We start from the raw sequence: 57,671 nt of genomic DNA, 5'->3' as shown, positions 1-57,671 counted from the left end.
TTGGCCAGCGCATGACTCGCGAAGCCGCCGAACACCACAGAATGGACCGCGCCGAGGCGGGCGCAGGCCAGCATCGCGAACGCCGCCTCGGGAATCATCGGCAGGTAGATCAGCACCCGATCGCCGGCGCGCACGCCCTGCCCGGCCAGGATCGCGGCCATCACCTCGACCTCGGCCTGGAGCTCGGAGAAGGTGTAGACGCGCTCCTGCCCGACCTCGCTGGAGACCCAGATCAGCGCCGCGTCGCCCGGCCGCGTGGCGGCATGGCGATCGACCGCGTTGTGGCACAGGTTGGTCCGCCCGCCGACGAACCAGCGCGCGAAGGGCGGGTGGCTGGTGTCGCAGACCTGGTCGAACGGGCGTTCCCAGTCGATGCGCCTGGCCTGCTCGGCCCAGAAGCCGTCCGGGTCGTCGATCGAGCGCCGGTACATCGCCGCATAGCTGTCGGTCATCGGGGTCTCCTCATGTCGAATGCGCGACTTCCGCACGGATCCTCGCACCGCGAGCTTTGCTGAAACTTTCGTTCACAACGTTTGGCGGAGGGCCTGTGGTCCAATCCGGGTTTTTCCTGGGAAGGGTCTCGTGGCCACGCCCGGACTTTCCCTAGCCAGGCGCCGCCCCACGGGCATTCGCGCTTGACCGGTACGGAGATGGTGCCTAGTCTCCGCGCCCAACAACGATGAGAACTGTTCGTCCCTCCCGCTCGGCCCCCTCTCGCAATTCGCTCCAGCGCGCCATGGCCGCACTGGGGCTGATCTGCGTCCTGGCGAGCGGAAGTTGCTGGGCGCAACAGTCGACGTCGTCCACCACCGACAAGCCCAAAGCGCAAGCCAAGGCCGCGCCGGCCAAGCCGGCCGCGAAGAAGAAGCCCGAAGCGAAGACCGCGAAGACCGCCAAGGCCTCGAAGGACACGAAGGCCGCCAAGCCGGTCGCGTCGAAGAACGGCGCCAAGGATTCCAAGGCCAAGGCCGACGACGACAAGGCGTCGACCGCCGCGGAAGCCGTCACGGACAAGGCCGTCGCGGCCAAACCGGAGGCGAAGGTCGCGGAAAAGACCGCAGACAAAGCCGCAGAGAAGACTTCGGAGAAAACCGCGCCGGCCAGGTCCGAGGCGAAGACGCCGGACGCCAAGGCCGATGCCCGCGCCGAAGCCGCGCCGCCGGCCGGCACGATGATGGGCGCCTACGGCCAGAGCCTGATGCGCACGCCGGCAGGCACCGCCGCCGCCACGACCGCCGTCGCCGGCGCGACCGCGGCGCTGGTCGCCGCCGCACCGGCAACACCTGCCCCCGTCGCCACCACCAACGCGTCCGCGCTGCCACCCACCGCCTTGATGGGCGCCGCGGTCGGCAATGCCAACGCCAATGCCAGCGACTCGGTCGCCCGCTTCCTGCAGCAGCGCGGCATCGTCGCGCAGGCGCAGCAGCTGTCGCCGAGCGCCGATCCGGCCGCGCCGGGCCTGCTGAACCAGGTGCGCGACAAGGCCTCCGACCTGGTCCTGTCGGCGATGAATTTCCTGGGCGTGCCGTACAAGCGCGGCGGCAACTCGGTCAGCAACGGCTTCGATTGCAGCGGCTTCACCCGCCACATCTTCGAGATGAGCGTGGGCCTGGTGCTGCCGCGCCGCGCCGACGAGCAGGCCAAGCTGTCCAGCCTGGTCCCGATCAAGAAGGAAGACCTGAAGCCGGGCGACCTGGTGTTCTTCAACACGATGCGCGCGACCTTCTCGCATGTCGGCATCTATGTCGGCGAGGGCAAGTTCATCCACTCGCCGCGCGTCGGCGGCGCGGTCCGCGTCGAGGACATGCGCGAGGCCTACTGGGCCAAACGCTTCACCGGCGCCCGTCGCGCCGACCTGAACCAGGCCAACGCGGGCACCTGAGCCCGCTCGCGCCGCAGCCGCCGTGGTCACGGCGGTCTTCGCGCCGCGCCCCTCGCGACGACACCTCTCCGAAGGCAAGCCCTGACACGGCGCCCTGGGGATCCCGGCTATGCTGCGCCCCAGCGCCGACCGCCGCGATCCACCTTGTCCGCCGTCCTCGATCCCGCCTCGACACCGCTGCTGCGAGCACCCGACCAGATGGGGCAGGCCCTGCTGCTGGCCGTGCTGCTGCACGTGCTGGTGCTGCTGGTCGTGGGCAATGCGCCGGGCGGCGCCGCCAAGCCCGGCGAAGGCGTCTGGGGCCCGCTGAACGTGCGCCTGCAGGGCGACCGCTACGAGCCGGGCTCCGGCGCGCCCGCGGTCGTGCTGCCCGAGCGGGGCCCGGTCGGCGATGCGAAGCAGCCGCGCTCCGGCGGCGCGGTCCGGGAGACGCCACCGACGCCCGAGCAGCGGAAAGCCCCGGGCGCCGCTCGCCAGGGCCAGTGGCGGCAACAGCCCGGCGATGAATTGACGGGGGACGCGCCCGCGGATCGCAGGGCACCGCCGGCGGCAACGACGCCGACGCCAAAGCCCGCTCCGACACCGACACCTGCCCCACCGCCGCCCGCGCTCACGACGCCCGCACCGGCTCCAGCGCGGGTGCCGACGCCCTCGCCCACACCGGCCCCGCCGCCCGCTCCGGCGCCCTCTCCGGCGGCGGCGCCAGCGCCTTCGCCCGAGCTGCCCCCGGCGATCACCACGCTCACGACGCCCGGCGAGGCGATGACCGCGGCACCGACGCCGATCGCGCCGGCCCGCGAAGCCGCGCCACTACGCCCAGCGGCACCGACGGACGCACTCCAGGCGCCCTCGCCGACCTTGCAGCTGCCAGAGCGGCCGGCCCCGATCCTCAGCGAGACGCCGACCACGGTGCGGCGGATCGAGCGCGCGCCGATCGAGCGCTCGGCGCCCGCGCCGCTCCCGCCGGAACTGAAGGCACCTGCCGAACTGCCGCCCTTGACCGCCGCGCCAGCGCCGGTCCCGCGACCGGCACCCAGCCCCGCGCCCGCACCGCCGACTCCTGCGCCGACGGCCCCGCCCACGCCCACGACCACGACCACGCCCACGCCGACCCCGGCGCCCGCGGCAACGTCCACGCCGTCGGCCCAGACGACGCCTCCACAGCCAACAGCGGCGACCACGCCGTCGCCCACTCCGGCCAACCGCGTCTCGCTGGACGGCTCGACCACAGCGACGACGACGCAGCCCAGCGTCGGCGCGCCGGACGCTGGCGCGCGCGTCGGTCACGACGTGGCGACGCCCGCCTCGACGCCGCCGAACGCTCCCAAGCTGAACCTCGACATGAATCCTTCGCGCGGCCCGATGCGACCGCGCGGCTCGCCGTCCGGCGTGATCCAGGCGCTGCCCAAGCCGCCCGAGGACAAGGACCCGTTGGCCGAGGAGATGCGCAAGGCTGGGCAGCAGGACTGCCGCAAGGCTTACGCGGACAAGGGGCTGCTGGCGGTCGTCCCGCTGGTCCGCGACGCTGCGCGCGACAAGGGGTGCCGCTGGTGACCTCCGCAACCAGCGGCGGTGCGAATGCCGCGCCAGTCCCCGCCCACTTGCCGTCGGCGCAAGAATCTCTGCTATAGTTCAAGTCTTCGTTGGGGGGGTAGCTCAGCTGGGAGAGCGTCGCGTTCGCAATGCGAAGGTCGGGAGTTCGATCCTCCTCCTCTCCACCAACACATCCAGGCCTCAGAGGGAAATCTGCCACTTTATAAGCATCCGCTTGCAGTGGTGCAGACCGTATGTCCATGGGCCGATTGCATCTCTAAATTTAAACAGCCCACTGGGGCTGTTTTTTTTTTGCCCTCAAAGGTGAGCCCACTGCAGGCTCCGCATATCCATTCGAACCGCACATGTAGCTAAGGAGCCGTGGACAAGATCACGAGGCGAAGCGAAACTTGATTTGATGACCATCGAAGAAACAATTGCTGCCTTTCGCTCGTCGGTATCACCGAACCTCCTAGCAGAGAGGGACTTCATTGATTGGCCAGCTATCGAGCTGCAGCAGCGAAACACTGCAAACGCCGTCCATGAGATTCAGCTACTGGTCAACGAGGGTGATCTGAGTCGTGACCGATTGGCAGAATTTCTTCGAACGAAGCCTCTGTCATATCCCCTGTTTCTCGATTTGATCGCCTTCAACACGAGTGGCAGCCAGGTCGAGAAATGGGGGCTACCACAGTTCCTTTCACATGGGTCCAACCGAGCGGACTGGGTCGCGGGCCAGCTGCTCCATGTCGGACTGGGTCGAATTCTTCGAACCGACACACCTGTCGAAGCCCTGCTGCGTGTGGCTGAGGTCTACAAAGACAGCTACAAGCGTAGGTTCAGGTCCGCGGGCGAGATGGAAACGCGGACTCATCGGCTGGTTCATGCCGCCGTAGGTGCCGCCAACGCGAGCCTGCAAGTCAAGGTATCTGTCAATTCAGCGGCACTCGTCGATGCCGGCCTACGTCGCAGCTTGACCCATGTCCTTGCAGTGGGCAACAGGCCTGTCGCCGGTGTGGCTACCGTCTTTCAGAATCAATCCGGCGGACGACAGCAACGAGACCTTGCCTTTACCTACCCCAATCTGCAAGAGCGCATGACTGAGCTCGGCATGGCTCTGATCCTGCTCGCCGACGGTCAGGGTTTGAAGGAAGTTTCTGATCGCACGCTGTCGACCCTGTTCGAGGCGGTTCGCTATCCAATGAGCCTGGCTCAAGCTGAGAGTGGCAGCTTGGCTGAGGCAATTAAACAAGCAGCCACCGTTGACGCGCCAAGGACCGTCGAGAGGGTGGCCCTCGACAAGATCATCGAAGAAGGCCTTAGGACACGATTGGAGGTTCGTGCAGAAGACCTTCCGGTTGGCCCTAACCAGGCAAGGCTCGCTCTTGCAAGCTATGCGGAAGGACGACACCAAATCGCGTTGGAGCTGGGGGACGGTGCACAGTCTGTGAGCTGGGGGCGTCGTCCATGGGTTGAGCGCGCCCGGACACTGAAACGGAACTTCAGCACTGGCCAGGCAATTGCTCTGTTCGCCGAGATGGTCGGGGATCCGCGTTCGAGCATTGGCTTGCTCGATACGACTGCAGACCTTGTTGCCCCTCAGATCCAACCGTTCGCATCCCGGCTTCATGTGGCGTCGAACTCTGCGCCCTTGACGCCTGAGCGAGCACGAACGGTGGCACAGCAGTCGATTGAACAGGCGCCGGGGTCACCTGTTGCCATCTATCTGGCGCCCCATCAGCTTGATGCTGAGCAGCTTCAAGCCCATCGAAAAAGTCAGATCTTCTTGCCAACCAATGTGGTCGTGCTTAGCCCGGATCATTTGGAAAGCATGGCCGAACGCCGGCGTCCGATTTTGCCGTTGATGGACTTTGTATTGACGCAGTCGGACCTAACCAAGGTCAGCCCGTACATCCTCAACAACGCCACACCGGCGCGCATGTTTTACGGGCGGGAGAGGGAAGCGGCGACCGTTCTGCAGACTATTGCAACCAACAGCGTGGCCATTCTTGGAAGCCGGCGTATCGGAAAGACGTCCCTCATCAGACGACTGCAACTAGAACTCAGCAATATGCGGTTCCAGACCTACTTTGGAGACTGCCAGACAGTCCGCACGTGGGCAGATTTCGGCGATCTTGCGCGGCGCAAGTGGGGAGTTGACCTGCAGGCAGATTTTCGACCAGACCATATGGCAGACCTCGTCGCGAAACTTGGCGAGAGAGGCGAAGGGCAAGTCGTCATCATCCTGGACGAGATTGATCAGTTGCTGGACTGGGACAGCACCCCTTCGAACGATTCAGTGCCGGAGGGCTTCTTCAGGGCTTGCCGGTCACTATCACAAGAAGGCGCAGCACACTTCGTCTTCTCGGGCGAGCGGCGTATCGCAAATCGCCTATGGGACCCGCTCTCTCCTCATTGGAACTTCTGTCGTGAGGTCCAACTGGCTCAGCTTGATAGGAGCGATGCGCTATCCTTGTTGATCGACCCCCTACGAGCCATGAACATCCAGATCGTGGACGGATCAGCCTTCGAGAACGAAGCTTGGTCTCGGACTAGTGGGCACCCGCAAATCGTTCAATACCTTGGCGATCGACTGATTCGTTCACTAGACGATCGCGCAGACCGGCGAAATCTGACTTTGTCCGCAGAGGACGTTGTCGACACGACAGAGACGTTTGAGTTTGCAGAACACTACCTCACGACCTACTGGGGCCAAGCCACGCCATTCGAGAAGGCAGTTAGTCGCGCCGTAGCCGCTGGTGCCACCACCTCAGCCGAAATCATTGAGCGTCTACCTGGCGACGAAACCGCATGGGGTGAAAACACGTTGGCGGGCGCTCTACGCATGCTCAGGCTCTACGGCGTCGTAGAGGAGCGTGATGGGCAATTGCAAATGCGGGCCTCCTGGTTCAGCCAAGCCTTAAGCCACTACAACGACTAATAGAAGGAAGCCGCATGCATCTGCAGGGACCAGTTCCACTTGATGACGGCGACTATGCAGAACGTCCGTTCGAGCTAGACCTTGTCCGACAAATCCAGGCCGGCCGGTGGGTGCTGCTGCTCGGCCCACGTCAACACGGCAAGACTTCTGCGCTGTTGCGCCTGCGGCGGACGCTCAATGAGAATGCGACGCCAACTGCCATGGTGGACCTTCAGGCCCAGCCGCCATTCACCGCCTATGCGCAGCTGACGACGTGGTTTGCTCGAAAAGTGGCCTCGGCGTTGAGACATGACGTCGTGATTGACGAGACCGATGACTTGTCGGCGGCCCTTACCTGCGCGTTGCCAGCCGGGGCGGGCCCAGTGGTGGTCCTGATCGATGAGGCGTCCACCATCGACAACGATCAGTGGCGCAACTCCTTCTTCGGCCAATTGCGCGCCATTTCAAGTGAACGCGCGGCTGCGGATGATGGTCATATCGCGAAGCGACTGCGCTTCGTGTTCGCCGGCACGTTCCGTCCTGAGCGCCTAGTCGCGGAAGCCAACTCGCCGTTCAACATCTGCGAACGGATCGACACCGCTGATTTGGTGGTCAACGACATTCAGCGTCTGGCCGAAAGGGGCGGCCTTGCAAACCCGCCTGAGGTCGCGACGATGATCCATGAGGCAGTCGGCGGCCAACCGTATTTGGTCCAGCGGCTGATACAAGCGATTCTTGGGACCGACGATCCGCAAGCAGCCATTGCCGCTGAAGCCGACCGCCTTTCGACGAGCGACCACATCAGCAACCTCTTCCGTCGCGTGTTGGGCGACGCGGCGCTGAGCGGCATCGTGTCATCTGCTGCTACCGGTCAGCCAGTACCTCTTGCGGCCGGCAACGAGGATCAACGATTTCTTGTCGTCCTTGGAGTGATGGAGCGAAGGGCGGGTAATTTGCATTTCCGCAATCGGCTCTACGCGCACATGGCTACCAGCAGCCCCCAGTTCTCACAGGTCGCAGCGCCTGTAGCGCGTCGTGCTGTGCTATTTCCACTGGAGTTGACCCGCTTCCAGAACGTCACCGACACGCAGCTCCGGGAAATTGCCTACGCTGCACAGAAGGGCGCAGTGGGCGCCTACCGGAACGGAAGTTGTCGTATTGCCCTGGCAGGATTCGGCACCGCCCTTGAGGCAGTGCTTATGGACTTCCTCAAGCGGCAGACAGCCGCTGATCTGGCCGTAGCAGCGGCCGCTCGCCTGAATCCAAAGAATTTTGAGGTTTCCACTGATCCGACGTCGTGGAACCTCAACAACCTAATGCGAGGCGCTCGCGGCCTGTTGAATCTTGGAACGCTGGACATCCCCGAGAACTTGCGAGAGTGGCGAAACCTAATCCATCCCGGTGTTTGCATAAAGGCATATCGGCCAGACAGTGCCTTCGTTCCTGAGGTGGGCGTCGCAGCACATCAGTTGGATATCATTCTTCGCGATCTCCCGTGAAGCTTAGCCGCGTTTTCGACGTGAGGCTGGGCTAGCTGGCCTACTTCGAGCTAGGCGCTTTCTAGGCGGTCGGCTTTGCGTGAGCCTTCGAAGCCACAGCGTGCCCGCTCAGCGTCTCCTTGTTCACTACCGCCCTGCCGGCCGGCCCACCGACGCATTCTTTGCCATCAGCTTCGTGGCTTTGACGAAGGACCCGTTGCCCGGCGCTGGTAGCGATCATGCGGGCCCTGGCCATGGCTGCGCGACCCGTCGTCGACCCAAGATGCGATCGCATGTTCTGGAAGTCGTTGCACGCCGGCTGCCGATGTTCTACGCCGGAGTATGGCAACAGGGAGCAGTGGGTGCAGGGCTGTTCATGACATGCGGCGTCTACCTGCTCTTGTCGCAGGCTCGATGGAAATCGGCGAACGCTGCGCTTCGCACATTAGGGTCCAACATGCTCAGCCCGCCTGCATCTATCGCCTCGCTGACGCTGCGTCGGACGATGTGGGTGCTACCCGCAAACAAATGACTGACGATCTCACGGGCGCGGTCGCGGTTGGCCGCATGCTTTGTCCGGATCGGGCCCGTCCCACCGCTTTCGAGTGATCGACAAGACGATCAAATGTCGGCCGCTCGGCGTACTTGAATCGGAGGGCGTTGAGGCCATGCTGACTCGCCTCATCCTTCGCCATGGCATACCTCCCTCCGCTCACAATTCGTTCGACCTCAACCCACCACCGTCCCCGCCGCAAAGCCCAGCACCACCCGCGTCCCCGCCCCCGGCTCGCTCTGCACCTGAAGGCTGCCACCGAGCAGCCGGGCGCGCTCCTGCATGCCCAGCACTCCGAAGCCGTCCCGGCGGGCGAGCGGATCGAAGCCGATGCCGTCGTCGCCGATGCTCAACAGCCAGCCGGCGCCTTCGCGCGCCAAGCGCAGGGAGGCGCGGCTGGCTTGGGCATGGCGTCGCACGTTGGTGAGCGACTCCTGGGCGATGCGGAACACCATCGTGGCCATCGGCAACGGGATCTCGCGCGTGTCCGGGTCCACCTGCAGGCTGCAAGGCAACGCGGTGTTGGACGTGAACTCAGCCGCCAGCCATTGCAGCGCCGCTTCGAGGCCGCCATCCAGCGCCGAAGGCCGCAACTGCGACACCAGACCGCGCACCGTGCTCACCAGCCGGTCGACACGACCCAGCAACAGGTCCGGATCCAGGGAATGCGCCGAACCGCCGGCGTTCTGCCGCATCTTCGCCACGGACACTTCCATCTTCAGCGCGGCCAGTTGCTGGCCCAGCTCGTCATGCAGCTCGCGGGAGACGCGCAATCGCTCCTCCTCCAGGGCATGCGCGTTGTACTCGCCCAGACGGAGCAGCGCCGCCTCCGAGTCCGCCAGGGCCGCGGTGCGTTCCGCGACGGCGGCTTCCAGTTGCCGTTGCCGCTCGCGATCGCGCCGGCGCGACCATCGGATGGACAGCCACCACAGCAGCATCAAGGACACGGCGGCCGCGGCGCGTGCCTCGCGCGAGTTCCACCAGGGAGGAAGCACGTCGAACGCAAGGCGCATCACCGGCCCCGGTGCTTCCACGCTCGTCAGCCCGCCGGCGCGCACCTCCAGCGTGTGCTCGCCGGACTCGAGCGCGCCCAGGTCGATCACGGCGCTCTGCGAGGTCCGCCAGGGCGACTCCGCGCCAAGGCGGTATTCGATCCGCAGCGAACGCGCCCGGGAGAAACCAGCCGTCCCCACCGCGATGCGCAGCGTGCGGTCCCGCCACGGCACCGGCTCCAACGGCGGCACCCGGGTGCTCGTGCTGCCGAACACCATGTCCTCCAGCCGCAGCGCGGGCAATGGCGCTTGCGTGTTCCCCGGCAGCAGGTGCGTCAACCCGGCGCCGGTGCCGATCCAGATGCTGCCGTCGGCGTCGGCCAGGAAAGCCGGCGTCACATCGTTCCAGACCAGGCCGGTGCGGCGATCCAGCCGCGACCAGTCGCCCCCGGTTGAGCGGATGAAGACCCCCTGGTCGGTGCCCATCCACAGCCGCCCGTCGAGGTCGGCATGGAGGCTGGCCGCGGCCGCGCCCCCGAAGGCGGACTTGGGCAGGAACTGCAACTGGCGCGCCGTGGCCCCCGACAGCGCGTGGATGCCCAGTCCCGACGTGCCTCCCGCCCACACCGTGTGGTCCAGCACCATCGCCTGCAGCGCGTCGATCCAATCGCCCTGCGCGTCCGCCACGGGGGTCCAGCCCTCCGGCTGGTACCGCCAGAGATCCCGTCCGCTGACGACGAAGTCCTCCCGCGCGCCGTCCGACAGGACGCGGATGTCATAACGCGGATCGAAGCGCCCGGCGCCGATCTTGTGGCGGCGCAGGCGCCCCTCGGACAGCTCGATCAGCTCGAGGCCGTCGCTGCCGGACGCGTAGACCCGACCGGCCCCCTGCGAGATCGTCTGCAGTCCGGTATCGCTGGCAACGACGCGCCCCTGGTCCTCTCCGGCCTTCACGCGGATCACCTGGCCGGCGTCCACCCACCACAGGTCCCCCGCCTGGTCCACCGCCAGGCGATGGACCAGGCCGGACGGCCGGGTCGTCGGCAGCTTCACCTTGCGGAACCTGCGGGCCGCGGCGTCGAACCAGGCCACGCCGTTCGCGGTCGCCGCCCAGAGCCGGCCCTTTCCGTCGCGCGCCACGTCGAGCACGGCCGGCGCGGGCAGGCCCGAGGCGCCGGTCCAATGCTCCGCCCGGCCGTAGCCGATCCAGCGATGGACGCCGCGCGCATTGGTGCCCAGCCACAACGACCCTTCCGCGTCGAACATCAGCCCGCGCAGCGGTGTCTCCGGCAGGCCGTCGTCCTGGGTCCACTCGCGCCAGCGTTCGCCGTTCCAGGCGGCAAGGCCGCGGGTCGTCAGGACGAGGATGAGGCCGTGCTCGTCCTCGGCCAGGCCGTTGTCGCCATACACCCACTGCCGCGGTGGCGCCGCCACGACGGCGAAGCGCGTCGAGCCGGGCGCCAGCCGGGCCAGGCGCCGGCTGCTGCGCGTCCAGAGACTGCCATCGCGCGACACGAGGAGCTGGCCCCACACGTCTTGCGGCAGACCCTGCGCCGGCCCCCACTGCTGCACGCGGCCATCGCGCCACTCGCACAGCTGCGAGCCGCAGCCGAACCAGAGCGCCTCGCCGCGTTGCCGCATCGGGAGCAGTTGCTCGGGGCGGGACTGCAGCTGGGGAATGGCCATCCGCTGAACCATCAGCGAGCTGCCCAGCGCACCCGCGGCGGTGGCGGTCCAGAGGAGCCGGTCTTCATCGATGGCGTAGACCCTGCCCTGCCGGTCCAGTTCCAGCTGCTGGCCGGAGGTGACGTGCAGGTGCTTGCCGTCGGGCTTGAGCAGCTCCGTCCAGGCGGGGCCGTCCTGCCCGTCCTTGCGCCCGTCGTCGCGCACGAACACGCCCCCTTCCGTCAGGAGCCAGAGGCGGCCGCTGACGTCCACGCGAGCCCCGTATGAATACCCTCCCGCCTCCTTCGGCAGCGGTTCCGCATGGATGCGGAAACCGTCGAACCTGAACAGCCCGTTGGCGGTGCAGATCCACAGCCTCGCCCGCGGGTCCTGCACCAGGCACTGCGAGGTGAGGTTGGTCAGGCCCTGGTCTTCCTGGTAGGACTCGAGCACGATGCGCTCGGCCCGCGCGCCCGCGCCGGCCAGCACGAGCCCCGCGGCCAGGGCGGCAAGGGCCCACCCCGCGATGCGCCTGCGCATCGCGGGGGCCTTGGACGGGTCCGGGCTGACGGAACGGCTGCAGGAATCCGGGGGTCGCATGGACGAAGAAGCGCGAAAACCTTCAATCCTGCGCCTGAACTTGGCATCGTTGTCGGCCATTCAGCGACGGCCGATCCTGCGTGATTCATTGGTGATGCCTTGGACAGGACGTCGTCAGGATCCGGCGCGGATCAGGCTTGCGCGATGGACGCGAACCGCCGTATCAGTTGCGCCAGCGAGTCCATCCCGAGCTTGGCGAACAGGTTGGCCCGGTGGGTCTCCACCGTGCGCGGCGACAGGGTCAACGCGCGCCCGATCTCCTTGTTGGTCAGGCCTTCGACGATGAAACCGAGCACCTCGCGCTCGCGCGGCGACAACTGGGCGTAGCACTCGCGCGCCTGCCGATCGGCCCGGTGCCGCTCGCGCGAGCGCACGTGCTGCCGGACGGCACTCTGCAAAGCCTCGATCAGCACCTCGTCGTCGACGGGTTTCTCCAGGAACTCGGCGGCACCGGCCTTGAAGGCACGCCGGCACATCTCCACGGTGCCGTGGCCGGTCAGCAGGATGACCGGATGGTCCACGCCGCCCGCCAGCAAGCGCTCCAGCACCGTCATCCCGCCGATCACCGGCATGCGCAGGTCCAGGACGATGGCGCCGATGCCCGCGCGATCGAACTCCGCCAGGAACACCTGCGGATCCGCCCAGGCCCGCACGCGCAGTCCCACCGTGCCGATGAGCTGGCTCAGGCCGTCGCGCACCGCGGCATCGTCGTCCACCAGATGGATCAGCGGCGAGAGGGACGAGGCGTTATCGGTCATGGCTAGCCGCGACGCTGGACAGGGTCAGGATGAACTCGGCCCCGCGCGGTGCCGACGGCGCCTGGGGCGCCAGGGTCAGGCGCGCGCCCATGGCCTGCGCCAGGCTTTCGCACAGCGTCAGGCCCAGCCCGAGGCCGCCCGGACGCGTGGAGTAGAACGGCTCGAACAGGCGCCGACGCGCCTCCGGCGCGATGCCGGGACCTTGATCGCGCACCGACAGCGTGGCCTGTCCGTGCTCCGCCGCCGTCATGGCGATGCTCAGACGACGCTCGCCAGGCGGCACCTGCTCCAGCGCCTGCAGCGCGTTCATCAGCAGGTTGTGGATGATCTGCTGCAGCGAGATCGGCTCCGCGAGCACCGAAGGCAGCCCGGGGTCGGTGGAGACCGTGGTCGCGATCCGGCGCTCCGCCAGGTCGGGCTCGAGCAGGCGCAGCACGTCCTGCGTGGCGGCGGCCAGCGACAAGGGCTGCACGTCGGCCGCCAGGTCCGGGCGTTCCACCAGCCGGCGCAGCCGCCCCACCACCGCCGAGGCGCGATGGGCCTGCTCCACGGCGCGGACCATGGCGGTCCGGGCGGCGTCGAGTTCGGGCGGATCTTCGACCAGCAGCCGTTTCGCCGCCTGCGTGCTGGACAGCAGCGCCGTCAGCGGCTGGTTCAGCTCATGCGCCATCCCCGCCGCCAGCTCGCCCAGCGCATTGAGGCGGGCGACCTGGCCCAGGCGCAGCAGCTCCTCCATCCGCCGACGCGATGCGCGTTGGCGCCATGCGGCCAGGCCGCCGGCCCCCGCGCCCGCCGTCAGCGCGCACCAGGCCAGGATGGCCAGCCAGGGCAGCTCGCGCAGTTCAACCGTGCGGTGGGCCACGACGTCCAGGGGCTGGCTCCGCACCATGAGGCGCTTGTGGAAGTCGTAGGTCCATCCCACGCTGGCCTGCCGAGGGCGGCCCGGCTGCACCACGAAGGCCGCGTCCCCCAGTTCCAGCGTGACGCGGACCGGGCTGGAGGCGACATCCATGGGCCACTCGTCATAGGGCACCGTGGCCTTCAGGTCGATCTGCAGCGCGTAGCTCGCCGGGGACCCCGCCATCACCAGGTAATAACGGCCCGCGCGCAGATCGGCCAAGGCCATCTCGGGCCGGCCCGACGCGCGCGAAGCCGCCTCCGCGGCCGCCAGCGGGGCCGCCAGCAGGGTGGGCCAGGCACCGGCGGCGGTCCGCTGCAGGACGGTCAGGATCTGCGGATACACCGACGCGAGGCGCGTGACCGGCGCCCCGCCTTCGACGGCCGTGGGCTGCAGCAGGGTCAGCGTGGCCATCACCGCGTCGTACTGGACCACCCGCTGGCTGATCCGGCGGTGTGCGATCCGCCCGTCGGTCTCGAAATCGGCCCGCAGCTCCTGCAGGCGCGCATGGGCGAGGAAGGCCGCGCCCGCGCACGCCACCACCACCCACACGAGCAGGGCCGCCACACCAAGCCTTGCGGGACCACCGCGTCCAGTTCCGATCATGGCCGGCATTCTGGGGCCGGCGGCGGCCGCCGTCGCGCACTGCGTAGTTGTACGGAGGCGCGCGCGTGGCCGACCGAATGGGCGGGAAGAGGCGGCCTTTCTACAGTCCGCTCACGGCGCCACAACGGGTGGTGCCGGCCCCCACCGCAGAAGGTCGTTACCGGAAAACATATGCAGCATTCCCTCGCCAAAGTCGCCGTCACCCTGTCGCTGATCGCCGTCGGCGCCGCCCATGCCGAAGGCCTGCGCGATCGCAAGGACATGTCGCTGGAGCTCGCGACGCAGATCGCGGCGCAGGCCGTGGCCACCTGCAGCGCCAACGGCTATGCCGTGAGCGCCACGGTGGTGGACCGCGCGGGCACCGTGCGCGCCGTCCAGCGCGCCGACGGCAGCGGCCCTCACACGATCGATTCCAGCCGCCTGAAGGCCTACACCGCGGCGTCGGCCCGGGAAAACACGCTGACGATGATGGAGCGCGCGCAACGGGTCCCCGCGGCAGCGAACCTCGCGCACATCCCCGGCTTCCTGCTGCTGGGCGGCGGCGTGCCCGTGAAGGTGGGCGACGAGGTCATCGGCGCCGTGGGCGTGGGGGGCGCCCCCGGCGGCCAATTGGACGAGCAATGCGCCCTGGCGGGCATCGCCAAGGCCTCGCGGCTCGATCGATGAGTCGGGGACCCGCCACTCTGCCCACATGGCGACGCGGCGGGCATCGGTGATGTCCTGGAGAGGATTCCGCCACTGGGGCGTCACCTGGCGTGAAGAAGATGCGCCGGCTTTCCGAGCATCCACCAAGGACTTCCCATGCACCTTCGTCTGCTTCCCCTCGCCCTCGCCTCGCTGCTCGCCTGCGGCGGCGCCTTCGCCGCCAGCGGCAGCTTCAGCACCCTCGCCTACAACGTCGCGGGCCTGCCCCAGGGCGCCTCCAGCGCGGCGGGCGACCGCGCCACCGCGACCAGGAAGATCAGCTGCTACGTCAAGGCCTTCGACATCGTCAACGTGGAGGAGGACTTCAACTACCACGCCGACCTGTACGACGCCTGCGACGACCACGCCTTCCGCACCCCGACCAGCGGCGGCGCCGGCGTCGGCAGCGGTCTCAACACGATGAGCCGCTTCCCGTTCGACGACCTGGCGCGCGTGCGCTGGAGCGACTGCAACGGCGTGGACTGCCTCACGCCCAAGGGCTTCACGATGGCGCGCACGCGCCTGGCCGAAGGCGTCTACGTCGACATCTACAACCTGCACGCGCAGGCCCAGGTGGAGACCGCGGACCTGACCGCGCGCCGCAAGAACGTCGAGCAGATGCTCGCCTACATCGAGTCGGAATCGGCCGGCAACGCGGTGATCGTGTTCGGCGACACCAACACCCGCTACACGCGCAGTGGCGACAACATGGGCCAGTTCCTGCGCCATGGCTTCACCGACGCCTGGATCCAGGGCGTGCGTGGTGGCAGCGTGCCGCCGGTGGGCGACGCGCTCCTGTGCGAGCCGGCCTTCACCAGCGCCAGCTGCGAGGTCGTGGACAAGGTGCTGTTCCGCGGCAATGGCGTGATCACGCTCACGCCGTCCGGCTATGCGGTGCGCACCGACGCCGTGGACTCGAACGGCACCGAGCTGTCGGACCATCGTCCGGTCTCCACGCAATGGAAGTGGAGCGCCGCCGACAACCGCCGCCTGAGCGACACCGTCGGCGGCCCGCACGGCACCAGCTTCAACGACGTGAACCTGCTGCCCGTCAGCCCGGCGGTGCGCCAGCTCAAGATCCGCAGCGGCAGCCGCGTGGACCGGATCGAGGTGGTGCTGTCCAACGGCTTCCCGCTCGGACACGGCGGCACCGGCGGCAACGAGCAGGCGCTCACGCTGGCCGATGGCGAGGTGCTGACCTCGGCCAGCCTGTGCGCCGACCAGTACAAGGGCCAGACCCGCATCTTCTCGGCCGCCTTCACCACCAGCGCGCACCGCACGCTGGCCGGCGGCAGCACGAGCGGCAGCTGCACCACCTTCACCGCGCCGTCGGGCTGGGCCATCGTCGGCTTCCATGGCCGCGACGGCGATGAGGTGGACAAGCTGGGCGTGGTCTACGCGCCGGTGGTCTCGAACACCGGCGCCAAGGCCGTGGCCACGCGCCTGGTGAACGTCCAGTCGGGCCTGTGCATGGACCTGAACCAGTCGCGGGCCGCGGACGGCAACGCCGTGCTGCAGGCCAGCTGCAGCGGCAGCGTCAGCCAGACCTGGAACTACGACGCCACCACGGGCCTGGTGCGCAGCATGCTCGATCCGCACATCTGCCTGGACAACGGCGGCGGCTATGCCGACGGCGCCGCCCTCGTGGTGGCGCAGTGCACCGGCAGCGCCAACCAGCGCTTCAGCTTCGATGCCGCGAGCGGCCGCTTCACGCTGCGCACCGCGCCCGACCAGGCGGTGGATGGCGCCGGCACGGCGGGCAGCGCGCTCAAGACCAGCCGCTACCGGGGCGCCGGCAACCAGCTCTGGAAACAGAAGCCCTGAGCGCCCGAGGCGCTCGAGCGCTCGCCCACGACGAGGCAGCGGCCACGACCCGAGGGCACGTGGCCGCGAGAGGCGCTCGGGCGCCTTACTTCACGAAGCGGGCCAGCAGCCGGATGTAGGCGGTCTGGTAGCCGTTGGACGGCTCGCTGATGGGCCAGGAGTTCAACGGCCAGCCGGTATTGAAGTCCAGGTAGGACTTCTGCGGCGGCTGGCCGTAGGGCGGCGTCGGCCGGCTCGAACCGCAGGCCGAAGAAATGCCGGGGCAGCGCGAGTCCCAGTCCCACTGGTTGTAGTTGGGCCCGCCCACGAGGTAGCCGGGCGCCGGCCCGTAGGTCGAGGTCCTGGCGTCATCCCACTTCGCGCTGCCGTCGGCGAACCACATGTGGAAGATCTGGTTCACCGAGTTCTCGGCGCCAAAGCTGGTCATGTTGGTCAGGTAGGCCTTGCCCAGCGGGTTCACGCCATGCAGGTAATGCAGGTAGTCGGCCGCGGCGGTGGCCACCTGCTCGGGCGTGTGGCGGCTGATGCCGTAGTAGCCCTCCTCCGTGAACAGCGTGCCGGCGTTGGCCTTCACCCCGTTGCTGCCCCAGGTGTAGGACGAGATGTACGCGCGGTAGGGATCGGTCTGCGCGTCGATGGCGCCCCAGCCGCCGTAGTCGCTGCGGCCCCACAGGTCGAGGAAGCGGGTGCGGATCGCCGTGGCGACGTCCGCCGTCGCGCCGGGCAACGAGGCGTAGTACAGCAGGTTGCGCGCGTTGCCGGCATTGAAGGCCGACACGTACCACTGCGAGAACATCGGCGCCTCGGTGTAATGCGTGTCGACGTAGCTGCGGTAGGTGGCGTCGCCGGTGGCGGCGAACAGCTTGATCGCCGCGAACAGGCGCAGCTCCGCGCGGCCCGCGTCGTCGGTCTCCTGCTGGCCCGCGCCCAGGCCGCCGGTGCCGCGGGTGGCATCGTTGTTGTAGAAGAGGACGTTGGGATTGGCCTGCGCCCAGGCCCAGGCCCGCTTGGCGCGCGCGAGCAGGTCCGCGGCGTACGTCTTCATCGCCGTGTTGTTGAGGCCGCCGAAGACCTTGGCCGCCTCCGCGTAGGCCGCGGCCGCCGCGAGCGTGGCGGTCGTGCTGGCGTCGCCGTAGTAGCTGGGACCGGTGGACGCCGACGGCGGGCTGCCATCGGCCAGACCCACGATCGACAGCACCGAGCCATCGCTGTTCTGCATGCGCGCCAGCCAGTCCGTGCCCCACTTCACCTCGTCGAGCAGGTCGGGAATGCCGTTGTAGGACTCGGGCAGATTGAAGTCGTCGGTCCAGACCGTTGGATTCTGGATGTAGGCGTCCAGCAGGTCCTGGATGTACGCGGCCGCCCAGCTGGTGTACTTGTTGGGATCGCCCGCATCGAACCAGCCGCCGCGCAGGTCGCGCGCCGTGCCGGCGTTGTTGGGATCGAGGAAGCGCCGCGCCTGCGGGTCCTGTCCGCCCTTGAGATGGCTGGCCCCGTCGGCCCAGCCCACGCCGGCGTTGGCCACGGTCTTCTCCTGACCGGCGCGTTGGTAATAGAACATCCGCACCGCCTGGATCAGCACGTTGCGGTAGACGTTGTCGCCGATCTCGAAGCGCGCCGAGCGCTGGTTGGCGGTGGGATCGACGATCTCGTAGGTGCCGGGCGCGGTGACCTGGCTGAAGTCGAAGTGCCACACCTGGTCGCCCGAGGACTCGTCGGTCTTGAGCCCGTTCCAGTCCTGGGGCCACGCGGTGTACACGACGGCGCCGGTCGCCGCGTCGACCACCTGCAGCTGCTGGGGCCAGTAGCTCTGGTTGCTGTCGAAGCCGACCTTGGGCAGGCGCAGCACGGCCACCTTCTTCATGCCGGGCAGATAGCCGAACTGGTCGACCATGATGAACTTGCCGGCATTGGCGGCCATGGCTGGCCACACCGTGAAGTTGAAGGCCTGCGTGGTCTTGGCCCCGCAGCTGTTGGTGTAGGTCGCCGTGGCGGTGCAGGTCGCGGTGAGCTTGAGCGTCTGCTCGCGGGCCGTGCCCGAGGCGCCGCAGCCGCTCCACGACCAGTTGCCGGACACAGGTTGCGGTCCGAGCACGACCTTCGCCCCCGCGTTCAGCGAGGCGGAGGCCTTCGCCACCCAGGACGTCGTGCCGTTGACGTTGAGATACGGCGTGACCGCGCTCGGTTGACAGTTCTGCGCCCAGGCGGGCGCGCCGACGATGACCGCTGCCAGCAGCAGTCCCTTTCCAGTTGCCATGTTGTCCCCTCTTGGATTTCTGCACGGATGAGCGCCCGGACCGGCGCGCCCGCTCGACGCGGAACGAAGTGGAACGACCTTGGCTCGCGTCAGTCGGCAAGTCTGAATTGGTCTAACCAATACTTCAATAGGAAGTTTCGGTATTACCAGTTGAAACACTGATGGGGCGCTCGACCAGCCTCGCCAGCGCGGCCCGGACCTCGCGCAGCTTCGGCGGCTTGCCGAGCACCTGGTCGACATGCCGCGGCTTCTCGCCGTCGTCCACCAGCCGCTGACCCCAGCCAGTGAGCAGGATCACCGGCGTGTCCGGCGACAAGGCCTTCACCGCCGCCGCGACCTGGCGACCGTCGACATGCGGCATGCCCAGGTCGGTCACGACGACCTGGAAGCCGCGGCCCGATGGACCGCCTTCCTCCGCCTCGTCGGCATCGACCGCATCGCCCTGCGCCATCGCCCGCTCCGCGTGGAACGCCGCCTCGAACGCCTCGATGCCCTCCCGCCCCGCATGGGCCGCCGTCACCGCGTGACCCTCCGCCTCCAGCGTCTCCTGCAGCGAGCGCAGCAGCAGCGGGTCGTCGTCGACCAGCAGGATCCGCAGCGGCGGCGGCTTCTCGTCCGGATCGGACTGCGGCGCGGCGAGGCCCTCCTCCGGCGCCAGCGCCGCGAAGCGCAGCGACACGCAGGCGCCCTGCCCCGGCACCTGCAGCCGCTCCTGCTGCAGGATCGCCTGCTGCGTCTGGCGCAGGTCCTCGTAGGCCTGCTGCAGCGCGCCATGGAGCTGCGCCTGGTGGCTGGCCAGGCTGACGTGCTCGCTGAGCTGCTGCAGGAATTCGCAATCGCTGCTGCTGAAGGCCTGCGGGTCCCGCCGCGCCGCCACGAGGACACCGAACACGCGGTTCTCCGACTGCAGCGGCGCGATCACCAGCGAGCGCAGCCCGCCCCCCGCCAGCCGCTGCGCGAAGGGAAACGGCACCTGCGTCGCATCGGGCTCGTAGACCAGCCGGCCGGCCAGGCACTGCGACAGGCCGTTGCCGTCGATCGACAGGTCGGCCTGCTCGGACAGCGCGAGCGACAGCGCCAGCGGCGCGCTCTTCACGCCGACGCCGGTCACTCGCAGCGTGTCGCTGGCGGCGTCGCGCAGGCAGATGCAGCTGAAGTCGACCGGCGCGTCGTCCTCCAGGCCGCGGATCACCGCCTGGAAGATGCTGCGCAGGTCCTGGCGCTCGCCGACCGCCCGCGTGATCTGGTGGAGCAGGTTCAGCCGCGCCAGCTGTTCCTTGAGCCGCATCTCGCCAAGCTTGCGGCTGGTGATGTCGCGCAGGAAGGCGTTGAAGCTCACCACGCCGTTGGCGCGGATCGCGGTGATCGCCAGCTCGATCGGGAACTCCCCGCCATCGCGGCGCACCGCGCGCAGCTCCACGCGCCGGTCCAGCACCGTCGCCACGCCGGTGTCGAGGTAGCGCCGCAGGCCCGCGAGGTGCGCCTCCCGGAAGCGCTCGGGCACGATCAGGTCGGCCAGCGACTGGCCGGTCGCCTCGGCCGCGGGCCAGCCGAACACCGCTTCCGCCTGCGGATTCCAGTGCGTGATGCGTCCGTCGCCATCGATGCCGACGACCGCGTCCAGCGCCGCGTCGAGGATGAGCCGCGTGCGGGCCTCGCTCTCCGCGAGCCGGTCGCGCGAGACGGTGGTGGTCCGCAGCAGCGCGCTCATACCGTCGAACTCGCGCGCCAGCTCAGCAATCTCGTCCGATCCCGTGCCGCCCACGGCGTGCTCCAGGTCGCCCGCGCCGACGCGCAGCATGCCCTCGCGCAGCCGGGCCAGCGGCCGGGCGATGTCGCGGAAGACCAGCACCATGCTGCCCGCCACCACCACGGCCAGCGTCGCCGACAGCGCCAGCACGATGGCGAACGCGCGCCGCTGCGCCGCGGCGACCTCCTCGCGGCTGAGGTCCTGCAGCCGGAAGGCTTCGCTCATCATGAGTAGCGTCTTGCGCGCCATGGCGGCGGCCAGTCGCCCGGCCAACTCGTCCAGCACCTGCCGGTCGCCGTCGCCGGCCTGCCGCGCCCGCTGGGCCCGCACCAGTTCCGCGAAGACGGCCGGCGACTTGTCGTAGGCGGCGCGGATCTGCGCGATGCCTTCCTGCTCGTCGCGCGCGTCGAAGCCCTGGGCGCGCTCCAGCGCGGCGCCCAGCGTGCGGTAGGCGCTGTGCCACTGGACCTCGACGCGTGCCTCGGGCTGGCGCGCGTATTCCAGCGTCAGGTGGCGCAGGCCGGCCACCGACTCGACCAGGTCGGCGGCGGCGCGGTTCTTGCGCACGCCCTCGGCGACCTGCTGGCCGGACAGCCCCAGCGACACCGCGATGGCCAGCGCGACCAGCACGCAGGTCGAGCCGACGATCGCGAGGCGGGTCGAGATCTTCATGGCCTAGTGGATGATCGTGACCGCGCGCGGCTTGACCGCGGCCAGGCCGTCCAGGTAGACGGCATCGAGGAAGTTGGGCGCCCGCCCGGCGTCCACCATGCGGTGCTTCATCGCCCAGCGCCCCTCGTCCTCCAGCACCACCAGCAGGTGCTGCTCCAGCGACATCGAGAAGCGGCTGCGCGCGAGCAGCTCGCGGATCTCCTCCGGCGGCTTGCCCAGCGCCTGCGCGACGATGGGCTCGCAGGCGGCGCGGTCGCGCTTGAGCAGTTCCTCGGCCTGCAGCAGCGCGGCGAGCAGACGGCGCGCCGTCTCGCCGCGCTGGAGCACGAAACCGCGCAGCGAGGCCAGGTTGAAGCTGGAGTCGTAGACGCCCTCGCTCGGAAAGACCGACGCGCGGTCCCCCAGGCGCCGGCGCGCGTCGGCGACGTAGGGCTCCCAGGTCGCGATCGCATCGACCTCGCCGCTGGCGAGCGCGTCGGCCAGCTCGCGCGGCTTGCGGTCGACCACCTGGACATCGGCCCGCGACAGGCGCTCGCGCACCAGCAGCACGTCCAGGACGAAATCGCCGCTGGTGCCGGCGCTGACGCCGATGCGCTTGCCGCGCAGCGCATCGGCGGACCAGATGCCCCGATCGGTGCGGGCGACGATGGCATGGTCGCTCTGGGTGGACAGGGTGGCCAGGATGGTGACCGGATGGCCCTTGACCACCGCCAGAGCGACCGGCAACTCGGCGACGGTGGCCACGTCGGCCCGGCCGTCGAGGACCGCGTCCAGCGCCTCCTTGCCCGAGCCGTGCGGCTGCACGGTCACGGCCAGCCCCTGGCGTTCGAAGTAGCCCCGCGCATGGGCCACGAAGGCGGGCGCCGCGCCGGCATACGGCGTCACCGCGAGCACCACGGCCTGGCGCGCGCCCGGCGCCTCGGCCGGCGCGTCAGCCGGCGGTGCCGCGGCGCGGTCACAGCCGGTCAGCGCCGCGGCAAGCGCGACGCACACGGCGCACGCGGCGAGCCGCCTCATGCGGCCAACCACGCGGCCAACCATGCGGCCCACGACGGCCAGGCGCCAAGGCGCCGCCGTCGCGGTCATCCTGTTTGCATCGGACATCGCAGCCCCCCTGCGTCTCGAAGGTCCCGGGGGATCGACGCCCCTCTCGGACAGCGACGATTAGAGGCCCAAGCCCGCGCGATGTCCAGGGACCGCGCCGGTCAGGCCGGCGCGGCCACGTCTTCCGGTGGCTTGACGGGAATCCAGACCTCGAAGGTCGTGCCTTCGCCGGGCACGCTGCGCACCTCGATCCGCCCCGCATGCTTCTGCACGATGGAGTAGGACAGCGACAGCCCCAGCCCGGTGCCCTTGCCCACCGGCTTGGTCGTGAAGAAGGGCTCGAAGATGCGGCGCCGCACCTCCTCGCTCATGCCGGTGCCGGTGTCCTGCACCTCGACGCGGACCCAATCGCCCTCGGCCCGCGTGCGCAGGCGGATCTCGCCGCGCTGCGGGATGGCATGGGCCGCGTTGACGATCAGGTTCATGAAGACCTGGTTCAGTTGCGCCGCGATGCAGCGCACCGGCGGCAGCTGGCCGTAGTCCTTCTTCACGTCGGCCTTGTACTTGACCTCGTTCATCACGACGTTGAGCGTCGACTCGAGGCCCGCGTTGAGGTCGGCGTCCTGCCACTCGGCATGGTCCACGCGCGAGAAGTCCTTGAGGTCGTGCACGATCTTCTTGACCCGCACCAGGCCGTCGTCGCTCTCGTCGAGCAGCTGCGGCAGGTCCTCCTTGACGAAGGCCAGGTCGATGCGCCGGTCCAGCTCGCGCAGCGCGCGGTCGACGGCCTCGGGCAGCGTGCCGGGCGCCTGCGCCTGCATGGTGTCGAGCAGCTCGAACAGCGGCTCCACGTAGCCGCGCAGCGTGCTCATGTTGGAGCTGACGAAGCCGATGGGGTTGTTGATCTCATGCGCCACGCCGGCCGCGAGCTGGCCGATGGACGCCATCTTCTCGGACTGCAGCAGCTGGTTCTGCGCCTCTTCAAGGCGGGTGTTGGTCGACTTGATGCGCTGGTAGTTCTCCTCGAGCTCGCGCTGCACGCGCCGCACCTCGCTGCGGTCCTGCAGCAGCCACCAGGTCTGGGCCAGGCGGTCATGCGGATTGGCCACGTAGGCGATCATCTGGATCCACAGCGGCCGGCCGCGCGCGGAGACCATGGGCATCTCGTGCTGCAGCGACTCGCCGCGGGTGAGCACCGGATAGGCGATCGACGCCAGCGACTGGAAGTCCTCGTCGCTGGCGAAGAAGGAACGCGTCGGGATGCCGCTGGGCGACGCACCGTCGAGCTCGAACATCTCGTTGAACTTGCGGTTGCCGCGCACGATGCGCTGGTTGAGCGTGGTGACGATGCCCACCGACGCGTTCTCCAGGAAGGCCTCCAACTCATGGTGCGTGAGCAGCAGCTCGGCGGTGCGCTCGCTGACCAGCTCCTCGAGCTCGGCGCGATGGCGGCGCAGTTCCTCCTCGGCGCGGCGCCGCTGGGTGACGTCCTGCAGCGTCTCGATCGCGCCGATGACGTTGCCATGTGCATCCCGCAGCGGCGCGGCGGTGAAGAACAGCCAGCGCCCGCCGCCGTCCATCTGCGGGAAGAAGGACTCGACCTCATAGGCGTCGTCCACGGTCTCCGAGCGGCGGCAGCGGCCCTCGTACAGCGGGACGCCCTCCGCCTCGATGGTGCCGGCGATGATCAGGTCGGCCAGCAGCGGGCGCTCGTCCGGATAGAAGGCCGACCAGGCGTCCTGCCGCCCCAGCATGTCGAAGCGGTCGCGGCCGGTGAGCTTGGCGCAGGCGGCGTTCCAGTGCGTGACCCGGTGCTCGGCGTCGAGCACGAAGCTCGCGACCGGACTGTTCTCGATGATCTGGTGCAGCACGCGCCCCACGTCGAGCAGGCTGGTCTGCACATGGCGCATGTCGCTCAGGTCCTGCACCGTCATCACGTTGAGCCGGCGTCCGCGCAGACTGACCGGTCGCGCGGTCAGCTCCAGCGACCGCGTCGAGCCGCTCGCCGTCAACGCCTCGATCTCGATGGCCGGCGGCGGATCGTCCTGCGCGATGGCCTGCAGGCCGTAGTGGCGCAGCGCCTCGCGCTGCTCGGGCGCGGCCCAGCCATCGAACGGCATCGCCGCCATCGTGGCCGCGTCGTAGCCCAGCAGCCGCAGCATCGCCGCGTTGGCATGGACGATGCCCGCCAGGTCATGCACGAGCACCGGCGTGGTCACCGCTTCCCAGGCGGCGGCCAGCTCGGCAGAGAGGTCGGCCGGCAGCTCGCCGGCCACCGCCGGCTCGGCGAGCGGCGCGGGCATCGACGCGGGGATGGCGGCGCTCATAGCTTCACGTCGCCCGGATCCTCCAGGATGAAGGATCCGTCGTCGGCCCAGTTGACATGGGTGATGCCGGGCTCCAGGCGCTCGAGCCGGCGCAGCTCCGCCTCCTGCGCGCTGATCTGGCCCTGCTGGGTGCGGACCAGGTCGGCCAGGCGGCGGTTCTCGATGACCAAATCGCGGACCTGCAGCACCTGCCGCACCGCGCTGAGCAGTTCGAAGTCGGCCCAGGGCTTGGCGATGAAGCGCGCGATGGCGGCCTCGTTGACGGCCCGCACCAGCGCGTTCAGGTCGGCGTAGCCCGACAGGATGATGCGCTCGCAGTCGGGCTGCAGCGTGCGCAGCGCCGTCAGGAAGTCCACGCCATTCATCTCGGGCATGCGGTAGTCGGAGATCGCCAGCGCGTAGACCTGGCGCCGCGCCTGCTCCAGCGCCAGCGCGCCGTTGGCGCATTCGTCGACCTGGTAGCGGCTGCCGTCCGGCGCGCTCAGGCCATGGCGCAGCAGTCGCTGCAGCGCATGAAGGATGCCGGGCTCGTCGTCCACGATCAGGATGCGTTCAGCCATGGGAGGCTCCTTGCGGGACGGTCGGCGCATTCGGTGCGGTCGGCGCGCTCGGCGCGGCGGCCGGCCGCGCGCGCACCGGCCCGGCGTCCTCATCCGGCAGCCGGATGTAGAGCGCGAGCCGCACGCCCTCGCGGCCGGCGAACTCGCGGATCTGGCGCACCAGGCGCGCGTCGAAGACATGCCCCGCCGCCAGCAGCAGCGTGCCCTTGGGCGTCAGCAGGTCGCGCGCGAGCACCATGCCGGGCTCGACGTCCTGCGGGCTGACCTGGCGGTCGCGCGGCTTGTCCTCGGGCTCGTCGGTCAGGGCGAGCTCGAAGGCCTCGACGATCTCCGGCTCGTAGCGCGTGCCCGCGCCGCCGCGGATCAGCTGCAGCGCCTGCGCCGGGGAGAAGTGCTGCTCGGCCATGCGGCCCGACTGCGCGGCGCAGTAGTCGCTGGCCACGCTCAGCGCCTGCGAGGCCAGACCCACCGCGTTGCCCGACAGGCCGTCGGGGAAGCCCTTGCCGTCGATGCGCTCATGCTGCGAGCGCACCAGTCGCGCCACATGCTGCAGCTGGCCCAGCGGCAGCAGCGCGGCCTCGCCGTTGAGCGTGTGGCGGCGGTAGCGCGCGATCTCCTCGGCGTTCATCGTCGACACCGGCTTGCGCAGCAGCGCGTCGGGGAAGCCGATCTTGCCGATCTCGTGCAGCAGGCCGGCGCTGTGGACGTCTTCCTCCACTCGCGGTCCCAGGCCCATGCGGCGCGCCGTGCGCCGCGCCAGGTCGGCGACCTGGCGCGAGTAGCCCGCCAGCCCGCCCTCGCGCAGCTCCAGCAGACCGGAGAAGACCTGGATGGAGAGCAGGAAGTTCTCCTTCACCTGCTCGAAGGATTTCTCCAGCATCGCGTTGACCTGCTCGATCTCCTGCGTGCGGGCGCGCACCCGCTGCGAGAGGTCGGCGTTGAGCGACTGCAGCTCGGCGTTCTGGGTCTTGGTCAGCTGCAGCAGCGCGCGATTCTCGAGTTCGAGCCGGCGGCGCGCCAGCGCGTCGTCGATCGCCAGGAGCAGCTCGCGGTCGTCCCAGGGCTTGGCGATGTGGCGCTGGATCTGGCCGCGGTTGACGGCCGCGACCGTGGCCTGGATGTCGGCATAACCGGTCAGCAGGATGCGGCCCACCGAGGGCCAGCGCTCCCGCACCTGCTCGAGGAACATCGCGCCGTCCATCTCCGGCATGCGCATGTCCGACACCACGACATCGACGGGTTCCTGGGCGAGGATCTCCAGCCCGGCCGCCCCGCCGGACGCGAGCAGCACGCGATAGCCCTGGGGCCGGACCAGCCGGCGCAATGCGCTGAGGATCGACGGCTCGTCGTCCACGAACAGGACGACGGGCTGCGCGGTCTCTTCGGTCATCTGTCGTCTCCCTGATGTGACCTGTCGCCGAACGCCCGACGAGTTTAGGCCGGGTCTTGCGTCGCGAGCCGTCGGCCGCCGTGCGATGACCCCGACGTCATCCGGGGCTTGGGGCGTGGGGGCCAGCGGAAGTCGCACCGCCGCCCTGCGCGCGCACGCCACAGCGTCGCCGCGCCCCCAGGCGCATCGACACCTGCCCGGGCGGGCGGCAAAAGCCATGCCTGTTCAATGACTTGAACGAAAGACTTGAAGCGGCACTTCGCCAGCGCGAGCGTCGTCATCAGCGCCGCGCGTTCCTGAGCACGGCGTGCAGCGTTGCGCAACCGGGCCCGGGGAATCCCCTGAATCAGCGGTGGGACTCCGCGCCGCGCGATTGCGACGACGGCCGCGAGGGGTCTAGTATTGGCCGCTCCCACCCGGCCTCCGCGAGCCTCGCGCTCCGAGCCGGGAGCCCGCCGCGAGCCGCGGCCAACCGCCAACAGGAGCACCCCATGCTTGAACTGATCGGCGCGATTCTGGTGGGCGCCTTCGCGCTCACCTTCGGGGTCCTGTGCGTGGGCCCCATGGTGCTGCAGTCTGACGACCAGTAAACCCTGACGGGCACAGGGCTTGCCGCTGGGCAGGCCATGAAGTTCACCGTCCTCACCGTCAATCTCCACAAGGGTTTCGGTTTCTTCAACCGCCGCTTCATCCTGCACGAGTTGCGGGAAGCGGTGCGGGCCGTGTCCGCCGACGTCGTCTTCCTGCAGGAAGTGCTCGGCGAGCATGAACTGCACGCGGCCCGCGTCCCGACCTGGCCCCAGGCGCCCCACTACGAGTTCCTGGCCGACAGCCTCTGGAGCGACTTCGCCTACGGCCGCAACGCGGTCTATCCGCAGGGGCATCACGGCAATGCCCTGCTGTCGAAGTTCGCCATCACCCATCACACCAACCATGACGTGTCGGTGGAGGGGCCGGAGCGCCGGGGCCTGCTGCACAGCGTGCTCAAGCTCGAGGGGGGCCGCCAGCTGCATGCGATCTGCGTGCACCTGGGCCTGCGCGAGTCGCATCGCCAGCGTCAGGTCGAGCGCCTGTGCCAGCTGATCGACAGCCTGCCGCCTGAAGACCCGGTGGTCGTGGCCGGCGACTTCAACGACTGGCGCCAGCGCGCCCACCGCATGCTGAGCCGCTGCGCGGGACTGGCCGAGGTCTTCGTGAAGTCCTACGGCGCGGCCGCGCGCACCTTCCCGGCGCGCTTCCCGCTGCTGCCGCTGGACCGCATCTACGTGCGCGGCGCCTCGGTGCAGCATCCGATCGTGCTGCCGCGCCGGCCCTGGTCGCACCTGTCGGACCATGCGCCGCTGGCCGCGGAGATCCGCCTATGAAGCGTCCGGACTGGACCGAGGGCAACCGCATCGAGCTGCTCGAGAACGGCGAGGAGTACTTCCCCGCCGTCTTCGCCGCGATCGAGTCGGCCCGCGAGGAGGTGCTGATCGAGACCTTTATCCTGTTCGAGGACAAGGTCGGCCTGGCCTTGCGCGAGGTGCTGATCGCCGCCGCCCGGCGCGGCGTGCGCGTGGACATGACGGTGGACGGCTTCGGGTCGCCGGAGCTGTCCGAAGGCTTCGTCCGCGGCCTCACCGAGGCCGGCGTGCGGCTGCACGTCTTCGATCCGCCACCGCGCTTGTCGCGCCGCCTGAAGCCGTTCCGGCGGCTGCATCGCAAGATCGTCGTCGTCGATGGGACGACCGGCTTCATCGGCGGCATCAATTTCTCGGCCGACCACCTGATCGATTTCGGTCCCGAGGCCAAGCAGGACTACGCGGTGCGCGTCCACGGCCCGGTGGTGACGCAGCTGCGCCGAGCGACGCTCGAGATCCTCGGCACGACGACGACGAAGACTGCAACAACGGAGACGACGACGGCGCCCTCGGCCGGCCCCGCCGCGCAGCGACGCTGGTGGCCCGGCCGGGCCCGCGAGCCGCGCGCGACGGCGTCGGTCGCGCCCGGGGACCAAGCCGCGCGCGCGGGCTCGGCCAAGGCGGTCGTCGTCACCCGCGACAACCATCGCCATCGCGACGACATCGAGCGCATGTACCGCATGGCCCTGCATGCGGCGCGGCACGAGGTGATCATCGCCAACGCCTATTTCTTCCCCGGCTTCCTGCTGCTGCGGAGCATGCAGCGCGCGGCGCGGCGCGGCGTGGCGGTCCACCTGGTCCTGCAGGGACAGCCCGACATCCCCTGGGCGCGCTGGGCCGCGCGCATGGTCTACGACCAGCTGATGCGCGCCGGCGTCCACATCCACGAGTACTGCGAGCGGCCGATGCACGGCAAGGTCGCGCTGGTGGACGGCGCCTGGGCGACGGTGGGCTCCAGCAACCTGGACCCGCTGAGCCTGTCGCTGAACCTGGAGGCCAACCTCATCGTCGAGGACCGCGAGTTCAACCGCGCGCTGCGCGACAAGCTGCAGCCGCTGATGCGCAGCCACTGCCGGCTGCTGAAGCTGGAGGAGACCAACGCGCACCGTTGGTGGTGGCGACTGGGCATGGGCGCGCTGGTCTTTCACGTGATGCGGCATTTCCCGCGCTGGCTGGCGCGGCTGCCGCGACAGACGCAGCCGCTGTTGCCGGTGGCGGAAACGCCGGTGGTGGTCAGCGCGCCGCAGACACCGGCGATCGAGGCCTGGCAATGGCACGCCACGAAGCAGTTGAGCAAGGAAACCGCGGAGTGAGCCGGAATGGCCGCGGCCACGCGGCGCCGGCGCGCCGTCGCTGGCGCGGCCTGGGCGGCTGGCGCGGCTGGGGGCGCTGGCTCAGCGCCGCCTTCGCGATCGCCGTCGTGGCGCTGCTGGCCTGGGCGGCGCGCCAGATCGACTGGCACGAGGTCGGCGACGCGCTGCGGCAGTTGCCGGTGGGCGTGCTGGTCGCGGGCGGCGCGCTGTGCGTGCTCAGCCACCTGATCTACAGCGGCTACGACCTGATCGGCAAGCGCTGGACGCGGCACCCGGTGCCGACGCGGCGCGTCATGCTGATCACCTTCATCAGCTATGCGTTCAATCTCAACCTGGGCTCGCTGGTCGGCGGCGTCGCGATGCGGCTGCGGCTCTATGCCCGCGAGGGCTTGAGGCATCCCATCCCGGCCAAGGTCCTGGCGCTCAGCATGGCCTCCAACTGGCTCGGTTATGGCCTGCTGGCGGGCGGCCTGTTCCTCTTCGGCTGGCTGGCCCCGCCGGCGGACTGGCGCATCGGCGCGGCGGCGCTGCGCGGGCTGGGCGCGCTGATGTGGGTCATCGTGCTGGGCTATCTGGCCTTGTGCGCCTTCTCGCCGCGCCGCGAGTTCCGCTGGCGCGGCCACGACTTCTTCGTCCCCAGCCTGCGCATCGCGCTGATGCAGCTGCTGATCGCCTCCGCCAACTGGCTGACCATCGGCGCGGTGCTGTGGGTGCTGTTGCAGCAGGACGTGGACTACGGCCACACGCTGGCGGTGCTGCTGGTCGCGGCGGTGGCCGGCGTCATCACCCATGTGCCGGCCGGGCTGGGCGTGCTGGAAGGCGTGTTCGTCGCCTTCCTCGGACCCACGCTCGGCGACGGCCAGGTGCTGGCGGCGCTGATCGCCTACCGCGCCCTGTATTACCTCGCGCCGCTGGCGGTCGCGGCGATCGCGTATTTCGTGCTGGAGGCGAAGGCGCGGCGCTGAACCCTCGCCCTGCTCAGGGTCCGTTGCCGTTGGCGTAGGGCAGCAAGGCCTCGACCAGCGGCTTGACCAGCTCGCGCAGCAGCAGGCCCAGTCCGCCCGCCAGCGCGATGCCCACCATCGCGATCGCCAGGCGCGCGATCAGGGGCCGATGCCCGGTGCGCACGATGAAGGACAGGCTGAACACCAGGCTGGTGAGCGATGCCAGCACCGCGCCGTTGGCCGCGACGTCGAAGCCGATCGCGCCCTGCGCCGCCATGCTCGCCGCGGCGGCCACCGCGCTGGCGCTGGACAGCAGCCCGCCGATGACGGTGACCGCATAGAAGCCGGCCTCGCCGAACTCGCGCTGCATCAGCCGGCCCACGATGTGCAGCGCCAGGAACAGCAGCCCGTAGCGCAGCGCCACCGGCAGCGAGAACGGCAGTTCCAGCTTGATGTCCGAGACATCCGCGGTCGGCGTGCCGTTGCGCTGCAGCAGGCTCAGCACCACGAAGCCCGCCGCCGACAGCACCATCATCCCGAAGGCCGCCGCCGCGTTGACGAAGGCCAGCGGCGTGAGGATCAGCAGCAGCACCGCGTTGCGCAGCACCATCGCGGCCACCGCCACCAGCACCGCGCGGTACGCGCCTTCGGCGAAGCGGCCGGCGGTCTCGCGGACCCGCGTGGCCATCTCGACGACGGTGAAGTTGCTGTTGACCAGGCCACCGAAGAAGGCCGACAGCTCCGCGCCCTTGGAGCCATACATCTTCCACAGGATGTAGTTCACGAAGCCGATGCTGGCGATCAGGATCACCGTGACCCAGGCGGCGCGCGGCTCGATCAGCCGCCACGGACCGACCGCGCCGGCCGGCAGCGCCGGGTAGATGACGATGGCCAGGATCGCGAGCAGCAGGGCCGAGCGCACCTCGCCCTCGGTCAGGCCCATCGACAGGCCCGAGAGCCGCTCCTTCCAGGCCAGCAGCGCGGTCGTGCTCACCATCACCGCCGCCGGCGTCACCGTGTGGCCGAGCCCGCACAGCACGCCCGCCATGCAGGTCACCAGCATCGCGGCGGAGGTCGTCAGCTCCGGCCCGTGGCCGCCGCGCATCGTGTGCACGTTCAGCGGGATCGCCAGGCCGGCGGCCAGGATCAGGCTCAGCAGCGCGTAATGCTCGCCCAGCGAGCCGCCCAGCGCGCCGAGCAAGGCGATGAAGCCGAAGGTCCGCAGCCCGGCCTCCTTGCCGCGCCGCTCCCGCTCCAGTCCCAGCAGCAGGCCCAGCGACAGGGCCAGCGCCAGGCGCAGGAGGATCTCGAGGTAAGGCCACTCCGCGTTGGGCAGTGGCGTGGCGATGGGCAGCGGCAGTGTCATCGGGCCAGGGTACCCCAAGGACTGAACGGGCCTCAAGCCTCCAGCGCGGGGACCGCCTCACCCTGCCCCGCCGCCTTGCCCTGCCCCGCCGCCTTGCCCGGTCGCCGCCGCGCTGTCATGTGTTCGCGGACCCTCGCTCCGAATCGCTTCAGGGAAGCCTCGTGGAACTCTACGGCGGTGATGCGCGCGGCACCCTACACCGCCCAGCGCAACATCGGCGCGGGCACCGGCACCGCCGCGTGGTCGGGCGGTGTCTCGGGCTCGCGGTCCGGCGCGCTCAGCACGCGGTCGAGCAGCCGCTGCTCCAGCGCCGCGAAGGCCGCATCGCGACGGCGCGGTCGCGGCAGGTCGATGCGCAGGTCCAGCGCCAGCCGGCCGTCCTCGATCAGCAGCACCCGGTCCGCCAGCGCGACCGCCTCGGCCACGTCATGCGTCACCAGCAGCGCGGTGAAGCCGTGCCGCGTCCACAGCGACTCGATCAGCCGCTGCATGTCGATGCGGGTCAGCGCGTCCAGCGCGCCCAGCGGCTCGTCCAGCAGCAGCAGCTTCGGCGCGTGCACCAGCGCCCGGGCCAGCGCCACGCGCTGGCGTTGGCCGCCGGACAGCCGGGCCGGCCATTCGCCGGCGCGGTCGGCCAGACCCACCTGCGCGAGCGCCTTCAGCGCGCGCTCGCGGGCGTCCTCGCCTTCCAGGCCGAGGGCGACGTTGTCGACCACCTTGGCCCACGGCAGCAGCCGCGCCTCCTGGAACATGAAGCGCGTGGCCGACGCCTCGCCGGCCGCGAGCGTCCCCGCGCTCGGCTGATCGAGCCCGGCGAGCAGCCGCAGCAGCGTGCTCTTGCCGCAGCCGCTGCGGCCGATGACCGCGACGAACTCGCCGGCCTCGACCCGCAGGTCCACGCCGCGCAAGACCTGGCGCTCGCCGAAGGACTTGCCCAGGCCCGCCAGCGTCACCGCCTGGCCACCGGCCGCGGCGTCGCGCGGGCCGGCCAGGCCGCGGCGCGCGAGCGGCGGCAGCGGCGCATCCACCTCGGCCGGCAGCGCCGCGGGCTGGGAGTCCTGCGCATCGGCCAGGAGGTCGATCTCGGTGACGCTCATCATGTCTTGCCCGTCATGTCTGATAGCCCGGATGCCAGCGCAGCCAGGCGCGCTCCAGCGCCTGCGCCGCGACGTCGGCCAGCTTGCCCAGCAGCGCGTAGATCAGGATGCCCACCAGCACCACGTCCGTCTGCAGGAACTCGCGCGCGTTCATCGTCATGTAGCCGATGCCGCTCTGCGCCGAGATGGTCTCGGCCACGATCAGCAGCACCCACATCAGCCCGAGCGAGAAGCGCAACCCCACGAGGATGGAGGCCGTCGCCCCGGGCAGGATCACCCGCCGGTACAGCGCCCCGCCGCGCAGGCCGTAGGAGCGCGCCATCTCGATCAGGTCGCGGTCCACGCCGCGGATGCCGTGGAAGGTGTTCAGGTAGACCGGGAAGAACACGCCCAGCGCCACCAGGAACAGCTTGGCCGTCTCGTCGATGCCGAACCACAGGATCACCAGCGGGATCAGCGCCAGCGGCGGGATGTTGCGCAGCATCTGCAGCGTCGTGTCCAGCGCCGTCTCGGCCCAGCGCTGCGAGCCGGTCAGCAGGCCCAGCAGCAGCCCCAGGCCGCCACCGATCGCGAAGCCGAGGAAGGCCCGGCCGGTGCTCACCACCAGGTGCCGCCAGAGCTCGCCCGACAGCGCCAGCTCCCACGCCGCCCGCGCCACCGCCGAAGGCGCCGGCAGCACCCGCGTCGACAGCCAGCCCGCCTGCGCGCTCACTTGCCAAAGCGCCAGCACCGCCAGCGGCACCAGCCATGGGGCCAATCGCCGGAGCGCCGCGGCGGACGCGGCTCGCCACGCCTGCGGTTGACGTGGCGCCTCCCGCTCGCGGGCGGTCCCTCCGGTCGCAGTCCCCACGATGCGCGGCGCGCGTGGCGCCTCGATCACGGCCGTTCCCATCTCAGCTCGCGGCGGCCAGCTTGGCCGGACCGGGGACGTAGCTGTTGGCGACGATCTCGCCGAAGGGGCCCGTCAGCTTGGGCGCGCTGAGCTTCTCGCGCAGCGCCAGCGGCAGCAGCGGGAACACCAGCTCGGCGAAGCGGTAGGCCTCCTCCAGGTGCGGATAGCCGCTGAGCACGAAGTACTCCAGGCCCAGCGCGGCGTATTCCTGGAGCCGGTCGGCCACCTGCTGCGGATTGCCGACCAGCGCCGTGCCCGCACCGCCACGCACCAGGCCGACGCCGGCCCACAGGTTGGGCGAGATCTCCAGCCCGCTGCGGATGTCGTCCTTGTTGAAACGACCCTTGTGCAGCTCGGCCATGCGGCGCTGCCCCACCGAATCCATCGCGGCGAACTTGGCCTGCGCCGCCGCGATCACGTCCTCGTCGAGGTGCTTCACCAGGTCGCCGGCGGCGGCCCAGGCTTCCTCCTCGGTCTCGCGGACGATCACATGCAGGCGGATGCCGTACTCGAGGCGGCGCCCCTTGGCCTGCGCGCGTTGGCGCACTTCGCCCAGCTTCTCGGCGACGGCCGCGGGCGGCTCGCCCCAGGTCAGGTAGGTGTCGACCTGCTCGGCCGCCAGCTCGATCGCCGGTCCCGATGACCCGCCGAAGAACACCGGCGGATAGGGCCGGCTCACCGGCGGGTACAGCAGCTTGCCGCCCTTCACCCGCAGCTGGTCGCCGTCGAAGTCGACGGCCTCGCCCTCGTGGCTGGCGCGCAGCACCTCGCGCCACACGGTCAGGAACTCGGTGGACAGCGCGTAGCGCTCCTCATGCGGCAGGAACAGGCCGTCGCCGGCCAGTTCGTCCGGATCGCCGCCGGTGACCAGGTTGACCAGCAGTCGCCCGCCGGAGAGCCGGTCCAGCGTCGCCGCCATGCGCGCGGACTGCACCGGCTGCACCAGCCCCGGCCGCAGCGCGACGAGGAACTTCAGGCGCCGCGTCGCCTCGATCAGGCTGGCCGCGACGATCCAGCTGTCCTCGCAGCTGCGGCCGGTGGGCAGCAACACGCCCTCGTAGCCGAGGCTGTCGGCCGCGATCGCGACCTGGCGGTAGTAGTCGAAGTCCGCGACGCGGGCGCCCCTGGAGGTGCCGAGGTAGCGCGAGTCGCCGTGCGTGGGGATGAACCAGAGGATCTTCATGGGGGGACCTTCTCTCGTCGTGCCGCTCACTTGGCGGCGGTGCGGACCGACTTCGGCAGCGCGTCGGCGATGCGGATGGGCTTGGGGATCAGCTTCAGCGCATGGAAGGCGTCGGCGATCTTCTGCTGCTCGGCGGCGATCGCCGGCGTGATCGGCTGGATGCCGTAGGCGAAGCGCGCGGCGGCGAGCTCGGTGGTCGCCACGTCCAGGCCGATCTGCGGCGCGAGCAAGGCCGCCACGGCGGCGGTGTTGGCCTCGGACCAGCGGTCCAGCCGCGCCAGTTCGTCGACGATCGCCTGCACCACCTGCGGATGCTTCTCCGCGTAGCCGCGCGCGGCCAGGTAGAACTGGTGGTTCGCGACCACGCCCTTGCCGTCGGCGATCACGCGCGCGCCGAGCTGCCGCTCGGCCGCGGCGAGGAAGGGATCCCAGATCACCCAGGCGTCGACGGCGCCGCGTTCGAAGGCGGCGCGCGCGTCGGCCGGCGGCAGGTAGACGACCTGGATGTCGCTGTACTTCAGGCCCTGCTTCTCCAGCAGCTTGACCAGCAGGTAGTGGACGTTGGAGCCCTTGTTCAGCACCACCTTGCGGCCCTTGAGATCGGCCAGCGTGCGCACCGGCGAGTCCTTGGGCACGACCAGCGCCTCGGCCGCCGGTGCGGGCGGCTGGTTGGCGACATAGACCAGGTCCGCGCCGGCCGCCTGCGCGAAGATCGGCGGCGCCTCGCCGACGGTGCCGAAGTCGACGGAACCGACGTTCAGCCCCTCGAGCAGCTGCGGGCCGGCGGGGAACTCGGTCCACTTCACCGTGATGCCCAGCGGCGCCAGGCGCTTCTCCAGGTCGCCCTTGGCCTTCAGCACGGTCAGCGTGCCGTACTTCTGGAAGCCGATGCGGAGCTCGGTGGGATTGGCCGGCGCCTGCGCGTGCGCGCCTGCATGCAGGCCGAGCGTCGCGGCGAGCGCGGCAGAGAAGGTGACGGCGCGGATCAGCGCCGCGCGGCGATCGAGGAAGAGCTTCATGAGGAGGTCGCGGAGTGGGAGGTTGTTGGAGAGCGCCGGCCAAGGCCGACGTTCAGAGGACCAGGGCGGGACGCGCGATGGGCGCCGCGCGCTCGGGCGTGGGCACGCGATCGATCACCTGCGAGGCGCCCACCAGCAGGCGGCGGGCGATGTCGTCGCCGACGCGGTACTCGCCGGCGGCATCCTTGGCGATCTGCGCGTCGCTGGCATAGACGCCATCGATGTGCGAGCGCGCCCCGAGCGCGGACAGCACCGGCAGCAGGCCGTAGTCGAGCGCCAGCAGATGCGCGAGGCTGCCGCCCGTCGCGAGCGTCCAGACCGTCTTTCCGGCCAGGCCGTCCTGCGGCAGCAGATCGAGGAAGACCTTCAGCAGCCCGCTGTAGGCCGCCTTGTAGATGGGGGTCGCGATGACGATGGTCTTCGCCTCGGCGACCGAGGCGAGCGCCTCGCGCAGGGTCGCATCCCCGATGTCCGCATGAAGCAGCGCCTGCGCGGGCAGATCGCGCAGCTTGAGGGTGCGGGTCGGGAGCCCGTGGTGATGCAGGCGCTGCGCCGCGGCGCTCAGCAAGGCGCCGGAGCGCGAGTGGACACTGGGACTGGCGGCGATGAGCAGGACGGACATGGCGGTCGGGGGATGAAGCAGGGACCGGGTCATTCTGCGAATCGGCCGTCATTCCCTGAACGAAGCAGAACGCCGATGGATAGGCGTAAAACGGCTATCGCCAGACGCCCGGGCACAACGCACCGAAGCCCCTCGCCCGCTTGCGGGAGAGGGGTGGGGGTGAGGGCCGATCACCCCGGTGGTGCCAACGCCGACAACACCTGCCCCCGCAGCGCCCCCAGTTCGGCGCTCCCACGCCCCCGGGGGTGCGGCACCCCGACGGGAATCTCCCGCACGATGCGCCCCGGCGCTGCCCCGAGCACCAGCACCCGATCGGCGAGCAGCACCGCTTCCTCGATGTCATGCGTCACGAGCAGCAGGCTGGTGCCATGCGCCCGCGCCACCTCCCGCACCAGGTCCTGCAGCTTCATTCGCGTGAACGCATCCAGCGCCGAGAACGGCTCATCCAGCAGCAGCACGCGCGGCCGCGTGTAGAGCGCCCTCGCGATCGCCGCCCGCTGCGCCTGACCGCCGGACAGCTGGCGCGGCAGCGCGTCCTCCAGTCCGGCCAGTCCGACCTCCTCGAGCAACCGCCTCACCCAGGCTTCGTCATGCCCTTGCCCGAGATCGAACCCGACGTTCTCCGCCACGGTCAGCCACGGGAACAGCCGTGGTTCCTGGAAGACGACCCCGATGTCCCGATCCGGCCCCTGCCGCGCCCGCCCGCCGAGCCGGACCTCGCCGCTGAAATCGGGGTCCAGCCCCGCCACGATGCGCAGCAGCGTGCTCTTGCCGCAGCCGCTCGCGCCGACCAGCGCGAGCACCTCCCCCGCCGCCAACGCGAAGCGGACGTCGGACAGCACCGGCGTTTCGCGCCGCGAGGCCTGTGCCCCGCCACCTTGGCCATTCCCGCGAACCTCGCCGGCCGAGCCCACCACGCTGGCCGCACCGGCGAATCGCTTCGCCCTCACCTGCACTTCGAGCACGCTCATGCCGGGCCTCCAAAGCTGTCGCGCCAGTGCAGCGCGCGTTGTTCCACCGTGGCCATCAGGCTGTCCGTGAGCTTGCCCAGCAGGGCCAGCAGCACGATCGCCGCCAGCACCAGGTCGGCCCGTCCGGTCTCGCGGCCGTCGGTCAGCAGGTAGCCCAGGCCGCGGCTCGCCGCGATCAGCTCGGCCGCGACCATGAACATCCACGCCAGGCTGAGCCCGTTGCGCAGGCCGGTCAGCAGCGCCGGCAGCGCCGCGGGCAGCAGCACGCGCCGCGCCAGCGCCGCTCGGCCGAACCCGCGCAGCCGGGCGACCTCGACCAGCTTGCGGTCCACGTCGCGGAAACCCGCGGACACGCCCATGTAGACGGGGAAGAACGCGCCGATCGCGATCAGCGCGAGCTTGGACGCCTCGTCGATGCCCAGCCAGAGCTGCAGCAGCGGCACCCAGGCCAGCGACGGGATCGCGCGCAGGGCCTGGAAGCTCGGCGTCAGCACCGCCGCCGCCGTGGCCGACAAGCCCACCAGCGCGCCCAGCAGCACCGCGAGGATCGCGCCCAGTGCGAAGCCGCCAGCCACGCGCAGGCTGCTGGCGACCACATGCGGGACGAGCTGGCCATCGCGCGCCATCTGCGCCAGCGCGGCGCCGACATCGCTCGGCGCGGGCAGCAGGTGCGGCGCGATCCAGCCGAGCCGCACCGCGGCCTCGGCCAGCACCAGCAGCGCCACGGGCGGCAAGGCGCCGAGCAGCCAGGCCGGCCACCGGCCGGCGGCCGCATCCGTCCCGCCCGCCGCATTCGCAACATTCGCCGCAACTGCCGCAGCCGCCGGCTGCTCCGGCAACACCGGTCCGAGCGAGGCCACGGCCCGCGCGATCAGGTCGGGATCGGCGCTCATCGCGGCCCGCTCGCGCCCGCTCACGCCTTCACCAGCCCGGTGGCGAAGCGCGTGTCGACCAGATCGGCGATCGTGCGATTCAGGTCCACGCCCGGCTTGACCAGCTGCTCCGCCGTCAGGATCGGCGCCGCCGCCTGCAGCGCCTTCAGATGCTCGTCCGACGGCTGGGGACGCGAGAAATCGCTGCGCAGCTTCACCTGCAGCAACGCCACCGGCAGGCTGACCTTGGCCTCCTCCGACAGGATCTTCGCGGCATCCGACGGATTCGCCAGCGTCCAGGCCCGCGCGCGTTCGTACGCGGCGATCACGCGGCGCACCGTCTGCGGGTGCCGGGCCAGGAACTCCTCGCGCACGTTGAGGAAGCCATAGGTGTTGAAGCCGACGTTGCGGTACAGCAGCTTCGAGCCGGCGTCGAGCTCGCTCGCCGCCATCAGCGGATCCAGCCCGGCCCAGGCGTCGACGCGCCCCTGCTCCAGCGCCGCGCGGCCGTCGGCATGCTGGAGGGCGACATGCTCGATGTCGCCGCGCTTGAGGCCGACGGTGTGCAGCGCGCGCAGCAGGAACAGATAGGGGTCGGTGCCTTTGGTCGCCGCGATCCGGCGTCCCTTCAAGTCGGCGAGGGACCGGATGCCGGAGTCGCCGCGCACCACCAGTGCCGTCCATTCCGGCCGCGAAAAGACATAGGGCGTGCGGATCGGATTGCCGTTCGCGCGCGCCAGCAGCGCGGCCAGGCCGGCGGTGGAGCCGACGTCCAGGCTGCCCGCGTTCAGGTACTCCAGCGCGCGGTTGCTGCCGGCGCTCAGCACCCAGCGCACCGCGGTGCCGTCCTTGGCCAGGTCTTCCTCCAGCCAGCCGAAGCGGCGGAGCACCAGGCTGGTGGGCGAGTAATACGCGTAGTCGAGCCGCAACTCCTTCGGCGCCGCGGTGCCCTGCGCGCGCGCGCCGACGCTGGTGAGCCCGGCGAGGCCAGCGGCCAGGCCCGCGCCCAGCGCCAGGGCGTCGCGCCGTGTCGGCGGCAGCGCTTGCTTTGAATCGTTCCTTCGGCTCATGCGGCAGGCTCCGTCAAGGGAATGGTCAGGGAAGTGAGGGACAGATCGGTGGCGGCATCGACAGCGGGGGCAGCGGCGTGGCGGGCGGCGTCGTGGCCCGCGGTCGAGCGCGCGTCCTGCGGCGTACCGATCCGGACCTGCCGCCCCGCGTGATTCGCCGGCAGCCGATCGCCACGATCAAAGAGCCGGGCTCGCAGCGTCGGCGCCGTCGCGTCGGCGTCGTCGGCACCGGGCCCGTGCTCGGGTGGGTAGCGCCCGCGCCGGCGCAGCTCGGGCACCACCAGCTCGACGACATCGCGGAAGGTCTCATGCGCCAGCGCATAGGTCAGGTTGAAGCCGTCGAGGCCGGTGGCCGCCTGCCAGTCGAGCAGTTGATCGGCGACCTGCGCCGGATCGCCGACGAACACCGGTCCCCGCCCGCCCAGCCCGATGAACGCGGCGGCCTCGCCGACGGTCCAGCGCCGCGTCGGGTCCGCGCTGCTGAACGAGGCCAGCGCCGTGCGACCCGCCTGCGTGTCGAGGTAGTCGATGGTCGCGTCCAGCGGATAGCGGCTGAAGTCGACGCCGGTCCAGCCCGACAGCAGCGCCAGCGCGGCCTCAATGTCGACATGGCGCTCCAGGTCCTTGAGCTTGGCCTGCGCCGCTTCGGCCGTCGGCGCGGTGATGATCAGCGCCTGTCCGTAGATCAGCACGTCGCCCGGCGCACGGCCGGCGGCCACGACGGCCTCGCGCAGGCCGTCCACGTAGCCCTTCACCACCGCCTTGCTGGGGCCGCTGACGAAGATGCACTCCGCATGCCGGCCGGCGAAGGCGCGGCCGCGGCTCGAGGTGCCGGCCTGGAACAACACCGGCGTGCGCTGCGGCGACGGCTCGCACAGGTGCACGCCGGGCACGCGGTAGTGCGGGCCGCGGTGGTGGATCGCACGGACCTTGGAGGGGTCGGTGTAGACCCGCCCCAACTTGTCGCGCCGCACCGCGTCGTCCGCCCAGCTCAGCTCCCAGAGCTTGTAGACGACGTCGAGGTACTCGTCGGCCAGGTCGTAGCGCTCGTCATGCGCGCGCTGGCCGTCCTGCCCCAGGTTGCGCGCCGCGCTGTCGAGATAGCCGGTGACGATGTTCCAGCCGATGCGCCCTCGGGTCAGGTGGTCCAGCGTCGACATGCGCCGCGCGAAGCTGTACGGCGGCTCGTAGGTGAGCGCGACCGTGACGCCGAAACCGAGCCGCCGCGTCACCGAGGCCATCAGCGGCACCAGCGCCAGCGGATCGTTCAGCGGCACCTGCACCGCATGGCGCAGCGCCGCGTCGGGCGAGTTGCCATGGACGTCGTAGACACCCAGCACATCGGCCAGGAAGACGCTGTCGAAGCCGCCGCGCTCGAGCAGGCGCGCCAGCTCGAGCCAGTAGTCCGGATCGGTGTAGCGATGGGACTCGTCGCGCGGATGCGTCCACAGGCCCGGGGACTGGTGCCCGACCGTGTTCATCGCAAAGGCGTTGAAGCGCACCGGCTTGGGCGCGCCAGGGTCCGGCGCGGCGCCCTTCGCGTGCGCGCTCATTGCAGGAACGCGGGCCGCGCGTAACCGGGGAACTTCTGCAACAGCACCGTCTTGAACTCCGGTGCGCGGAATGCGTCGTTCAGCGCCTTCGCCCAGGGCTGGCCCTTGTCCTTGCCCTTCACCGCGACGACCAGCATGTAGTGGTCGGGCGTCTTCTCCAGCAGCAGCGCGTCGCTCAGCTTGAGCCCGCTGGAGATCGCGAAGTTGCCGTTGACGATCGCGTACTCCGCGTCGTCCAGCGTGCGCGGGATCTGCGCGGCCTCGATGGGCTGCAGCTTCAGTTGCAGCGGGTTGGAGGCGATGTCCTTCTCGGTCACCCGGATCGGATCGGCGCCCGGCTTCAGCGTCAGCAGCTTCTGCTCGGCCAGCAGTGCCAGGCCGTGCGCCAGGTTGGCCGGGTCGTTGGCCAGCGTGATGCGGTCGCCCGGTTTCACCTCGGCCAGGCTCTTGCGCTTCTTCGAATAGATCCCGAACGGCGCCATCGGCCCCTGCACCACGTCCACGATGTCCAGCCCGCGGTCTTCGCGGAAGCGGTTGAGGTAGGTGATGTGCTGGAAGAAGTTGGCGTCCAGCGCGCCCTGGGCCAGCGCGATGTTGGGCTGCACGTAGTCGTTGAACTCGACCAGCTTGACGGTGTAGCCGCGCTTCTCCAGCAGCGGCTTGATGCCCTGGCGCAGCACCTCGATGTTGGAGCCGGCGGTGGCGCCGATCGTCAGTTCCTTCTTGTCCTGCGCGTGGACGAGGGGCGTGGACAGCGCGGCGGCGCTCAGCGCGAGGGCCAGCAGCGTGCGGCGGGCAACGGTCATCGGGAATCCTTGGAAGTGGACGTGAAGTGAATGGGGATGGGGACGGCCGCGCCCTGGCGCGGGCTCGCTCAGCGCTTGTCGAGCCGCCGCGCGACGCGGTGGCCAGTGAACTGGATCAGCTGCACGAGCGCGACGAGGATGGCCACGGTCAGCACCATGACGTCGGTCTGGAAGCGGTAGTAGCCGTAGCGGATCGCGAGGTCGCCGATGCCGCCGCCGCCGACCACGCCGGCCACCGCCGAGTAGGACAGGAAGCTGATCGCCAGCACCGTCAGCGCGCCCACCAGGCCGGCGCGGGCCTCGCGCACCAGCACGCGCAGCACGATCTGGCTCTCCGAGGCGCCCATCGCCTGGGCCGCCTCGATGACGCCGCGCGGCACCTCGCGCAGGCACTGCTCGACCAGGCGCGCGAAGTACGGGATCGCGGCGAAGGACAGCGGCACCGCCGCCGCCAGCGGTCCGATCGAGGTGCCGGCGATGACGCGCGTGATCGGCACCAGCGCGACCAGCAGGATGATGAACGGGAAGCTGCGCACGGTGTTCACCAGCGCGTTGACGATCCGGTGCACGAGCGCCGCGCCGCGATGGCCGGACAGCGACTGGCCCGGGCTCAGCAGGAAGAGCAGCACGCCCAGCGGCCCGCCGAGCAGCACCGCCGCGCTCAGGCCGATCGCCAGCATCAGCGCGGTCTGGCCGAGCGCGATCCCGATCTCGGGCAGCAGGCCGACGAGGTTCTCAAGCATGGCGGACCTCCCGGCGCCCGAGGGCGGCGATCACCGCGGAGGTCTCGAGCGCCGACTGGTCCAGCGCGGCCAGCCTGGCCTCGCGCCACTGCAGCCGCACCAGCTCGAGCCCGAGCGGCGATGTCGCGTGGCGCGACGCGTCGGCCACGTCGAACTGCTCGACCAGGCGCCCGTCCGCGATCACCGCGGCGCGCTGGCACAGCGCCTGCACCACCTCCAGCTCGTGGGTGACGATCACGATCGTCACGCCCAGCCGCGTGTTGATGTCGCGCAGCGTGGCGAGCAGCTCGCCGGTGGTCGCCGCGTCGAGCGCGGACGTCGGCTCGTCGCACAGCAGCACGTCGGGTCGAGGCGCCAGCGCCCGCGCGATCGCGACCCGCTGTTTCTGTCCGCCGCTCAGCTGCGCCGGGTAGTGGTCGGCCTTGTCGGCCAGTCCCACCAGCGCGAGGCTCTCGGCCACGCGCGCATCGATCTCGCGGCGCGAGTGCCCCGCGTGCAGCCGCAGCGGGAAGGCGACGTTCTCCGCCGCGGTCGCGTTCTGCAGCAGGTTGAAGTGCTGGAAGATCATCCCCAGCCGCTGGCGCTCGCGCCGCAGCTCCACCGGCTTCAGGGCCGTCAGCTCGCGGCTGCCCAGATGCACCCGTCCGGCGTCGGGACGCTCCAGCAGGTTGATCAGGCGCAGCAGCGTCGACTTGCCGGCGCCGCTGCGGCCGATCAGGCCGAGGACCTCGCCGGCGTGCACCGACAGGCTGGCCTCGCGCACGGCCTCGAAGCGCCGGCCGTCCGGCAGCGCGAAGGACTTGGACACGCCGTCGAGGCGGATCAGCGGCTCGCTCATGGGCATCTCGATCAGGAGTAGGCCGTCGGATCGGGAATCCGGCCGTCGAGGAAGAAGCGGCCGAGGTCGCGCAGCTTGTAGTCGACCGGGTCGTGCAGCGTGTGCACCCGCGCGTTGCGCCAGAAGCGGTCGAGGCCGAACTCGGCGGCGGTGCTGCGCGCGCCGGTCAACTCGAACAGCTGGCTGCCCACCTCGACGCTGGCGCGATGCGCCAGCACCTTGGCCTCGGCGACGGCGAGCGCGACCTCGCCCCGCTCCTGCGCCGTCAGCGCCTCGCCGCGCTCCAGGGCGCGGCGCAGCAGGTCGACCGCATCGGCCGCGACGGCCTGCGCCGCGCGGACCTTCAACCACAGGTCGCCGTAGCGGTGCTGCACCAGCGGATCGTCGACCGCGCGGGCCACGCCGGAGGCGGACCACGGCCGGGCGCGCGTCGCGGTGTAGCGGCGCGCCTCGTCGAAGGCGCCTTCCGCCAGGCCCAGGTAGAGCTGCGCCATGATCAGCTGCGCGATCTGGGAGCGCAGCGTGGCGCGCGGCGTCGGTCCCTGGCCGGGGACCTGCAGCAGTTCCTCGTCGTCCAGGCGCACCGCGTCGAAGCGCACCGTGCCGCTGTCGGTCTGGCGCTGGCCGAAGGCATCCCAGTCCTGCTCGACCCGCACGCCCTCGCGCCGCGTCGGCACGATGCCGATCAGGAAGCCGCCGTCGGCGGTGGTCGCCGACACGGTCAGGCGATCGGAGCCGAGCGCGCCGGAGCAGAAGCCCTTCGCGCCCTGGAGGCGCCAGCCGCCGCCCTCGCGCGCGGCGGTCAGCCGGGTGTCGGCCGGGTTCAGCGCGTTGCCCCAGAACAGGCGCTGCTCGGCGGTCTCGCGCAGGTGGCGCGCGCCGTGGGCCGTCGCGGCCGGCCCGCCGTACAGCGACACGCCATAGAGCTGGAGGTGGTGGAAGGCCAGCACGTGGGCGAGCGCGCTGTCGACGCGGGCCAGCCGCCGCACGACTTCGTAGAACTCGGGAAGGCCGCCACCCAGGCCGCCGTGCGCCTCGGGGATGGTCAGCGCGAGCAGGCCACTGGCGCGGATCAGCTCACGCTGCTCGGCGGCGTGGCCGCCTTCGCGGTCGCGTCGCACCGCCGTGGCGGCGAGCTGCTGCGCCACCTGGTCCAGGCCCGGACCCAACACCTGGGCGAGCGAAGCCGCGACCGGGACGGTCGTGGCGGAGGCGGCGGTCTGGGGAAGGTCGTCGGAACGACGGAGCACGGGAGCGGTCATCGGGGGCACTCGGGGCGCGGCTAGCGCGATGGCGCCGAGTGTTCCCGTCCGGCCGTGCGGACCGAAGCGAGAAATTCGTCTGTGCTTATGCGGCCCTCAGGCCGCGCCGCTCAACCAGGTACAGGCCGTCTTCGCCGCCTCCGCGTTGCTCTGGATGCCGACCTCCTGCGCCATCGCCCGCATGGCCTGGGCGCAGCGCTCGATGTGGCGGCGGTCCGGATGCCAGGGCCCCGCCGCGCTCCCGCTGCTCTGCAGGTTCGCGTTCTTCGTGTAGACGACGCGCCAGAGCGTCTGCTTGAGGTCGCTGGCATTCATGGCGCGCAGTATTCCGGCACCGCCCGCCGCCGCGGCAGAGGCCATCGCCGCCAGCGCCTGTCGGCAATCGCCCGACAATCGCCCGACAACGGGGCGCGGCGTGCGGAAGTGGCGCCCCGGGCTTGCCCCAGGGCAGTGCGTCCGCGCGGGCTGTTAATCTGCCATTCATGAACCTGCTGCTCGCCGAAGACGATGCGATCCTGGCCGACGCCCTGTGCGAACAGATGCGCGCCAGCGGCTTCACCGTGGAGCACGCGCCCAATGGCGCCGTCGCCCAATACCTGCTGGCCAAGCAGCAGTTCGACGTGGTGGTGCTGGACCTGGGCCTGCCGATGGTCAGCGGCATCGACGTGCTGCGCCAGCTGCGCCAGACCGACGCGTCGCTGCCGGTGCTGATCCTGACGGCGCTGGACAGCCTGGAGGACCGGGTCGCCGGCCTCAACGCCGGCGCCGACGACTACCTGACCAAGCCCTTCGATTTCCCCGAACTGGAAGCCCGGCTGCGCGCGCTGCTGCGCCGCAGCCGCGCGCTCAAGGCCAGCACCGAGCTGGGCCAGCTCAGCATGCAGCGCGAGACCCGCAGCGCCCAGGTGCGCGGCGAGATGCTGGAGCTGAGCCCGCGCGAGTTCGACCTGCTGGACCTGCTGCTGACCCACCAGGGCCGCGTGATCACGAAGGAGCAGATCAACCAGGCCTGGTCGGGCGACCGCGCCGCGCCCAGCGCGAGCGACGGCGCGGCGACCAACGCGGTGGAGGTCTACATCCATCGCCTGCGCCGCAAGCTCGAGGGCGCGCAGGTGGCGATCCGCACCGTGCGCGGGCTCGGCTACCTGCTGGAGCTGGAGCGGGCCTGAGGTCCCGCCCCGCGCTGCCCTGACCCGTGCCTCGCCCGCCGTCCGCCACGACCCGCGCGCCATGAGCCCCTCGCGGTTCTCGCTCAAGCGCCAGCTGCTGCTGTGGCTGCTGCTGCCGCAGGTGGTGCTGTGGCTGGCCGGTGCGGTCTTCAGCTACCGGCTCGCCGGCCGCTACGCCAACGAGGCCGTCGACGCGGCGCTGCTGCAGGCCACGCGCTCGCTCGCGCGCCAAGTCAAGCCGATGGGCAACGGGCTGCTGATCGACTTCCCTCGCGCCGCGCAGGACGTGCTCGAGGCCGACCCGAGCGACAAGCTGCTCTACACCGTCAGCTCGCCGCCGGGCCAGTTCATCCTGGGTAACCGCAACCTGCCCAGTCCGCCGGCGATGCCGGCCAGCCCGCCGCTGGGCCAGGCCCAGTTCTACGACGGCGAGATCGAGTCCGACGGCGCCCGCGCCGTCTCGCCGGTGCGAGTGGCCGCGCTGTACCTGCAGTTCGGCGAAAACCCCCGCGCCCAGCAGACCATGCTGGTGCAGGTGGCGCGCTCCAGCGCCAACCGCGAGCTGCTCGCGCGCCGGCTGCTGATCGACACGATGCTGCCGCTGTCGGTCCTGATCGTGCTGATGAGCATGATCGTGTGGGCCGGCGTCGGAGCGGGCCTGGCGCCGATCGCGCGGCTGCGCCGGCTGGTCGAGGGCCGCAAGCCCAACGACCTGCGGCCCATCGAGCTCGATGCCGCGCCGCAGGAACTGCGCTCGCTCGCGCAGGCCATCAACGATCTGCTCGAGGCCGTCAGCCACAACGTCGAGGCCCAGCGCCGCTTCATCAGCGACGCCGCCCATCAGCTGCGCACGCCGCTGGCGGGCCTCAAGAGCCAGAGCGAACTCGCGCTCGCCGAGGCGCCGCCCGGTCCGCTGACGATGCGGCTGGCGCGCGTGCATGAAGGCGCCTCCCGCAGCGCGCATCTCGTGAACCAGCTGCTCGCGCTCGCGCGCACCGAGCCGGAGTCGCTGCAGCGCCAGACGCCGGTGCGCTTCGACCTGGGCCGCCTGGCCCGCGAGGTCACCGCCGAGCTGGTGCCGCGCGCGCTGCAGCAAAACGTCGACCTGGGCTACGACGGGCCGGACAGCGATCCGGAGTGCACCTCTCCATCGCAGCTCGACGATCGGCATGGCGCGGGGCCGGAGACCGACGACGCCGACGGCGCGCCCGGGCGGCCGGTGGCGGTCGTCGGCATCCCGCTGCTGCTGCGCGAGGCGCTGGTCAACCTGATCGACAACGCCCTGCGCTACGCCGGCCGCGGCGCGCGGGTGACGGTGCAGGTGCACGAGGCGGGCGATCACGCGGAACTCGTCGTCACCGACAACGGCCCGGGCGTCCCCGAGGCCCTGCGTGAGCAGGTCTTCGAGCGCTTCTTCCGCGCCACCCACGAGGGCAATGGCTGCGGCCTGGGCCTGGCGATCGTCAAGGAGATCGTCGAGCGCCACGGCGGCCGCATCGGGCTGTCCACCGCCCGACCGCGCGGACTGCGCGTCTCGATCCAGCTGCCGATCGCGGCCTGACGGCCACGGCAGCCACTGCGACCGCCTTAGGCGTCTCAGGCGCCTCGGCCGCACCGCCATCCGCCCCCACGCACCAGCCCGACCCCGCCGAGCGCTGTTCGCCCGCCTACACGGATTTCACGCACCACGGCGCTAGTGGTAAGCACCAATATAGTTTCATTAATGGAAAATTAAAGTTCAGCCCGCATGCAAGAAAGATAAACGTCCGATTAACGGAGCACGCCCGGAGCGCCGTTCCTCGGACCCACACCGGAGACTGAACATGACCTGCACCCCGCGCGCCGCGCGCATCCCTGGCGTTCGCGCCACGCTCTCCACCGCCGCCGGCCTGCTGCTGGCCGCGGGCTCCGCCCACGCCCTGGACTACACCGGCTACCTGCGCGCCGGCCCGGGCGGCACCACCGACGGCGGCGCCAGCCGCGCCTGCTACGCCCTCAATGGCGGCACCAGCGGCATGAAGTACCGCCTGGGCAACGAGTGCGACATCTACGGCGAGTTCCAACTCGCGCAAGGCTTCAAGAAGGACGGCATCGACTACAAGGTCGTGCTGATGACCGACTACTGGAACCCGCATTCCGACGCCGACGACGCCAAGCACCTGCGCCTGGCGCAGATGTATGTCGAGGCCAAGGGCTTCGACTTCCTGCCCGAGGCCACCGTCTGGGCCGGCAAGGAACGCGGCCGCCGCGGCGACGTCCACATCGTCGACACCTACTTCACCGAGATGGCCGGCATCGGCGCCGGCATGAAGGGCATCCCGGTCGGCCCGGGCAAGCTCGGCGTCGCCTACTACACCAACGACAAGGACACCAACCAGCGCCCCGGCCATCGCGGCAACGTCGAGTACGTCGACATCCCGACCAACACCGACGGCACGCTGGCCTTCTTCGGCACGGCCACCAAGTCGCAGTTCGCCGGCGGCACCAACGGCTGGGGCCTGGCCGCCAAGCATGTGCAGAGCAAGCTGTTCGGCACCTCGCTGAACAACGTGCTGTGGGTGCAGTACGCGCAGGGCTCGACCGGGCTGAACTCCAATTTCGGCAACCAGACCGACACCTCCGCGGCGAAGAAGTTCCGCGTCGTCGAGTCGGTCAACTTCCAGCAGGGCGCCTGGGGCGGCATGGGCATGCTGCTGTGGGCCAACGAGAAGGACAACGCCGGCAAGGCGACGGTGTCCACCTCCATCGGCGGTCGCGTGTCTTACGGGGTCACCCGCAACTTCAAGCTGCTCACCGAAGCCGGCGTGTCGCAATACAAGCCCGACGGCGGCCAGCGCGCGCGCCTGACCAAGGTGACCTTCGCGCCGACGCTGTCCACCGGCCCGGCGCTGATGGATCGCCCCGAGTTCCGCCTCTATGTCACCCACGCCAAGTGGAACAAGGCCGCCGGCAACGTGACCGGCGTGGCCGGCTACGACGGCGAGACCTCCGGCACCAGCTTCGGCGCGCAGGTCGAAGTCTGGTTCTGATATCCCACCGATGACGCGCCCGGGGGCGGCAGCCCGCTCCCGCGGCCTCGCATGACAACATTCGCTCCAACTTCCCGACGACACGGAGACAACGGAATGACCCAGCTCAAGCAACTTTCCCAGGCCGCGGCGCTGTGCGCGCTGATGGCCGCCGGCGCGGCGCAGGCCGGCGAGGTCGAGGTCCTGCACTGGTGGACCAGCGGCGGCGAGGCCAAGGCCGCCACCGCGCTCAAGGCCACGCTGCAGAAGCAGGGCCACACCTGGAAGGACTTCGCGGTCGCCGGCGGCGGCGGCGACTCGGCCATGACGGTGCTGAAGTCGCGCGTGGTGTCCGGCAACGCGCCGGCGGCCGCGCAGATCAAGGGCCCGTCGCTGCAGGAATGGGCGGCCGAAGGCGTGCTGACCAACGTCGACGCCGTCGCCGCGGCCGGCAAGTGGGACGAGGTGATCCCGCCGGTGGTCGCCAACATCATGAAGTACAAGGGCCACTACATCGCCGCGCCGGTCAACGTGCACCGCGTGAACTGGCTGTGGGCCAACCCCGAGGCGCTGAAGAAGGCCGGCGCCAAGCTGCCCACCACCTGGGACGAGTTCTTCGTCACCGCCGAGGCGCTGAAGAAGGCCGGCATCATCCCGGTGGCGCATGGCGGCCAGAACTGGCAGGACTTCACCGTCTTCGAATCGGTGGCGCTGGGCGTCGGCGGCGTGGACTTCTACAAGAAGGCGCTGGTGCAGCTCGATCCGGCCACGCTGACCGGCCCGCAGATGGAGAAGGTGCTCACCACCTTCAAGCGCATCAAGGACTACACCGACAAGAACGCCCCCGGGCGTGACTGGAACCTGGCCACCGCCATGGTGATCAAGGGCGAGGCCGGCATGCAGCTGATGGGCGACTGGGCCAAGGGCGAGTTCATCGCCGCGGGCAAGGCGCCGGGCAAGGACTTCACCTGCACCGCCGCCCCCGGCACGCAGAAGGCCTTCACCTTCAACATCGACTCCTTCGCGCTGTTCAAGCTGAAGAACGCCGCCAACGAGAAGGCCCAGCAGGACCTGGCCACCGCGATCATGTCGCCGGAGTTCCAGGAGCTGTTCAACCTGAACAAGGGCTCGATCCCGGTGCGCACCGGCATGAAGATGGACAAGTTCGACGACTGCGCCAAGCAGTCGGCCACCGACTTCGCCGCCGATGCCAAGTCCGGCACCCTGGTGCCGTCGATCGCGCACGGCATGGCGGTCCCCGCGGCCGCCGAGGGCGCGATGAAGGACGTCGTCAGCCAGTTCTGGAACAGCGACAAGATGACCGCCAAGGACGCGCAGGCGCGCCTGGCCGCGGCGGCGAAGACCAAGTAAGCCGGGGGGCCGCGAAGACCCTCACCCCTGCCCTCTCCCGCAAGCGGGAGAGGGAGTCTTCCGGCTCCGCTCGTCGGTCCTTGGTCCTTGGTCCTTGGTCCTTGGTCCTTGGTCCTGGTCCCTGGTACCTGGTACCTGGTCCCTGGTCCTGGTCCTGGTCCTGGTCCTGGTCCTGGGCCTTGGGCCTTGGGCCCAGGTCCTTGATCTTTGGCCGTTTGCCTTCCATCCTTCCCACGCGCCACGCCGGCGCCCTGCAGGTCCGCACCGCATGTCCGCCTCCCGAGCCCCCCGCAGTCCCTGGCTTCCCAAGCTGGTGGTCGCGCCGACCTTCCTGATCTCCTTCCTCTTCATCTACGGCCTGATGGCGTGGAACGGCTACCTGTCGTTGTCCGCGTCGCGGCTGCTGCCGAACTACGAGTTCGTCGGCCTGGACCAGTACCGCGCGCTGTTCGACAACGAGCGCTGGTGGCTCGCGCTGACCAACCTGGGCATCTTCGGCGCGCTGTTCATCGGCGGCGCGATGGCCGTGGGCCTGCTGCTGGCCATCCTGCTGGACCAGAAGATCCGCGGCGAAGGCGTGCTGCGCACGGTCTACCTGTACCCGATGGCGCTGTCCTTCATCGTGACCGGCACCGCGTGGAAGTGGATCCTCAACCCGGGCCTGGGCATCGAGCACCTGATGCAGCAGTGGGGCTTCGAGTCCTTCAGCTTCGGCTGGCTGGTCGACCCGGACATGGCCATCTACTGCGTGGTCATCGCGGGCGTGTGGCAGTCGGCGGGTTTCGTGATGGCACTGTTCCTGGCGGGGCTGCGCGGCATCGACGACTCGATCATCAAGGCCGCGCAGGTCGACGGCGCATCGCTGCCGCGCATCTACTGGCGCATCATCATCCCGACGCTGCGCCCGGTGTTCTTCTCGACGCTGATGGTCGTGGCGCACATCGCGATCAAGAGCTTCGACCTGGTGATGGCGCTGACCGCGGGCGGTCCCGGCTACGCCACCGACCTGCCGGCGACCTTCATGTACACGATGGCCTTCTCGCGCGGCCAGATCGGCCTGGGCGCGGCCAGCGCCACGGTGATGCTGGCCACGATCGCGGCCATCGTCGTTCCCTACCTCTATTCCGAGCTCCGCTCGAAGCAGTGATCCCGTGCGGGACGAGCGACGCGACATGAGCCACACCCTTTCCCCCTCCCCGGCCGGATCCCGGCACCTGACCGCGCAGCGCCTGCTGCTGTGGGCCGTGCTGCTGGTCTTCGCCTTCTTCTTCCTGCTGCCGCTGTACGTGATGGTCAGCACCTCGCTCAAGAGCATGGACGAGGTGCGCACCGGCACGCTGCTGTCGGTGCCGCTGAGCCCCTCGCTGGACGCCTGGTCCAAGGCCTGGCACAGCGCCTGCACCGGCACCGACTGCGGCGGGCTCAAGCCCTTCTTCATGAACTCGGTGCTGATGGTGGTGCCGGCCGTGCTGATCTCGACGGCGCTCGGCGCGATCAATGGCTACGTGCTCACCAAGTGGCGCTTCCGCGGCAGCGAGCTGCTGTTCGGGCTGCTGCTGTTCGGCGTGTTCATGCCGATGCAGGTCGTGCTGCTGCCGATGAGCCAGGTGCTGGGCACGCTGGGCATCGCGAGCTCGGTGTGGGGCCTGATCCTGGTCCACATCCTGGCCGGCATGCCCTCGACCACGCTGTTCTTCCGCAACTACTACGCCGGCCTGCCCGACGAGCTGATCAAGGCCGCGACGCTGGACGGCGCCTCGTTCTGGCAGATCTTCTGGCGCATCGTGGTGCCGCTGTCCACGCCCATCCTGGTCGTGACGCTGATCTGGCAGTTCACCTCGATCTGGAACGACTTCCTGTACGGGGTGGTGTTCTCCGGCGCGGACAGCAAGCCGATCACGGTCGGGCTGAACAACCTGGCCAACACGTCCAGCTCGGTCAAGGAATACAACGTGGACATGGCCGCGGCGCTGATCGCCGCGCTGCCGACGCTCGTGGTCTACATCGTCGCGGGCAAGTACTTCGTGCGCGGGCTCACCGCCGGCGCCGTCAAGGGTTAAGAGGAGTCAACGCATGGGCGCGCTCGCCATTTCTCAGGTCCGCAAGAGCTACGGCTCGGCCGACATCCTCAAGGGCATCGATCTGTCGATCGAGGCCGGCGAATTCCTGATCCTGGTCGGCCCCTCGGGCTGCGGCAAGTCCACGCTGCTGGCGATGATCGCCGGGCTGGAGCATCCGACCTCGGGCTCGATCCACATCGGCGACCGCGACGTCACCTACGCGCCGAGCAAGGACCGCGACATCGCGATGGTGTTCCAGAGCTACGCGCTCTATCCCAACATGAACGTCGCGCAGAACATCGCCTTCGGCCTGGAGATGCGCAAGGTGCCCAAGGCGCAGCGCGACGAGACGGTGCAGCGCGTGGCGAAGATGCTGCAGATCGGCCACCTGCTGGACCGCAAGCCGGGGCAGCTCTCCGGCGGCCAGCGCCAGCGCGTGGCGATGGGCCGGGCGCTGGCGCGCGATCCCAAGCTCTTCCTGTTCGACGAACCGCTGTCCAACCTGGACGCGAAGCTGCGCATCGAGATGCGCGCCGAGATCAAGCTGCTGCACCAGCGCACGAAGACCACCACCGTCTACGTCACCCACGACCAGGTCGAGGCGATGACGCTGGGCGACCGGATCGCGGTGATGCGCGATGGCCTGGTGCAGCAGTTCGGCACGCCGGAGGAGATCTACACGCGGCCGGCCAACCGCTTCGTGGCCGAGTTCATCGGCTCGCCGACGATGAACTTCGTCAGCGCGCAGCGCGGCGCCGCCGGTCTGGCGGCCAGCGGCCAGGCCATGCCGGTGAACGCGGCGCAGCAGGCGGCGATCGGCGCTACCGGCGAGGTGCTCTACGGCGTGCGACCGGAACACATCCGGCTCGCCGACGGCAACGACGGCGGCCTGCCCGGCGTGCTGAAGATGAGCGAGCCCACCGGCCCGGAGACCTACCTGCTGGTCGACACCCCGACCGGCCCGATGACCGCCCGCGTGGCGGGCAATCCTCACCTCAACGTCGGTGATGCGGTGCGGCTGCAATGGGCGGCGGAGTCGGCGCACCTGTTCGACGCGAAGGACGAGCGCCGCCTGGCGTGATCGGACCGGCGGGCCGGTCGTTCAGGGCGGCCGTTCAAGCCGCTCGGGTCGTCCGGGCGTTCGGATCGTTCGTGCCGCCGGAGCGGCTCGGGCTGTTCGGACCCGGCGGCCGCAGGCGCAGCCAGACCGTCTGCGCCACGAGCGCCGCGGCGAGCCCCAGCGCGACCCAGGCGGACGTGTCCGCCCCCGTCATCGGCGAGGACCGCTGCTTCAGGTAGACCCCGACCAGGCCCCAGACCGCCGCCGCGGCGAAGGCCAGCGCCGCGGGTCCGGTGCCGGGCGCATGCAACCGCGCATTCGCCACCAGCAGCAGCAAGGCGGCGAGCGCCCACAGCACCAGCGTCCACGGCAGTTGATCGACGGTGGGCAGCAACTGCTGCGCGACGATCACCTGCGCGGTGTTCAGGAACGCCGCCAGCGACAGCCATCCGGCATGCAGCGCCAGCGGCAGCACCGCGAGCCATGAGGGCGCGCCGCGCGGCACCGCCCGCGCCAGCAGCATCAGCGCCCACAGCAGGCTGATCAGCGCCAGCCAGATGATGGCCAGCGCCAGCCAGAACCATTGCTGGGAGAACACGATCATCCAGCTCGCGGTGAGCGCGAAGCCGGCGACCACCAGCCAGTGGCAGCGATGGGAATCGCGATCCCCTTCCCGGTCGGGCACCGGCTGGCCGCGCAGCAGCCAGGCCGCGGCAACGAGGTCGAGCAGGAAGATCACGCCCCAGATGGAGAAGGCGTAGCCGTCGGCGACGAGCAGGGTCGGATAACGATCCGAGATCGTGCCGTTGTCGGGGCCGAAGACGCCGCGCTGCGTGGCCCAGGCCACGAGGGGCATGGCCAGGGCGGCGAGGAGGACAAGCACTTGATGCATGGCAGTAGGCGGGGAGTTTGCTCCGCTCGGGCAATGCGCGTACCCCCGGGACCACGTGGCCCCGGCCATTCACTGTTTTTGCATACAGCTATGATGCCGCCCCATGTGTGCCGCCCTTGCCGACGCCCCGCCCCGCGCGGCCGACGTCTTCGCCGACCTGAATCCCGAGCAGCGCTCGGCGGTCGAGCACGGCCTCGATGGACACGGCGTTCCCGGGCACGGCCCGCTGCTGGTGATCGCCGGCGCCGGCTCGGGCAAGACCAAGACGCTGGCAGCGCGCGTCGCGCGCCTGATCCAGTCAGGCGCGGACCCGCAGCGCCTGCTGCTGCTGACCTTCTCCCGCCGTGCCGCTGGCGAGATGGAACGCCGCGCCGGCCGCATGCTGCATCGCGCGCTCGGCCTGGGCGCCACGCAGGCGCCGCCGCGCTTCCCCTGGGCCGGCACCTTCCACAGCGTGGGCGCGCGCCTGCTGCGCGAATACGCCCATCGCATCGGCCTCGCGCCCAACTTCACCATCCTCGACCGCGCCGACGCCGAGGACCTGATGGGCCTGCAGCGGCAGGCCTTGGGCCTGGCCGAGACCACCGAGCGCTTCCCGCTCAAGGCCACCTGCCTGACGATCTATTCGCGCGTCGTCAACAGCGAGGCGCGGCTGGACCAGGTGCTGCAGGACCACTTCCCCTGGTGCTTCCCGGTGCATGACGGGCTCAAGCGCCTGTTCAAGGCCTACGTCGAGGACAAGCAGCGCCAGCAGCTGCTGGACTACGACGACCTGCTGCTCTACTGGGCCGAGCTGATGAGCGACGACGGCCTGGCCGCCGAGCTCGGGGAGCGCTTCCAGCATGTGCTGGTCGACGAGTACCAGGACACCAACCGGTTGCAGGCGACGATCCTGCGCCGGCTCAAGCCACGCGGCGAGCACCTGACGGTGGTGGGCGACGACGCGCAGGCGATCTACTCGTTCCGCGCGGCCGAGGTGCGCAACATCCTCGAGTTCCCGGTCCAGTTCGACCCGCCCGCGCGGGTGATCGCGCTGGAGCGCAACTACCGCTCCACGCAGCCGATCCTGGACGCGTCCAACGCGGTCATCGCGATGGCCCGCGAGCGGCACGAGAAGCGGCTGTGGACCGACAAGGCCTCGACCGAGCGGCCGCAGCTGGTGACGGTCGACGACGAGGCGCGCCAGGCCCAATGGGTCGCCGACAAGGTGCTCGAGCGGCGCGAGCAGGGCCTGCGGCTGAAGCGCCAGGCGGTGCTGTTCCGCACCTCGAGCCACGCCGCGCCGCTGGAGCTGGAACTGACGCGGCGCAACATCCCGTTCGTCAAGTTCGGCGGCCTGAAATTCCTGGAGAGCACGCATGTGAAGGACGTGCTGAGCGTGCTGCGCTGGGCCGAGAACCCGCGCGGGCGGCTGGCGGGATTCCGCGTCGCGCAGTTGCTGCCCGGCTTCGGGCCGGCGAGCGCGCGTCGGCTGATCGACGCGATGTCGCCCGCGGCGGACCCGGTGCAGGCGCTGCGCGCATTCGAGCCGCCCCGCGCCGCGGCCGCGTCATGGTCGGCGCTGCGCGACCTGCTGGCCGGGCTCATCGGCGATCCGCAGTGGCCGATGGACCTGGAGTCGGTGGTGGAGTGGTACGCGCCCCACCTGGAGCGGCTGCACGACGACGCACCGGTGCGCCTGGCCGACCTGGAACAGGTCGCACGCATCGCGCAGGGCTACGGCTCGCGGGAGCGCTTCCTGACCGAGCTGACGCTGGACCCGCCCGAGGCGAGCAGCGACGAATCCGGCGTCCCGCTGAAGGACGAGGACTACCTGATCCTGTCGACCATCCATTCGGCCAAGGGGCAGGAGTGGAACGCGGTCTACCTGCTGAACTGCGTGGACGGCTGCCTGCCGTCGGACCTGAGCACCGGCGCGCAGGCGCAGATCGAGGAGGAACGGCGGCTGCTGTACGTCGCGATGACGCGGGCGAAGGAGCACCTGGCGGTGATGGTGCCGCAGCGCTTCTACGTCACGCAGCAGACGCGGCACGGCGACCGCCACCTCTACGCGAGCGTGTCGCGCTTCCTGCCCGGCAAGGTGGTGCGCCACTTCGACAAGCTGGGGCCGGCCAACCAGACGCAGGCGGCGCTGCCGGAACTGGTCAAGCCCGCGATGGACGTCGCGGCGAGGCTGCGCAAGGTCTGGGACTGAGTTCCTCCTGGGCGCCCGCGAGCGGCTGGTGCGTCGCAGGACGAAAAGCGCAGCGCACGCGTAACGCACGTTACGGCACGCGCCGATGGACGCCCGGCGCGCAGCACTTAAACTTCCCGCCGGTCAATGCCTGACCCCGACGCCCTCCCCGGCCCTGCCCGCCTGTCACGCCTGCCGCCCACCGCCGTGTCGATCCGCCACACCGTCCTCCGCACCCTCGCCCACACCAACTGGCGCCTCGCGCTGCCGGCCCTGGCCCTGACCTGCGGCAGTCTGATCGTGCAGGCCGCCAGCGACGACCCCGAGGTCGTCGTCCCCACGACCGCGCCCACCTCGGCCGCGATCGGACCGACCGGCGTCGTGACGCCCGCGGTGCCGGCACCGATGGCCTCGGCGCCGTCGGCCGGCCAGGCACCGCAGACCGCCGCGGCTCCGGTGTCGCCCGCCACGCCGGTCGACGAACCGCTGATGAAGCTGCCGGTCAACGCCCGCCACATGCTGGTGATCGACGACAGCGGCCGCGTGCTGATGGCCAAGGATGCCGACACCGTCGTGCCCATCGCCTCGCTGACCAAGCTGATGACGGCCATGGTGGTGCTGGACGCCAAGCAGGACATGAACGAGGAGATCCGCATCGACGACGCCGACGTCGACCGCCTCAAGCACAGCCGCTCGCGGGTGCGCGTGGGCGCGACCATGAGCCGGGAGGCGGCGCTGGAGCTGGCGCTGATCTCGTCCGAGAACCGCGCGGCTTCGGCGTTGGCGCGCCACTTCCCCGGCGGGCTGCCGGCCTACGAGGCGGCGGTCGCCGCCAAGATCCGGGCGCTGGGCCTGTCGCACACGGCGCTGGCCGATCCGACCGGCCTGTCACCCCACAACACCTCGACGGCCGCCGAGGTCGCCCGCATCGCCGCCGCCGCGGCCCGCTATCCGGTGATCGCGCGCATCAGCAGCGACAAGTCCAGCGAGGTCGAGGTCAACGGCCGGCCGCGCGAGCTGCGCAACACCAACCACCTGGTCGGCGCCAAGGGCTGGGACATCCGCCTGTCCAAGACCGGCTACACCGAAGAAGCCGGCCGCTGCCTGGCGATGCGCATGAAGAGCGGCGGCCAGACCATCACCGTCGTGCTGCTCGACGCGGACGGCTCCGCGCAGCGACTGCGCGACGCCGCCGCGATCCGCAAGTCCCTCGCCAAGATCGCCGCGGTCTGACGAGGCCGCGTCCCTGCGGACGCGGACCAGCCGATCACCGCCGCATTCGATCGCCTCCGCCGGCTGGGACCGGCGATACAAGGAGTTCCCCATGAATCGCCGCCACTGGCTCGGCGCCGCCAGCGCCTGGGCCGCCGCATGGCCGCTCGCCGCGCAAGCGGACGCGCCGCCGCCCGCCGATCGCCTGCCCTTCGCCGAGCCGCCAAGGCCCGCGCGCATGCGGGTGTCGGCGGACCGCATCGTCGACATCACCGTCTGCACCCGCCCGTTCCGGGCCCAGGGGCCGCGCATCGAGGCGCAGCGACTGCACGGCAAGACCGTCATCCACCATTACGGCCACGGCGGCGCGGGCTGGTCGCTC

The 57,671-nt window shown here is 70.2% G+C and carries 45 protein-coding genes and 1 tRNA gene (2 of these 46 cut by a window edge); 20 read left to right on the top strand and 26 right to left on the bottom strand.

All coding sequences use genetic code 11. From position 1 onward, the window contains the following. Nucleotides 1–488 carry the 5' end (the start) of a propionate--CoA ligase gene (locus BM393_RS06995; protein WP_256382268.1) on the bottom strand. 1,453 nt of this gene lie to the left of the window's left edge, so 488 of the gene's 1,941 nt are visible here — the first part of the coding sequence; the start codon lies at nt 486–488; its stop codon lies off the left edge, out of view. 248 nt (nt 489–736) lie between these two features. Between BM393_RS06995 and BM393_RS26415 the strand changes: the two genes are divergently transcribed. The 5 genes from BM393_RS26415 (at nt 737) to BM393_RS06970 (ending at nt 7,834) form a co-directional block, all read left to right on the top strand. Beyond that, nucleotides 737–1,882: a C40 family peptidase gene (locus BM393_RS26415; RefSeq protein ID WP_404932497.1), complete on the top strand. Its 1,146-nt coding sequence runs from the start codon at nt 737–739 to the stop codon at nt 1,880–1,882. 144 nt (nt 1,883–2,026) lie between these two features. Next, the gene (locus BM393_RS25610; RefSeq protein WP_175538211.1) at nt 2,027–3,436 is read left to right on the top strand and encodes a hypothetical protein; all 1,410 of its coding nucleotides are present in this window, start codon (nt 2,027–2,029) and stop codon (nt 3,434–3,436) included. Nucleotides 3,437–3,527: 91 nt separating this feature from the next. Continuing rightward, nucleotides 3,528–3,603, top strand: a tRNA-Ala gene (locus tag BM393_RS06980). Nucleotides 3,604–3,833: 230 nt separating this feature from the next. Continuing rightward, on the top strand, nt 3,834–6,356 hold the full coding sequence (locus BM393_RS06975) for an AAA family ATPase (RefSeq protein WP_091723917.1): 2,523 nt from the start codon (nt 3,834–3,836) through the stop codon (nt 6,354–6,356). Between the two features lie 14 nt (nt 6,357–6,370). After that, on the top strand, nt 6,371–7,834 hold the full coding sequence (locus BM393_RS06970) for an AAA-like domain-containing protein (RefSeq protein WP_091723913.1): 1,464 nt from the start codon (nt 6,371–6,373) through the stop codon (nt 7,832–7,834). Between the two features lie 708 nt (nt 7,835–8,542). Here the strand turns inward: BM393_RS06970 and BM393_RS06965 are convergent. From BM393_RS06965 to BM393_RS06955, 3 genes are all read right to left on the bottom strand, one after another. Continuing rightward, entirely contained in the window at nt 8,543–11,563 is a 3,021-nt protein-coding gene (locus BM393_RS06965; RefSeq protein ID WP_091723910.1) for a two-component regulator propeller domain-containing protein, read from the bottom strand. 191 nt (nt 11,564–11,754) lie between these two features. After that, nucleotides 11,755–12,381, bottom strand: coding sequence for a response regulator transcription factor (locus BM393_RS06960; RefSeq protein ID WP_091723907.1), 627 nt, complete (start codon nt 12,379–12,381; stop codon nt 11,755–11,757). Further along, nucleotides 12,371–13,846 (bottom strand): sensor histidine kinase, encoded by a 1,476-nt coding sequence (locus tag BM393_RS06955; protein ID WP_254783243.1) that lies wholly within the window; start codon nt 13,844–13,846, stop codon nt 12,371–12,373. Before BM393_RS06955 ends, BM393_RS06960 begins: the two co-directional genes overlap by 11 nt. Nucleotides 13,847–14,056: 210 nt before the next feature. On the opposite strand from BM393_RS06955, the gene BM393_RS06950 reads away from it, so the two are divergent. Both BM393_RS06950 and BM393_RS06945 read left to right on the top strand, forming a co-directional pair. After that, nucleotides 14,057–14,551: a heme-binding protein gene (locus tag BM393_RS06950; RefSeq protein WP_091723902.1), complete on the top strand. Its 495-nt coding sequence runs from the start codon at nt 14,057–14,059 to the stop codon at nt 14,549–14,551. 135 nt (nt 14,552–14,686) lie between these two features. After that, complete coding sequence (locus BM393_RS06945; RefSeq protein WP_091723900.1) at nt 14,687–16,393, top strand: jacalin-like lectin; 1,707 nt, start codon at nt 14,687–14,689, stop codon at nt 16,391–16,393. 85 nt (nt 16,394–16,478) lie between these two features. Here the strand turns inward: BM393_RS06945 and BM393_RS06940 are convergent, their stop codons facing one another. The 6 genes from BM393_RS06940 to BM393_RS06910 all read right to left on the bottom strand — a co-directional run bounded on the left by BM393_RS06940 (nt 16,479) and on the right by BM393_RS06910 (nt 26,393). Then, the gene (locus BM393_RS06940; protein WP_141225247.1) at nt 16,479–18,650 is read right to left on the bottom strand and encodes a glycoside hydrolase family 9 protein; all 2,172 of its coding nucleotides are present in this window, start codon (nt 18,648–18,650) and stop codon (nt 16,479–16,481) included. Between the two features lie 124 nt (nt 18,651–18,774). Beyond that, nucleotides 18,775–21,072 (bottom strand): PAS domain S-box protein, encoded by a 2,298-nt coding sequence (locus BM393_RS06930; RefSeq protein ID WP_091723898.1) that lies wholly within the window; start codon nt 21,070–21,072, stop codon nt 18,775–18,777. Between the two features lie 3 nt (nt 21,073–21,075). Beyond that, nucleotides 21,076–22,176 carry an ABC transporter substrate-binding protein gene (locus tag BM393_RS06925; protein WP_091723895.1) on the bottom strand — a complete coding sequence of 367 codons (1,101 nt, stop codon included), beginning with the start codon at nt 22,174–22,176 and terminating at the stop codon, nt 21,076–21,078. Between the two features lie 101 nt (nt 22,177–22,277). Next, nucleotides 22,278–24,443 (bottom strand): PAS domain S-box protein, encoded by a 2,166-nt coding sequence (locus BM393_RS06920; protein ID WP_091723893.1) that lies wholly within the window; start codon nt 24,441–24,443, stop codon nt 22,278–22,280. After that, entirely contained in the window at nt 24,440–25,003 is a 564-nt protein-coding gene (locus BM393_RS06915) for a response regulator (RefSeq protein ID WP_091723890.1), read from the bottom strand. The genes BM393_RS06920 and BM393_RS06915 overlap by 4 nt, the downstream gene beginning before the upstream one ends. Beyond that, nucleotides 24,996–26,393, bottom strand: a complete 1,398-nt coding sequence (locus tag BM393_RS06910) for an HD domain-containing phosphohydrolase (protein ID WP_091723887.1) — start codon at nt 26,391–26,393, stop codon at nt 24,996–24,998. The genes BM393_RS06915 and BM393_RS06910 overlap by 8 nt, the downstream gene beginning before the upstream one ends. Before the next feature lie 626 nt (nt 26,394–27,019). Here BM393_RS06910 and BM393_RS06905 point away from each other — a divergent pair. The 3 genes from BM393_RS06905 to BM393_RS06895 are packed head-to-tail and all read left to right on the top strand — an operon-like array spanning nt 27,020 to nt 30,071. Beyond that, a complete protein-coding gene (locus BM393_RS06905) occupies nt 27,020–27,757 on the top strand; it encodes an endonuclease/exonuclease/phosphatase family protein (protein ID WP_091723885.1) in 738 nt (245 codons plus the stop codon). Then, nucleotides 27,754–29,106, top strand: a complete 1,353-nt coding sequence (clsB, locus tag BM393_RS06900) for a cardiolipin synthase ClsB (RefSeq protein WP_091723883.1) — start codon at nt 27,754–27,756, stop codon at nt 29,104–29,106. Before BM393_RS06905 ends, clsB begins: the two co-directional genes overlap by 4 nt. Further along, nucleotides 29,103–30,071: a lysylphosphatidylglycerol synthase domain-containing protein gene (locus BM393_RS06895; protein WP_254783241.1), complete on the top strand. Its 969-nt coding sequence runs from the start codon at nt 29,103–29,105 to the stop codon at nt 30,069–30,071. Before clsB ends, BM393_RS06895 begins: the two co-directional genes overlap by 4 nt. 13 nt (nt 30,072–30,084) lie before the next feature. On the opposite strand, the gene BM393_RS06890 is transcribed toward BM393_RS06895, so the two are convergent. From BM393_RS06890 to BM393_RS06820, 15 genes are all read right to left on the bottom strand, one after another. Further along, nucleotides 30,085–31,416 (bottom strand): DUF4010 domain-containing protein, encoded by a 1,332-nt coding sequence (locus tag BM393_RS06890; protein WP_091723879.1) that lies wholly within the window; start codon nt 31,414–31,416, stop codon nt 30,085–30,087. A gap of 194 nt (nt 31,417–31,610) precedes the next feature. Continuing rightward, nucleotides 31,611–32,513: an ATP-binding cassette domain-containing protein gene (locus tag BM393_RS06885; RefSeq protein WP_091725136.1), complete on the bottom strand. Its 903-nt coding sequence runs from the start codon at nt 32,511–32,513 to the stop codon at nt 31,611–31,613. Nucleotides 32,514–32,526: 13 nt separating this feature from the next. Continuing rightward, on the bottom strand, nt 32,527–33,366 hold the full coding sequence (gene ssuC, locus BM393_RS06880; RefSeq protein ID WP_404932588.1) for an aliphatic sulfonate ABC transporter permease SsuC: 840 nt from the start codon (nt 33,364–33,366) through the stop codon (nt 32,527–32,529). A 40-nt stretch (nt 33,367–33,406) separates the two neighbouring features. Next, nucleotides 33,407–34,588, bottom strand: coding sequence for an FMNH2-dependent alkanesulfonate monooxygenase (ssuD, locus tag BM393_RS06875; protein ID WP_091723873.1), 1,182 nt, complete (start codon nt 34,586–34,588; stop codon nt 33,407–33,409). Nucleotides 34,589–34,614: 26 nt separating this feature from the next. After that, nucleotides 34,615–35,607 (bottom strand): sulfonate ABC transporter substrate-binding protein, encoded by a 993-nt coding sequence (locus BM393_RS06870; protein ID WP_091723870.1) that lies wholly within the window; start codon nt 35,605–35,607, stop codon nt 34,615–34,617. Nucleotides 35,608–35,659: 52 nt separating this feature from the next. Then, nucleotides 35,660–36,229 (bottom strand): NADPH-dependent FMN reductase, encoded by a 570-nt coding sequence (ssuE, locus tag BM393_RS06865; RefSeq protein ID WP_091723867.1) that lies wholly within the window; start codon nt 36,227–36,229, stop codon nt 35,660–35,662. A gap of 170 nt (nt 36,230–36,399) precedes the next feature. Beyond that, nucleotides 36,400–37,200 (bottom strand): ABC transporter ATP-binding protein, encoded by an 801-nt coding sequence (locus tag BM393_RS06860; protein WP_091723864.1) that lies wholly within the window; start codon nt 37,198–37,200, stop codon nt 36,400–36,402. Next, nucleotides 37,197–38,093 carry an ABC transporter permease gene (locus BM393_RS06855; RefSeq protein WP_091723862.1) on the bottom strand — a complete coding sequence of 299 codons (897 nt, stop codon included), beginning with the start codon at nt 38,091–38,093 and terminating at the stop codon, nt 37,197–37,199. The genes BM393_RS06860 and BM393_RS06855 overlap by 4 nt, the downstream gene beginning before the upstream one ends. A gap of 20 nt (nt 38,094–38,113) precedes the next feature. Continuing rightward, a complete protein-coding gene (locus BM393_RS06850) occupies nt 38,114–39,142 on the bottom strand; it encodes an aliphatic sulfonate ABC transporter substrate-binding protein (RefSeq protein ID WP_091723859.1) in 1,029 nt (342 codons plus the stop codon). Next, nucleotides 39,139–40,695, bottom strand: a complete 1,557-nt coding sequence (locus BM393_RS06845; RefSeq protein ID WP_091723857.1) for an LLM class flavin-dependent oxidoreductase — start codon at nt 40,693–40,695, stop codon at nt 39,139–39,141. The genes BM393_RS06850 and BM393_RS06845 overlap by 4 nt, the downstream gene beginning before the upstream one ends. Further along, complete coding sequence (locus BM393_RS06840; protein WP_091723855.1) at nt 40,692–41,501, bottom strand: MetQ/NlpA family ABC transporter substrate-binding protein; 810 nt, start codon at nt 41,499–41,501, stop codon at nt 40,692–40,694. The genes BM393_RS06845 and BM393_RS06840 overlap by 4 nt, the downstream gene beginning before the upstream one ends. 68 nt (nt 41,502–41,569) lie before the next feature. Next, the gene (locus BM393_RS06835; RefSeq protein ID WP_091723853.1) at nt 41,570–42,244 is read right to left on the bottom strand and encodes a methionine ABC transporter permease; all 675 of its coding nucleotides are present in this window, start codon (nt 42,242–42,244) and stop codon (nt 41,570–41,572) included. Continuing rightward, nucleotides 42,237–43,082, bottom strand: a complete 846-nt coding sequence (locus BM393_RS06830; RefSeq protein ID WP_254783237.1) for a methionine ABC transporter ATP-binding protein — start codon at nt 43,080–43,082, stop codon at nt 42,237–42,239. Before BM393_RS06830 ends, BM393_RS06835 begins: the two co-directional genes overlap by 8 nt. An 11-nt stretch (nt 43,083–43,093) precedes the next feature. After that, nucleotides 43,094–44,344: an acyl-CoA dehydrogenase family protein gene (locus BM393_RS06825; protein WP_091723847.1), complete on the bottom strand. Its 1,251-nt coding sequence runs from the start codon at nt 44,342–44,344 to the stop codon at nt 43,094–43,096. A 96-nt stretch (nt 44,345–44,440) separates the two neighbouring features. Beyond that, the gene (locus BM393_RS06820) at nt 44,441–44,659 is read right to left on the bottom strand and encodes a hypothetical protein (protein WP_091723845.1); all 219 of its coding nucleotides are present in this window, start codon (nt 44,657–44,659) and stop codon (nt 44,441–44,443) included. 167 nt (nt 44,660–44,826) lie between these two features. On the opposite strand from BM393_RS06820, the gene BM393_RS06815 reads away from it, so the two are divergent. From BM393_RS06815 to BM393_RS06785, 7 genes are all read left to right on the top strand, one after another. After that, on the top strand, nt 44,827–45,513 hold the full coding sequence (locus BM393_RS06815) for a response regulator transcription factor (protein WP_091723842.1): 687 nt from the start codon (nt 44,827–44,829) through the stop codon (nt 45,511–45,513). Between the two features lie 61 nt (nt 45,514–45,574). Next, nucleotides 45,575–47,074: a sensor histidine kinase gene (locus tag BM393_RS06810; RefSeq protein ID WP_091723839.1), complete on the top strand. Its 1,500-nt coding sequence runs from the start codon at nt 45,575–45,577 to the stop codon at nt 47,072–47,074. Nucleotides 47,075–47,336: 262 nt separating this feature from the next. After that, nucleotides 47,337–48,542 (top strand): carbohydrate porin, encoded by a 1,206-nt coding sequence (locus BM393_RS06805; RefSeq protein ID WP_091723837.1) that lies wholly within the window; start codon nt 47,337–47,339, stop codon nt 48,540–48,542. A 96-nt stretch (nt 48,543–48,638) separates the two neighbouring features. Then, nucleotides 48,639–49,892 carry an ABC transporter substrate-binding protein gene (locus BM393_RS06800; protein ID WP_091723835.1) on the top strand — a complete coding sequence of 418 codons (1,254 nt, stop codon included), beginning with the start codon at nt 48,639–48,641 and terminating at the stop codon, nt 49,890–49,892. Between the two features lie 268 nt (nt 49,893–50,160). After that, nucleotides 50,161–51,039 carry a carbohydrate ABC transporter permease gene (locus tag BM393_RS06795; RefSeq protein ID WP_091723832.1) on the top strand — a complete coding sequence of 293 codons (879 nt, stop codon included), beginning with the start codon at nt 50,161–50,163 and terminating at the stop codon, nt 51,037–51,039. Between the two features lie 25 nt (nt 51,040–51,064). Next, nucleotides 51,065–51,952, top strand: coding sequence for a carbohydrate ABC transporter permease (locus BM393_RS06790; protein WP_091723830.1), 888 nt, complete (start codon nt 51,065–51,067; stop codon nt 51,950–51,952). Nucleotides 51,953–51,965: 13 nt separating this feature from the next. After that, entirely contained in the window at nt 51,966–53,033 is a 1,068-nt protein-coding gene (locus BM393_RS06785; RefSeq protein ID WP_091723828.1) for an ABC transporter ATP-binding protein, read from the top strand. 34 nt (nt 53,034–53,067) lie between these two features. Here the strand turns inward: BM393_RS06785 and BM393_RS06780 are convergent, their stop codons facing one another. After that, nucleotides 53,068–53,904, bottom strand: coding sequence for a hypothetical protein (locus tag BM393_RS06780; RefSeq protein WP_217648395.1), 837 nt, complete (start codon nt 53,902–53,904; stop codon nt 53,068–53,070). A gap of 103 nt (nt 53,905–54,007) precedes the next feature. Between BM393_RS06780 and BM393_RS06775 the strand changes: the two genes are divergently transcribed. The 3 genes from BM393_RS06775 to BM393_RS06765 form a co-directional block, all read left to right on the top strand. Further along, complete coding sequence (locus BM393_RS06775; protein WP_091723826.1) at nt 54,008–56,098, top strand: ATP-dependent helicase; 2,091 nt, start codon at nt 54,008–54,010, stop codon at nt 56,096–56,098. 126 nt (nt 56,099–56,224) lie between these two features. Then, nucleotides 56,225–57,310: a serine hydrolase gene (locus BM393_RS06770; protein ID WP_091723824.1), complete on the top strand. Its 1,086-nt coding sequence runs from the start codon at nt 56,225–56,227 to the stop codon at nt 57,308–57,310. 91 nt (nt 57,311–57,401) lie between these two features. Next, a protein-coding gene (locus BM393_RS06765) for an FAD-dependent oxidoreductase (RefSeq protein WP_091723822.1) crosses the window boundary here: on the top strand, nt 57,402–57,671 show its 5' end (the start). Its footprint extends 906 nt past the window's final position; only the first 270 of its 1,176 coding nucleotides appear in the window; it begins with the start codon at nt 57,402–57,404; its stop codon lies beyond the right edge, outside the window.

It is taken from the genome of Mitsuaria sp. PDC51 (genome assembly GCF_900113225.1).
Classification (GTDB): Bacteria; Pseudomonadota; Gammaproteobacteria; order Burkholderiales; family Burkholderiaceae_C; genus Roseateles.
This window is presented reverse-complemented; position numbering and strand designations above follow the sequence as displayed.

What these genes read in the sequence shown, in the direction of transcription:
- BM393_RS06930 (WP_091723898.1), bottom strand. Translation starts at nt 21,072, where the DNA reads ATGAAGATCTCGACCCGCCTCGCGATCGTCGGCTCGACCTGCGTGCTG.
- BM393_RS26415 (WP_404932497.1), top strand. Translation starts at nt 737, where the DNA reads ATGGCCGCACTGGGGCTGATCTGCGTCCTGGCGAGCGGAAGTTGCTGG.
- BM393_RS06810 (WP_091723839.1), top strand. Translation starts at nt 45,575, where the DNA reads ATGAGCCCCTCGCGGTTCTCGCTCAAGCGCCAGCTGCTGCTGTGGCTG.
- BM393_RS06800 (WP_091723835.1), top strand. Translation starts at nt 48,639, where the DNA reads ATGACCCAGCTCAAGCAACTTTCCCAGGCCGCGGCGCTGTGCGCGCTG.
- BM393_RS06965 (WP_091723910.1), bottom strand. Translation starts at nt 11,563, where the DNA reads ATGCGCAGGCGCATCGCGGGGTGGGCCCTTGCCGCCCTGGCCGCGGGG.
- BM393_RS06945 (WP_091723900.1), top strand. Translation starts at nt 14,687, where the DNA reads ATGCACCTTCGTCTGCTTCCCCTCGCCCTCGCCTCGCTGCTCGCCTGC.
- BM393_RS06795 (WP_091723832.1), top strand. Translation starts at nt 50,161, where the DNA reads ATGTCCGCCTCCCGAGCCCCCCGCAGTCCCTGGCTTCCCAAGCTGGTG.
- BM393_RS06950 (WP_091723902.1), top strand. Translation starts at nt 14,057, where the DNA reads ATGCAGCATTCCCTCGCCAAAGTCGCCGTCACCCTGTCGCTGATCGCC.
- ssuD (WP_091723873.1), bottom strand. Translation starts at nt 34,588, where the DNA reads ATGAAGATCCTCTGGTTCATCCCCACGCACGGCGACTCGCGCTACCTC.
- BM393_RS06975 (WP_091723917.1), top strand. Translation starts at nt 3,834, where the DNA reads ATGACCATCGAAGAAACAATTGCTGCCTTTCGCTCGTCGGTATCACCG.
- BM393_RS06815 (WP_091723842.1), top strand. Translation starts at nt 44,827, where the DNA reads ATGAACCTGCTGCTCGCCGAAGACGATGCGATCCTGGCCGACGCCCTG.
- BM393_RS06845 (WP_091723857.1), bottom strand. Translation starts at nt 40,695, where the DNA reads ATGAGCGCGCACGCGAAGGGCGCCGCGCCGGACCCTGGCGCGCCCAAG.
- BM393_RS06960 (WP_091723907.1), bottom strand. Translation starts at nt 12,381, where the DNA reads ATGACCGATAACGCCTCGTCCCTCTCGCCGCTGATCCATCTGGTGGAC.
- BM393_RS06850 (WP_091723859.1), bottom strand. Translation starts at nt 39,142, where the DNA reads ATGAGCCGAAGGAACGATTCAAAGCAAGCGCTGCCGCCGACACGGCGC.
- BM393_RS06770 (WP_091723824.1), top strand. Translation starts at nt 56,225, where the DNA reads ATGCCTGACCCCGACGCCCTCCCCGGCCCTGCCCGCCTGTCACGCCTG.
- BM393_RS06825 (WP_091723847.1), bottom strand. Translation starts at nt 44,344, where the DNA reads ATGACCGCTCCCGTGCTCCGTCGTTCCGACGACCTTCCCCAGACCGCC.
- BM393_RS06820 (WP_091723845.1), bottom strand. Translation starts at nt 44,659, where the DNA reads ATGAATGCCAGCGACCTCAAGCAGACGCTCTGGCGCGTCGTCTACACG.
- BM393_RS06890 (WP_091723879.1), bottom strand. Translation starts at nt 31,416, where the DNA reads ATGACACTGCCGCTGCCCATCGCCACGCCACTGCCCAACGCGGAGTGG.
- BM393_RS06885 (WP_091725136.1), bottom strand. Translation starts at nt 32,513, where the DNA reads ATGAGCGTCACCGAGATCGACCTCCTGGCCGATGCGCAGGACTCCCAG.
- BM393_RS06830 (WP_254783237.1), bottom strand. Translation starts at nt 43,082, where the DNA reads ATGAGCGAGCCGCTGATCCGCCTCGACGGCGTGTCCAAGTCCTTCGCG.
- BM393_RS06855 (WP_091723862.1), bottom strand. Translation starts at nt 38,093, where the DNA reads ATGAGCGCCGATCCCGACCTGATCGCGCGGGCCGTGGCCTCGCTCGGA.
- BM393_RS06925 (WP_091723895.1), bottom strand. Translation starts at nt 22,176, where the DNA reads ATGTCCGATGCAAACAGGATGACCGCGACGGCGGCGCCTTGGCGCCTG.
- BM393_RS06835 (WP_091723853.1), bottom strand. Translation starts at nt 42,244, where the DNA reads ATGCTTGAGAACCTCGTCGGCCTGCTGCCCGAGATCGGGATCGCGCTC.
- BM393_RS06860 (WP_091723864.1), bottom strand. Translation starts at nt 37,200, where the DNA reads ATGAGCGTGCTCGAAGTGCAGGTGAGGGCGAAGCGATTCGCCGGTGCG.
- BM393_RS06870 (WP_091723870.1), bottom strand. Translation starts at nt 35,607, where the DNA reads ATGAAGCTCTTCCTCGATCGCCGCGCGGCGCTGATCCGCGCCGTCACC.
- BM393_RS06940 (WP_141225247.1), bottom strand. Translation starts at nt 18,650, where the DNA reads ATGGCAACTGGAAAGGGACTGCTGCTGGCAGCGGTCATCGTCGGCGCG.
- BM393_RS06785 (WP_091723828.1), top strand. Translation starts at nt 51,966, where the DNA reads ATGGGCGCGCTCGCCATTTCTCAGGTCCGCAAGAGCTACGGCTCGGCC.
- clsB (WP_091723883.1), top strand. Translation starts at nt 27,754, where the DNA reads ATGAAGCGTCCGGACTGGACCGAGGGCAACCGCATCGAGCTGCTCGAG.
- BM393_RS06790 (WP_091723830.1), top strand. Translation starts at nt 51,065, where the DNA reads ATGAGCCACACCCTTTCCCCCTCCCCGGCCGGATCCCGGCACCTGACC.
- BM393_RS06780 (WP_217648395.1), bottom strand. Translation starts at nt 53,904, where the DNA reads ATGCATCAAGTGCTTGTCCTCCTCGCCGCCCTGGCCATGCCCCTCGTG.
- BM393_RS06920 (WP_091723893.1), bottom strand. Translation starts at nt 24,443, where the DNA reads ATGAGCGCCGCCATCCCCGCGTCGATGCCCGCGCCGCTCGCCGAGCCG.
- BM393_RS06905 (WP_091723885.1), top strand. Translation starts at nt 27,020, where the DNA reads ATGAAGTTCACCGTCCTCACCGTCAATCTCCACAAGGGTTTCGGTTTC.
- BM393_RS06910 (WP_091723887.1), bottom strand. Translation starts at nt 26,393, where the DNA reads ATGACCGAAGAGACCGCGCAGCCCGTCGTCCTGTTCGTGGACGACGAG.
- ssuE (WP_091723867.1), bottom strand. Translation starts at nt 36,229, where the DNA reads ATGTCCGTCCTGCTCATCGCCGCCAGTCCCAGTGTCCACTCGCGCTCC.
- BM393_RS06970 (WP_091723913.1), top strand. Translation starts at nt 6,371, where the DNA reads ATGCATCTGCAGGGACCAGTTCCACTTGATGACGGCGACTATGCAGAA.
- BM393_RS06840 (WP_091723855.1), bottom strand. Translation starts at nt 41,501, where the DNA reads ATGACCGTTGCCCGCCGCACGCTGCTGGCCCTCGCGCTGAGCGCCGCC.
- BM393_RS06805 (WP_091723837.1), top strand. Translation starts at nt 47,337, where the DNA reads ATGACCTGCACCCCGCGCGCCGCGCGCATCCCTGGCGTTCGCGCCACG.
- BM393_RS06775 (WP_091723826.1), top strand. Translation starts at nt 54,008, where the DNA reads ATGTGTGCCGCCCTTGCCGACGCCCCGCCCCGCGCGGCCGACGTCTTC.
- BM393_RS06915 (WP_091723890.1), bottom strand. Translation starts at nt 25,003, where the DNA reads ATGGCTGAACGCATCCTGATCGTGGACGACGAGCCCGGCATCCTTCAT.